The organism is Streptomyces sp. NBC_00659 (genome assembly GCF_036226925.1).
In the GTDB taxonomy this organism is placed as follows: Bacteria; Actinomycetota; Actinomycetes; order Streptomycetales; family Streptomycetaceae; genus Streptomyces.
On record NZ_CP109031.1, the window covers coordinates 4,425,076 to 4,482,594 of the forward strand.

The 57,519-nt window shown below is 72.2% G+C and carries 50 protein-coding genes (2 of these 50 cut by a window edge); 23 read left to right on the forward strand and 27 right to left on the reverse strand.

The window, feature by feature from the left end; genetic code table 11:
* Positions 1-148 carry the beginning of an amidohydrolase family protein gene (locus OG410_RS19105; protein ID WP_329300301.1) on the reverse strand. Its footprint begins 1,040 nt before the window's first position, so 148 of the gene's 1,188 nt are visible here — the first part of the coding sequence; the start codon lies at positions 146-148; the stop codon falls past the left edge of the window.
* Positions 149-340: 192 nt separating this feature from the next.
* Here OG410_RS19105 and OG410_RS19110 point away from each other — a divergent pair, with 192 nt between their 5' ends.
* A complete protein-coding gene (locus tag OG410_RS19110) occupies positions 341-1,873 on the forward strand; it encodes a class I adenylate-forming enzyme family protein (RefSeq protein WP_329300302.1) in 1,533 nt (510 codons plus the stop codon).
* A 24-nt stretch (positions 1,874-1,897) separates the two neighbouring features.
* Here OG410_RS19110 and OG410_RS19115 read toward each other — a convergent pair whose 3' ends face one another.
* Positions 1,898-2,410: an EF-hand domain-containing protein gene (locus OG410_RS19115; protein ID WP_329300303.1), complete on the reverse strand. Its 513-nt coding sequence runs from the start codon at positions 2,408-2,410 to the stop codon at positions 1,898-1,900.
* Between the two features lie 243 nt (positions 2,411-2,653).
* A complete protein-coding gene (locus OG410_RS19120) occupies positions 2,654-2,986 on the reverse strand; it encodes an STAS domain-containing protein (protein ID WP_326790909.1) in 333 nt (110 codons plus the stop codon).
* Positions 2,987-3,513: 527 nt separating this feature from the next.
* On the opposite strand from OG410_RS19120, the gene OG410_RS19125 reads away from it, so the two are divergent.
* Positions 3,514-4,095: a sigma-70 family RNA polymerase sigma factor gene (locus OG410_RS19125; RefSeq protein WP_328669700.1), complete on the forward strand. Its 582-nt coding sequence runs from the start codon at positions 3,514-3,516 to the stop codon at positions 4,093-4,095.
* A 107-nt stretch (positions 4,096-4,202) separates the two neighbouring features.
* Positions 4,203-5,489, forward strand: coding sequence for a maleylpyruvate isomerase N-terminal domain-containing protein (locus OG410_RS19130; RefSeq protein ID WP_329304167.1), 1,287 nt, complete (start codon positions 4,203-4,205; stop codon positions 5,487-5,489).
* Positions 5,490-5,569: 80 nt separating this feature from the next.
* Here OG410_RS19130 and purU read toward each other — a convergent pair whose 3' ends face one another.
* Positions 5,570-6,454 carry a formyltetrahydrofolate deformylase gene (gene purU / locus OG410_RS19135; protein ID WP_328451310.1) on the reverse strand — a complete coding sequence of 295 codons (885 nt, stop codon included), beginning with the start codon at positions 6,452-6,454 and terminating at the stop codon, positions 5,570-5,572.
* 128 nt (positions 6,455-6,582) lie between these two features.
* Positions 6,583-7,083, reverse strand: a complete 501-nt coding sequence (locus tag OG410_RS19140; RefSeq protein ID WP_329300305.1) for an SCO4402 family protein — start codon at positions 7,081-7,083, stop codon at positions 6,583-6,585.
* A gap of 117 nt (positions 7,084-7,200) precedes the next feature.
* On the opposite strand from OG410_RS19140, the gene OG410_RS19145 reads away from it, so the two are divergent.
* On the forward strand, positions 7,201-8,502 hold the full coding sequence (locus tag OG410_RS19145) for an ABC transporter substrate-binding protein (RefSeq protein ID WP_329300306.1): 1,302 nt from the start codon (positions 7,201-7,203) through the stop codon (positions 8,500-8,502).
* Between the two features lie 97 nt (positions 8,503-8,599).
* Here the strand turns inward: OG410_RS19145 and OG410_RS19150 are convergent, their stop codons facing one another.
* Positions 8,600-10,246 (reverse strand): hypothetical protein, encoded by a 1,647-nt coding sequence (locus OG410_RS19150; RefSeq protein ID WP_329300307.1) that lies wholly within the window; start codon positions 10,244-10,246, stop codon positions 8,600-8,602.
* A 502-nt stretch (positions 10,247-10,748) separates the two neighbouring features.
* Positions 10,749-12,134 carry a transcriptional regulator gene (locus tag OG410_RS19155; RefSeq protein ID WP_329300308.1) on the reverse strand — a complete coding sequence of 462 codons (1,386 nt, stop codon included), beginning with the start codon at positions 12,132-12,134 and terminating at the stop codon, positions 10,749-10,751.
* A gap of 306 nt (positions 12,135-12,440) precedes the next feature.
* Here OG410_RS19155 and OG410_RS19160 point away from each other — a divergent pair, with 306 nt between their 5' ends.
* The 3 genes from OG410_RS19160 to OG410_RS19170 all read left to right on the forward strand — a co-directional run bounded on the left by OG410_RS19160 (position 12,441) and on the right by OG410_RS19170 (position 15,626).
* Positions 12,441-13,100 carry a bifunctional DNA primase/polymerase gene (locus OG410_RS19160; protein WP_329300309.1) on the forward strand — a complete coding sequence of 220 codons (660 nt, stop codon included), beginning with the start codon at positions 12,441-12,443 and terminating at the stop codon, positions 13,098-13,100.
* Positions 13,101-13,218: 118 nt separating this feature from the next.
* A complete protein-coding gene (locus tag OG410_RS19165) occupies positions 13,219-14,016 on the forward strand; it encodes an ABC transporter ATP-binding protein (protein ID WP_329300310.1) in 798 nt (265 codons plus the stop codon).
* On the forward strand, positions 13,989-15,626 hold the full coding sequence (locus OG410_RS19170) for a transporter (RefSeq protein WP_443063894.1): 1,638 nt from the start codon (positions 13,989-13,991) through the stop codon (positions 15,624-15,626). The genes OG410_RS19165 and OG410_RS19170 overlap by 28 nt, the downstream gene beginning before the upstream one ends.
* Positions 15,627-15,849: 223 nt before the next feature.
* Here OG410_RS19170 and OG410_RS19175 read toward each other — a convergent pair whose 3' ends face one another.
* Together OG410_RS19175 and OG410_RS19180 are read right to left on the reverse strand one after the other, a co-directional pair.
* Entirely contained in the window at positions 15,850-16,710 is an 861-nt protein-coding gene (locus OG410_RS19175; protein WP_329300312.1) for an alpha/beta fold hydrolase, read from the reverse strand.
* 704 nt (positions 16,711-17,414) lie between these two features.
* Positions 17,415-18,107 (reverse strand): metal-dependent transcriptional regulator, encoded by a 693-nt coding sequence (locus OG410_RS19180; protein ID WP_326787123.1) that lies wholly within the window; start codon positions 18,105-18,107, stop codon positions 17,415-17,417.
* 362 nt (positions 18,108-18,469) lie between these two features.
* Between OG410_RS19180 and OG410_RS19185 the strand changes: the two genes are divergently transcribed.
* A complete protein-coding gene (locus OG410_RS19185) occupies positions 18,470-19,225 on the forward strand; it encodes an SIS domain-containing protein (RefSeq protein WP_328669710.1) in 756 nt (251 codons plus the stop codon).
* A gap of 53 nt (positions 19,226-19,278) precedes the next feature.
* Here OG410_RS19185 and OG410_RS19190 read toward each other — a convergent pair whose 3' ends face one another.
* Positions 19,279-20,661 (reverse strand): PAS domain-containing protein, encoded by a 1,383-nt coding sequence (locus OG410_RS19190; protein WP_329300313.1) that lies wholly within the window; start codon positions 20,659-20,661, stop codon positions 19,279-19,281.
* Positions 20,662-21,441: 780 nt separating this feature from the next.
* Between OG410_RS19190 and OG410_RS19195 the strand changes: the two genes are divergently transcribed.
* Positions 21,442-22,506 (forward strand): isopenicillin N synthase family dioxygenase, encoded by a 1,065-nt coding sequence (locus tag OG410_RS19195; protein ID WP_329300314.1) that lies wholly within the window; start codon positions 21,442-21,444, stop codon positions 22,504-22,506.
* A 21-nt stretch (positions 22,507-22,527) separates the two neighbouring features.
* Here the strand turns inward: OG410_RS19195 and OG410_RS19200 are convergent, their stop codons facing one another.
* Positions 22,528-23,628 (reverse strand): citrate synthase 2, encoded by a 1,101-nt coding sequence (locus OG410_RS19200; RefSeq protein ID WP_329300315.1) that lies wholly within the window; start codon positions 23,626-23,628, stop codon positions 22,528-22,530.
* Between the two features lie 453 nt (positions 23,629-24,081).
* Between OG410_RS19200 and pdxH the strand changes: the two genes are divergently transcribed.
* On the forward strand, positions 24,082-24,720 hold the full coding sequence (gene pdxH, locus OG410_RS19205; protein ID WP_329304168.1) for a pyridoxamine 5'-phosphate oxidase: 639 nt from the start codon (positions 24,082-24,084) through the stop codon (positions 24,718-24,720).
* A 61-nt stretch (positions 24,721-24,781) separates the two neighbouring features.
* On the opposite strand, the gene OG410_RS19210 is transcribed toward pdxH, so the two are convergent.
* The 8 genes from OG410_RS19210 to OG410_RS19245 form a co-directional block, all read right to left on the reverse strand.
* Positions 24,782-25,399: a TetR/AcrR family transcriptional regulator gene (locus OG410_RS19210; RefSeq protein WP_329300316.1), complete on the reverse strand. Its 618-nt coding sequence runs from the start codon at positions 25,397-25,399 to the stop codon at positions 24,782-24,784.
* Positions 25,387-26,121 carry an enoyl-CoA hydratase family protein gene (locus OG410_RS19215; protein WP_329300317.1) on the reverse strand — a complete coding sequence of 245 codons (735 nt, stop codon included), beginning with the start codon at positions 26,119-26,121 and terminating at the stop codon, positions 25,387-25,389. Before OG410_RS19215 ends, OG410_RS19210 begins: the two co-directional genes overlap by 13 nt.
* On the reverse strand, positions 26,118-27,683 hold the full coding sequence (locus OG410_RS19220) for a 4-coumarate--CoA ligase family protein (RefSeq protein ID WP_329300318.1): 1,566 nt from the start codon (positions 27,681-27,683) through the stop codon (positions 26,118-26,120). Before OG410_RS19220 ends, OG410_RS19215 begins: the two co-directional genes overlap by 4 nt.
* Before the next feature lie 17 nt (positions 27,684-27,700).
* Entirely contained in the window at positions 27,701-28,861 is a 1,161-nt protein-coding gene (locus tag OG410_RS19225; protein WP_329300319.1) for an acyl-CoA dehydrogenase family protein, read from the reverse strand.
* Between the two features lie 113 nt (positions 28,862-28,974).
* Positions 28,975-30,855 carry an ATP-binding protein gene (locus tag OG410_RS19230; RefSeq protein WP_329300320.1) on the reverse strand — a complete coding sequence of 627 codons (1,881 nt, stop codon included), beginning with the start codon at positions 30,853-30,855 and terminating at the stop codon, positions 28,975-28,977.
* Between the two features lie 8 nt (positions 30,856-30,863).
* Positions 30,864-32,462 carry an acyl-CoA carboxylase subunit beta gene (locus OG410_RS19235; RefSeq protein ID WP_329300321.1) on the reverse strand — a complete coding sequence of 533 codons (1,599 nt, stop codon included), beginning with the start codon at positions 32,460-32,462 and terminating at the stop codon, positions 30,864-30,866.
* Positions 32,459-34,132 carry an acyclic terpene utilization AtuA family protein gene (locus tag OG410_RS19240; protein ID WP_329300322.1) on the reverse strand — a complete coding sequence of 558 codons (1,674 nt, stop codon included), beginning with the start codon at positions 34,130-34,132 and terminating at the stop codon, positions 32,459-32,461. The genes OG410_RS19235 and OG410_RS19240 overlap by 4 nt, the downstream gene beginning before the upstream one ends.
* The gene (locus OG410_RS19245; protein WP_329300323.1) at positions 34,129-34,923 is read right to left on the reverse strand and encodes a TIGR03084 family metal-binding protein; all 795 of its coding nucleotides are present in this window, start codon (positions 34,921-34,923) and stop codon (positions 34,129-34,131) included. Before OG410_RS19245 ends, OG410_RS19240 begins: the two co-directional genes overlap by 4 nt.
* A 150-nt stretch (positions 34,924-35,073) precedes the next feature.
* On the opposite strand from OG410_RS19245, the gene OG410_RS19250 reads away from it, so the two are divergent.
* Entirely contained in the window at positions 35,074-35,844 is a 771-nt protein-coding gene (locus tag OG410_RS19250) for an SDR family oxidoreductase (RefSeq protein ID WP_329300324.1), read from the forward strand.
* A 312-nt stretch (positions 35,845-36,156) separates the two neighbouring features.
* On the opposite strand, the gene OG410_RS19255 is transcribed toward OG410_RS19250, so the two are convergent.
* From OG410_RS19255 to OG410_RS19265, 3 genes are all read right to left on the reverse strand, one after another.
* A complete protein-coding gene (locus tag OG410_RS19255; protein WP_329300325.1) occupies positions 36,157-37,113 on the reverse strand; it encodes an EamA family transporter in 957 nt (318 codons plus the stop codon).
* Between the two features lie 173 nt (positions 37,114-37,286).
* Positions 37,287-38,411, reverse strand: coding sequence for a lipid II:glycine glycyltransferase FemX (locus OG410_RS19260; RefSeq protein WP_329300326.1), 1,125 nt, complete (start codon positions 38,409-38,411; stop codon positions 37,287-37,289).
* A 46-nt stretch (positions 38,412-38,457) separates the two neighbouring features.
* Positions 38,458-41,661: an FAD-linked oxidase C-terminal domain-containing protein gene (locus OG410_RS19265; RefSeq protein WP_443063767.1), complete on the reverse strand. Its 3,204-nt coding sequence runs from the start codon at positions 41,659-41,661 to the stop codon at positions 38,458-38,460.
* A 229-nt stretch (positions 41,662-41,890) separates the two neighbouring features.
* Between OG410_RS19265 and OG410_RS19270 the strand changes: the two genes are divergently transcribed.
* The 8 genes from OG410_RS19270 (at position 41,891) to OG410_RS19305 (ending at position 49,385) form a co-directional block, all read left to right on the forward strand.
* Complete coding sequence (locus OG410_RS19270) at positions 41,891-43,678, forward strand: sensor histidine kinase (protein WP_329300327.1); 1,788 nt, start codon at positions 41,891-41,893, stop codon at positions 43,676-43,678.
* Positions 43,675-44,082 (forward strand): roadblock/LC7 domain-containing protein, encoded by a 408-nt coding sequence (locus OG410_RS19275; protein ID WP_328669726.1) that lies wholly within the window; start codon positions 43,675-43,677, stop codon positions 44,080-44,082. The genes OG410_RS19270 and OG410_RS19275 overlap by 4 nt, the downstream gene beginning before the upstream one ends.
* Entirely contained in the window at positions 44,079-44,435 is a 357-nt protein-coding gene (locus OG410_RS19280) for a DUF742 domain-containing protein (RefSeq protein WP_037624236.1), read from the forward strand. The genes OG410_RS19275 and OG410_RS19280 overlap by 4 nt, the downstream gene beginning before the upstream one ends.
* Positions 44,416-45,054: a GTP-binding protein gene (locus OG410_RS19285; protein WP_443063768.1), complete on the forward strand. Its 639-nt coding sequence runs from the start codon at positions 44,416-44,418 to the stop codon at positions 45,052-45,054. Before OG410_RS19280 ends, OG410_RS19285 begins: the two co-directional genes overlap by 20 nt.
* Positions 45,051-46,271: a cytochrome P450 gene (locus OG410_RS19290; protein ID WP_326787104.1), complete on the forward strand. Its 1,221-nt coding sequence runs from the start codon at positions 45,051-45,053 to the stop codon at positions 46,269-46,271. Before OG410_RS19285 ends, OG410_RS19290 begins: the two co-directional genes overlap by 4 nt.
* A 109-nt stretch (positions 46,272-46,380) precedes the next feature.
* Positions 46,381-47,604, forward strand: coding sequence for a cytochrome P450 family protein (locus OG410_RS19295; RefSeq protein ID WP_329300328.1), 1,224 nt, complete (start codon positions 46,381-46,383; stop codon positions 47,602-47,604).
* Between the two features lie 132 nt (positions 47,605-47,736).
* Positions 47,737-48,855, forward strand: a complete 1,119-nt coding sequence (gene serC, locus OG410_RS19300) for a phosphoserine transaminase (RefSeq protein WP_329300329.1) — start codon at positions 47,737-47,739, stop codon at positions 48,853-48,855.
* Positions 48,856-48,971: 116 nt separating this feature from the next.
* Positions 48,972-49,385, forward strand: coding sequence for a PPOX class F420-dependent oxidoreductase (locus tag OG410_RS19305; RefSeq protein WP_329300330.1), 414 nt, complete (start codon positions 48,972-48,974; stop codon positions 49,383-49,385).
* Between the two features lie 28 nt (positions 49,386-49,413).
* Here OG410_RS19305 and OG410_RS19310 read toward each other — a convergent pair whose 3' ends face one another.
* Positions 49,414-50,415 (reverse strand): WD40 repeat domain-containing protein, encoded by a 1,002-nt coding sequence (locus tag OG410_RS19310; protein WP_329300331.1) that lies wholly within the window; start codon positions 50,413-50,415, stop codon positions 49,414-49,416.
* Between the two features lie 176 nt (positions 50,416-50,591).
* Here OG410_RS19310 and OG410_RS19315 point away from each other — a divergent pair, with 176 nt between their 5' ends.
* From OG410_RS19315 to OG410_RS19325, 3 genes are all read left to right on the forward strand, one after another.
* Positions 50,592-51,275 carry an SGNH/GDSL hydrolase family protein gene (locus OG410_RS19315; RefSeq protein WP_329300332.1) on the forward strand — a complete coding sequence of 228 codons (684 nt, stop codon included), beginning with the start codon at positions 50,592-50,594 and terminating at the stop codon, positions 51,273-51,275.
* A gap of 87 nt (positions 51,276-51,362) precedes the next feature.
* Entirely contained in the window at positions 51,363-51,956 is a 594-nt protein-coding gene (locus tag OG410_RS19320) for a Uma2 family endonuclease (RefSeq protein WP_329300333.1), read from the forward strand.
* Positions 51,957-52,026: 70 nt separating this feature from the next.
* Positions 52,027-53,019: an aldo/keto reductase gene (locus OG410_RS19325; RefSeq protein WP_329300334.1), complete on the forward strand. Its 993-nt coding sequence runs from the start codon at positions 52,027-52,029 to the stop codon at positions 53,017-53,019.
* A gap of 166 nt (positions 53,020-53,185) precedes the next feature.
* Here the strand turns inward: OG410_RS19325 and thpR are convergent, their stop codons facing one another.
* The 3 genes from thpR to OG410_RS19340 all read right to left on the reverse strand — a co-directional run bounded on the left by thpR (position 53,186) and on the right by OG410_RS19340 (position 55,907).
* On the reverse strand, positions 53,186-53,776 hold the full coding sequence (gene thpR, locus OG410_RS19330; protein WP_326787098.1) for an RNA 2',3'-cyclic phosphodiesterase: 591 nt from the start codon (positions 53,774-53,776) through the stop codon (positions 53,186-53,188).
* A 93-nt stretch (positions 53,777-53,869) separates the two neighbouring features.
* A complete protein-coding gene (locus OG410_RS19335) occupies positions 53,870-55,234 on the reverse strand; it encodes an MFS transporter (protein WP_443063769.1) in 1,365 nt (454 codons plus the stop codon).
* A gap of 235 nt (positions 55,235-55,469) precedes the next feature.
* Positions 55,470-55,907 (reverse strand): MarR family winged helix-turn-helix transcriptional regulator, encoded by a 438-nt coding sequence (locus OG410_RS19340; protein WP_329300336.1) that lies wholly within the window; start codon positions 55,905-55,907, stop codon positions 55,470-55,472.
* A gap of 143 nt (positions 55,908-56,050) precedes the next feature.
* Here OG410_RS19340 and OG410_RS19345 point away from each other — a divergent pair, with 143 nt between their 5' ends.
* Positions 56,051-56,233 (forward strand): ribbon-helix-helix protein, CopG family, encoded by a 183-nt coding sequence (locus OG410_RS19345; protein ID WP_103551026.1) that lies wholly within the window; start codon positions 56,051-56,053, stop codon positions 56,231-56,233.
* A 22-nt stretch (positions 56,234-56,255) separates the two neighbouring features.
* Here the strand turns inward: OG410_RS19345 and OG410_RS19350 are convergent, their stop codons facing one another.
* Positions 56,256-57,519, reverse strand: the 3' portion of a protein-coding gene (locus OG410_RS19350; RefSeq protein WP_329300337.1) for an NCS2 family permease. Its footprint extends 188 nt past the window's final position; only the last 1,264 of its 1,452 coding nucleotides appear in the window; the start codon falls outside the window, past its right edge; the stop codon is at positions 56,256-56,258.

Here is a 57,519-nt window from a genome sequence, read left to right on the forward strand (position 1 = left end):
TGCCCCCGACGTAGGCGAGTTCACCGATTCCGGCGGTCAGCGGCTTCGGCCCCCGGTCGTGGTACTTCCGTGGCAGCCAGGTCTCGAAGAGGTGCGCGGGCTCGATCACATGGTCGTCGACGCTGATGATGCGGGGCAGTTCGGTCATGGTCCCCTCCGCCTGGCGTATGTTTCTGATGACCCGTCAGATTCAACTCCACAAGCAGGCTAGCCCCGCGCCTATGGACCGACAAGGCGCCGAGCCCTACGCTCTGCGCACAATCTGACTGTCCGTCAGTTCTGTACGTCAGCTCTGCACGTCAGCTCTGTTCGCCGAAGTGACCGACCACAGGGGGTCGCAGTGAACGACATCGCACACGCCCTGAGTTCCGCGCGCACGCTGTGGGAACTGGTCGAGCGCCGCGCCGACCTCACCCCCGACCGGCCCGTCCTGCTCCAGGGCGACCGTTCCCTGAGCTTCGGCGAGCTGCGCGACCGCGCCGAGCGGGTGGCGGCGGGCCTCCACGACAAGGGCGTACGGCCGGGCACGGTGGTCGCCTGGCAGCTCCCCACCCGGATCGAGACCGCCCTGCTGTCCTTCGCGCTGGCCCGCGTCGGCGCCGTGCAGTCGCCGGTGATCCCCTTCTACCGCGACCGTGAGGTCGGCTTCGCGCTGCGGGAGTCGAAGGCCGAGTACGTCGCCGTACCGGGCCGGTGGCGCGGCTTCGACCACACCGCGATGGCACACCGGCTGGACGCGAAGAACGTCTTCGAGGCGTACGACGAGCTGCCCGACGGAGATCCCGCCGTCCTGCCCGGCCCGCCCACGGACGGCACCTCCGTCCGCTGGATCTACTGGACCTCGGGCACCACCTCCGACCCCAAGGGTGTGCTGCACACCGACCGTTCGCTGATCGCGGGCGGCTCCTGCCTCGCCCACGCGCTGCGGCTGTCCGAGAGCGACGTCGGCTCGATGGCCTTCCCGTACGCGCACATCGCCGGGCCCGACTACACGGTGATGCTGCTGCTGTACGGCTTCCCGGCCGTGATGTTCGAGCACTTCGCGCTGCCCGCCGCCCTGGAGGAGTACCGCAGGCACGGCGTGACGGTGGCGGGCGGGTCGACCGCGTTCTACTCGATGTTCCTCGCCGAACAGCGCAAGCAGCCCGGGGAGCCGGTCATTCCCACGCTGCGGCTGCTCGCCGGCGGCGGGGCCCCGAAGCCGCCCGAGGTCTACCACTCCGTCGTCCGGGAGATGGGCGTACAGCTCACCCACGGATACGGGATGACCGAGGTCCCGATGATCACGATGGGCGCGCCGGACGACACGGCCGAGAACCTGGCCACCACGGAGGGCAGGCCGCCGCAGGGCATGGAGATACGGATCGTGGACACGGCGGGCGCAGCCCGGCCGTGCGGTGTCGACGGTGACGTGCGGCTCAGGGGGGAGGCCGTCTGCCGGGGATATCTGGACCCGGAACAGACCGCGGAGGCGTTCGACGCGGACGGGTTCCTGATCACCGGGGACGTGGGGCATCTGACCGGGAGCGGTCACCTCGCCCTGACCGGCCGGGTGAAGGACATCATCATCCGCAAGGGCGAGAACATCTCCGCGAAGGAGATCGAGGACCTGCTGCACCGGCACCCGGCGGTCGGCGACGCCGCCGTGATCGGACTGCCCGACGCCGAACGCGGGGAACGCGTGTGCGCGGTCGTGGAACAGCCGCCGGGTGCCCCGGAGCTGACGCTGGCCGCGGTGACGTCGTACCTGCGCGGGGAAGGGCTGTCCGTGCACAAGCTGCCGGAGCAGCTCGAGGTCGTGGACGCCCTTCCGCGCAACGAGACGCTACGGAAGGTGCTCAAGTACCGGCTCAGGGAGCGTTTCTCGGGGTGAGACCCGCCCGCCGGCCCGCTCCGGCTATTCCGGAACGGTGAAATAGCGGGCGAAGCCGCTCACGATCTCCGTCTCGCCGATCCGTCCGTCGGTGTCCGTGTCCAGGGCGGCGGCCACGGTGGCGGCGATGCCGTCGCCCACTCCCAGGGCCCTGAGGACGCGCGTGGTCTCCTCGACCGTGGCCGCGCCGTCCCCGTCGGTGTCCGCCACCGCGAGGGCCGCGTGCAGGAAGGGTCGGGCGATCTCGGCGAACCGGTCGGGGTTGTCGCGCAGCCGCTTGACGGCGCCGCTCACGAACTCCTCGCGCGTGATCCGCTGGTCGCCGTCCCGGTCCGCTATCCCCGCCATGCCCTGCCAGAACGCCTCGGCCCCGATGTAGAGGGCCTGGCCCTTGTCCGACCGGGCCGGCGTGCCGAACTCGGCGAGGACGGCCTTGGTCGCGGCGTTGAAGTCCTCCCGGTCGATGTAGCCGTTGCCGTCCTGATCGAAGCCGGCGAACCGGGCGGCGATCCTGCGCTCGTACTCGGAACTGACCATGGTGTGTCGGACCGCCTCACTTCTCAGCCGGCCTCGGCCGGACTGCGGTTCATCTGGGACGGAGCGTACGACGCCCGAACCGTCCCCGGCGCCGGAAGGCGACGGTTGTACCAAGACCGCAAGAATTCCGGGACAACGGCGTGCTGGTGTGCCGCGCGGTGATCAGGTGCTGTCGCTCCGGGCGAGGGCCAGAGGCGGGGGTGGGGGAAGGGGAGGGGAGGCGTACGGGCCGTGACCGGGCCGTCAGGCCGACAGCGGGCGGGACTCCTCGTCCGTGGCCGCGTCGACGTCGGGGTACACGTCGAAGAGCCGGCGCACGCCGAGGGCCCCGAGGACGCGGTTCACGTGGGAGCCGTCGACCGCGCCCTGCGCGGGCAGGATCAGCCGCAGACGCCCCCGGCAGGAACGCATGAGACGGCGGGCGGCGATCAGGACGCCGACGCCGCTGGAGTCGCAGAACACGACCTCGGACAGATCCAGGACGACGCTGTGCCGGCCCGCCGCCACCACGTCGTGGACGTTCTGGCGCAGCGCCGGCGACGTCACGAGATCGAGCTCGCCCGACACCCGCAGCACGGCCCACTCGCTCTCGTGGCGGCGCGGAACGTCCGAACCGCCCGCAGTCCCTCTCCCCGTACCGTCCGCGCCGCTCTCGCCGTCGGTCACGTCGGTCACGTGCGTCACCTTGAGCGTCACCGCCACGCCTCTCGCTCGCCTCGCCCAGCAGAAACGGAAGCACTCCGTACGCTTCCTTCCAGCGCGGCTGCCCCGCCGTAGTTCCATGAAACACGGATCCCGCCAGGAAGAAACGCCTGTCTACGGTCGAAAATGCTTCACGAGGGTTCTCTTTCGGTCGCATATGGACAGTTGCGATCAGGTACGAGGGTGGAACGGGCGCGCTTCTACCATCCACGGCCTGTCGAGGGGCGCACATTGACGCAAAGGGGCGTGCGCTGTCGGACGTGCCGACTACATTCAAGACAGCGGGTGCGCACAGGCTGGACGGCAGCAACCGCATGGCTGGACAGCGACAGGGGACACGGCCGGTACACCGGCCGGACGCAGGGACGGGCGCCGGGCACGACCAGGGGTGAGGGGGCCGTATGGCGACGCAGGACGCACCGCCCCGCTGGGACCGCAGGATGCAGCAGCGGCTCTCACGCGGGGAGGCCGCCGCGCTCGGCGAGCTCTACGACCGGTTCGCCTCGCTCGTGCACGGTCTCGCCCATCGCGTGCTCGGGGACGAGCGGGCCGCCGACGGGATCACCCGCGAGGTCTTCACCCAGGTCTGGGAGAACCCTGACGCCTACGACCCCAAACAGGGCCCGCTGCGTTCCTGGGTCGCCACCCTGACCCACCGGCTGGCCGTGCAGCGCCTGCGCGCCACCGAGACCGCCGCGCTCGCCAGGAGCGGCGACGGCACCGCCGAGGAGCTGGAGCGCAAGGTGCGCAGCGCGTCCGTCGCCGCCCGCGCGGACTACATCGTCACGTCCATGCCCACCCCGCTGCGGACCGCTCTGGAACTGGCGTATTTCCAGCGCCGCGACTACCGCCAGGCGGCCGCCGATCTCGGCGTCACCGAGGACGAGGCCCGCCGCCGGCTGCGCCTCGGCCTCCAGCTGCTGTCCACCGCCCACGACGCCGGGCCCGCCGCCGCGCCGCCGGAACCCGGGGGTGCGGTGTGAGCGGGGAACCTGGCCGGTTCGCATCGTTCGGCGACGAGGAGGGGCGCGCGGACGGGCACGAGGACGTGCACGGGAACACGGACGAGAACGAGGACGGACACAGCGGCATGCACGAGGACGGGCACGAGGACGCCGACGGCGCCGGACGGCGGCCGGGCGGGCCGCCGCGCATCCCGCCGCCACGCGCCTCCGTGGAGGACACCGGGCTGCCGCTGCCCGAGCCGGCCGCCGCCCCCGGTCCGGCGCCGCTGGTCCTCGAACACCGGGTCCTGAAGTCGCTGCTGGGCGCGTGGGCGCTGGCCGCCTGCTCGGCGGACGAGACGAGTGCCGTCGAGGACCACCTCGGGGACTGCGGCTCGTGCGCGGACGAGGCGCTGCGGCTGCGCGAGGCGGTCGGGCTGCTGCACCCGCCGGAGAGCCTCGACCTGGACCCGACGCTGCGCACCCGTGTCCTGACGAGTTGCCTGGACCGGCGCCCGCCGCGCATCCCGGTACCCGAGTGGGCCGCTCCGTACGACGCGGAGACCGCCCGTCTCGACGCCCTGCTCCAGGACATCGGCGGCTCCGAATGGCACGCGCCCGTGCGGCTGCGCTGGTTCGAGGGCGACGGGCCCGTGAGCCGGCGCACGACCGTCGCCGGGGTCATCGCCCATCTGCTGAGCGTCGACGGACTGGTCGCCGTAGCGCTGGGCCTGGACGACCCGCTCGGCGGGTCCGACGCGAAGCGGCCGTCACCGCAGGAGCGCACCGAGGCGTACTGGCGCTCCTCGCGCGTCCCGCCCACCTCGTCCGTGCGCGGACCCTGGCGGGAGCAGAGCCACGGCATCGTACGGACCGTGTCGTTCGTGGAGGAGGGCGCCCCGGCCGCGGGCGGGGTCGCCGGCGGGGAGGCCTCCGGGCGGCTCACCGTGCCGTACGGCGGTTTCGAGCTGCCTCTCAGCGACTCGATGCTGGACCGGGCCTTCGAGTGCTGGGTGCACGCGGGGGACATCGCCGACGCGGTGGACTACCCGTACGAACCGCCCGCTCCCCGGCATCTGCACCGGATGATCGACCTGGCCGCGCGGATGCTGCCCGTCTCGCTCGCCGAGCGGCGCCGGGCCGGTCTGTCGGCCCGGTCGGCCCGGCATCTCGTCGCGGCGGGTACTCCGGGGCGCAGCCTGCGCCTGGAGATCGAGGGCTCCGGGGGCGGCGAGTGGCTCATCCCGCTCGACTCGCCCGGCGCCGTCGGCTCCGCCGATCACGAGGTGGCCCATGTCGCGCTGGACGGGGTGGAGTTCTGCCACCTGGCCGCGGGCCATGTGTCGCCGGAGGAGGCGGCCGCCGGACAGGACGGCGACCGCGACGTCATCTGGGACGTACTGTCCGCGGCGGCATCACTGAGCCGCATGTGACCCGACTGCCAGGCGGTCGGGCGGTCGGGCGGTCAGGCGGTCAGGCAGTCAGGCAGTCAGGCAGTCAGGCGGTCAGGCGGTCAGGCGAAAACGACCGTCCGGCGCCCGTTGAGCAGGATGCGGCGCTCCGCGTGCCACTTCACGGCGCGGGCGAGCGCCTGGCACTCCACGTCACGGCCGATGGCGACCAGCTGGTCGGGGGTGACGTCGTGGCCTACCCGCTCGACCTCCTGCTCGATGATCGGGCCCTCGTCGAGGTCGGCGGTGACGTAGTGCGCCGTCGCGCCGATGAGCTTGACCCCGCGGGCGTGCGCCTGGTGGTACGGCTTGGCGCCCTTGAAGCTCGGCAGGAAGGAGTGATGGATGTTGATGATGCGGCCGCTGAGCTGCTTGCACAGGTCGTCCGAGAGGACCTGCATGTAGCGGGCGAGGACGACCAGCTCGACGCCCTTCTCGCGCACCAGCTCCAGCAGCTGCGCCTCGGCCTCGGCCTTCGTGTCCTTCGTCACCGCGATGTGGTGGAAGGGAACGTCGTACGACCCCACCAGCTCCGCGAAGTCGGTGTGGTTGGAGACCACCGCGGCGATGTCGACGGGCAGCGCGCCGATCCGCGCGCGGAAGAGCAGGTCGTTCAGGCAGTGACCGAACTTGCTGACCATGAGGACGACCCTCATCCGGTCCTCGGCCCGGTGGATCTGCCACTCCATGTGGAAGGCGTCGCCGATCGCTGTGAAACTCGCACGCAATTTCTCCACAGTCACCGGCGACTCCGCCGAGAAGTGGACGCGCATGAAGAACAGACCCGTGTCGTGGTCGCCGAACTGCTGGCTGTCCTCGATGTTGCAGCCGGTCATGAACAAGTAGCTCGACACGGCGTGCACGATGCCCTGCTTGTCGGGGCAGGAAAGCGTCAGGACGTACTGCTCGGCAGCGGGCACGGTCTCGCGGACGGACGGCTCATTCATGCCGAACAGCGTTTCATACCGAGCGCCCGCACAGGAGTGCCGTTCCGCCACCCGGACACCGCCCACGGCACGGCACGGCACGGCACGGCACGGCACGGCACGGGCCGTCGGGCCGACGGCCCGACGGCTCAGGCGGACCGCGTCAGGATCCTCAGGACCTCGAGGGTGCGTGGAGGCGTGTCCGGGTCCTCTCCGTCGCTCGACGCCAGGCGTACGTGTGCGGCACGAGCGGCCTGGAGGGCGTCCGGCCAGGCCTGGTGGTCGAGATAGGCGGAGACCGGCGCGTCGGGTCCGACCTGATGCATGATCCGCAGGACCCGCAGGACGGCACTGTCCACGAGGGCCGCCTCCTGGGAGTCCCGGAAGATCGTGCCGATGTATTTCTCGGCCGACCAGTTGTCCAGCCAGGTGTCCTCGACCAGGCGGTACACGGCGTCGGTGACGTCGCCGTATCCGTCGACGCCGGCGAGCCAGACGTCTCTCTGGAAGGCGGGGTCGGAAAGCATGTGCAGCGCGGAGCGCACATTGCTGCGCCAGCGCCACCACGGCATGTCGTTCAGTGGCATGCCGCCCATGGTGGATGAGCGACGGCCACGGCGGGAAGAGTTCTCCGAGTCTTGCACGGTCACCGATCGTACGTTCCCTGTGAAAAACAGTTCATCGACCCCTGCAATTCACCTCTGCGTCACCTGGTGTCGACCGCGGGTCACACAACGGTTCTCGGTGTGGGGGAATCGTGCATGTGCATGACCGGTAGGCGACGTACTCGCACCACCTCCCCCACTCCGCCCCGGCCCCGCAAGGCCAAGCTGCTGTACGCGAGCGCGCTGGTCGCGTGCGCGTCGGTCGCCGTCGGATGCGGGGCCATCCCTGGTGCCACGGGGGGCTCCGGGGATGGCCCCGTCAAGGTGATGACCTGGGCCCCCGAGAAGACCAACGCGACGAACAAGCCCGGCATGCCGGCGCTGGCGAAGGCCTACGCGCGCTGGGTCAACGCCCACGGCGGCATCAACGGGCGCCGGCTGGAGGTCCTCACCTGCAACGACCACAACGACTCGGTCGCCGCTGCGCACTGCGCCGAGCGGGCCGCCGAGGAGGAGGTCGTCGCGGTCGTGGGCTCCTACAGCCAGCACAGCCGTGCGTTCCTCGCCCCGCTGGAGAGCGCGGGCATCCCCTACATCGGCGGCTTCGGCGTCACCGACGACGAGTTCACCAGCCCCATCTCCTACCCCGTCAACGGCGGACAGGGCGTCCTCCTGGCGGGCCTGGGCGAGCAGCTCGGCAAGAGCTGCGGCCCCGTCTCCCTCATACGCCCCGACACCATCGCCGGTGACGAGCTGCCCGTGCTGCTCGACTCCGGCCTGAAGGCCCTGGGCCACCCGGAGGCCGCGGACCAGAAGGCGGCCGAGGACGCCACCGAGTACTCCCTGCCGACCCGGCTCGCGCTCGAGCACGCGACCTCCGACCCGACCCGGCAGGGCTGTGTGGTCCCCGCGCTCGGTGACCGCACGAACACCTTCATGGACTCCTTCCGGCGCGATGCCGAGGACTACCGGAAGGTGCACACCGGTACCGTCATCGGCAACATCGACCAGTCGCTGATCGACGCCACCGGCGGCAAGTCGGGCCCCTACGAGGGGTCGTACGTCACCGGCTGGTACCCCACCGCCGACGACGCGCGCTGGAACCCGATGCGCGCGGTGATCAAGGAGCAGGCCTTCGGCGACAACCGGATCGATCCCAGCGACGCCGGGGTGCAGACCACCTGGATCGCCTACACCGTGCTGAAGAAGGTCATCGAGGCCCTCGGCGCGGGCGAGGTCTCGCCGCTCACCCTCCGGCGCGAGCTCGACAACGGCCTCAAGGTCAACACGGGCGGGGTCACGCCGACCCTCGACTGGCGCTTCGACGCGGAGACCACGGTCGCCGCCTTCCCGCGCCTGGTCAACGCCGACGTCACCTTCCAGGTCATTCGCGGCGGTCAGCTCACCTCGCAGCGACGCGACTTCGTCGACATGGCGAAGACCCTGGCCACAGCGGAGCAGTAGCCGCCGGGCCGGAAGCGGGACCCCGCGCACGACGAAGCCCGGCCTCCTCACCGTTCGGCGAGGAGGCCGGGCTTTCGTTGCCTGCCGGGGCACCAGGTCAGAGCTGGGAGCGGGTCCGCTGCGTCAGGCCGTACTTGGACGCGATGGAGTTCCAGAGCTGCGCGGCCTTCTCCTTCTGGGCGGAGGCCGTACCGCTGGCCCGGTCGCCCGCCTGGGTCTGCCCGGTGGTACGCGCCTGGCCCTTGCGGCAGCCCTTCTTGTCGTTGGCGACCTGGTCGGCCCAGGCCGCGTAGTGACTGTCGGCCGAGGCGGAGGCCTTCCAGCCGCTGTTGAGGGCGGCGGTCAGCTCGTCGTGGTTCGGCAGCTTGTCGACCGCGAGGCCGGAGAGCCGGGTGACCAGTTCCCCGCGCTGCTTGGCCGCGTTCCGCAGATCGACGGCCGCCTGGCCGAGGTTGTCGCACGCCTTCACGTTCGCCACGGCGTTGATCACCGAGCCGCGGCTGCTGGTGCTGTCCGCGAGGAGCTTGTCCAGTTCGACGGCCTGCGCCTTCACCGCGTCACCGGCGGGCGCCGACGAACCCGCCGTCGCGGGCGCGGTCGCGGCCACCGTCTTGCCGGTGTCGTCCTTGCCGTCGTCGCTGCCGCCGCCTCCGCTGAGCAGGGCGCCGGCGCCGACACCGAGCACGATGATGCCGATGCCGACGGCCGCGATCACCGGGACGCGCGAGCCGCTGCGGCCACCGCCGCCGCCTCCGTCACCGGCGGCGGGGCCGCCACGCCGTCCGCCCGCCCGGCCGCCGGGGGCACCCGGCGCCGGCTGGGCTCCGTACATGTCACCCGCGCCGTACGGGGCCTGTGGGGCGCCCGCGTCGATACGGGGCAGCATCTGCGTCGCCCCGGCCACCTCCGGCTCGCTGCGGAAGAGACTGTCGAACTCCGCCGGGGGCTGCCGCTCCTCGGGCGTGCCGGAGGGCATCCCGAAGGACCCTGACGGCTGCGCGGGCACGGGCGGGATGTACTGCGTGGCGTCGGCGTCCGAACCGGCGCCGCCCTGCGCCGGCTGCCCCAGGTACTGCGGCGCGCCGGTGTGGATCTCCGGCGGCAGAGCGCCCGGCCCCACCGGCGGGATGAACTGGGTGGCGCCCTCGTCCGGCGCGGCGGCGACCGGCGGGATGAACTGCGTCGCCCCCTCGTCACCACCCGGGGCAGCCGGTATGTACGGAATGTACTGAGTGGCGCCGTCCTCGCCGCCGGCCGGGAGCCGAGCCCCGGGGCCGGCGTGCCCGCCCTGCTGCTCCTGGGCCCCGTAGGAGCCGTAGCCGTCGTATCCGGCGGCGGCGTGCGAGCCGTGCGCCCCCGGCGCATAGCCGCTCTGGGCGCCGTAGCCCGAGGACGGCGCGCTCTCGGGCGGCAGCGGTGCGGAGCCGGATCCCGGCGCGCCGAAGCCCTGCGCCTGCTGTGCGCCGTGCGGGTCCGCCGCCGGCCAGCCCTGGGAATCGGAGGGCGCGGAGGCACCCCACGACGGAGCGGCGTTCGCGGGCGCACCCCAGCCGTCGGCGGACTGCGGAGCCGGGGCGGCCGACTGGTCGGGGCCCCACTGCCCACCCCAGGCCGGGCCACTGGCCGGGGTCACACGGTCGCCCGTCGTGCCCGGCAGCATCGGCTCGCTACCGTCGGAGGGCAGCACGATGCCTTCGCGCGCGGGCCGCGCCGAGGGCTCCTCGCCCTGTCCACTCTGCGTCACCGGGACTCCTACGAATGGGGGACCTTCGGAATCATCGGCTCACGCTACCGGGTCCCCACAACCCGGTGCTACGCAGCACCTGCGGTGACCGCGGCACCTTGTGACACGGGTAACGAAACCGCCCCCGAATGCGCTGTATCTCACTCCTCTCCCTCACGGCGTCCTCGTTTTCCCGGCGTTCACTCCCGTACGGGCCATATGTTCATGAGCGCGGGGCCGGAGGGCGCGGAAGCGAAATGATCACACCCCGTACCGGCGGCCGCCGCACGACGTTCCCCGGGCTCCCGGTCCGGTCCCGGGTCCTGAGCCGGATCGCACACACCCCCGCGCGCGGACCGCGGTCCGGCCGCACCGGACGCCACACCCTCAACTCAGGCTCCCGAAACCCCTCTCATCCCCGAAGTCCCCCAGGACTCTCAGATCTCCCAGGCCCCCCAGGCCCCGAGGTTCCCTAGGTCCCCAGGTCCCCAGGTCCCCAGGTCCCCAGGTCCCCGACGTACGGTCACGCCGCCGCCTGCAGCTCCATGCGCGCCCCGAACTCCCGCACCACGGCCTCGTCCTGGAACGGCTCCAGGCGCTGCTGAAGGTCCTCCAGGTACTCGGCGCCGCGGTTGGAGCGGAGCGTGCCGAGGAGTTCGACGGCGCGCAGACCGGTGTGACAGGCCTGCTCCACCTCGCGCTGCTGGACCTGTGCCGTGGCCAGCAGGACATAGCCGATGGCCCGGCGGCGGGCACGCGACTCGGGATGACCGGCCAGGGACTCCTCGGCGCATCGCGCGGCCGCCTCGGCCTGGCCGAGGTCCCGGTGGCAGTGGGCCAGCTCGTCGGCCAGATAGGCCTCGTCGAAGTGCGCGATCCACGTCGGGTCGTCCCCGGAGGCCGCGTCCGCGTTCTCCAGCGCCGTGACGGCCCGCCCGGACGCCACCTGCGCGGCGCGCGCGTCACCCATCAGCGCGTGCCCCCGCGCCTCGGCGGCGAGGAACATCGACTCCGCCCGCGGTGTCACCCGCCCGCGCGCACCCTCCTGGGCCGCGCGCGCCAACTGCGCGATCTCGCGCGGGTTGCCGAGCTGGGCCGCCAGGTGGCTCATGGACGCGGCGAGGACATAGCCGCCGTAACCGCGGTCACCGGCCGCCTGCGCGAGCCGCAGCGCCTGGATGTAGTAGCGCTGGGCGAGCCCCGGCTGGCCGGTGTCGATGGCCATGTAGCCGGCGAGTTCCGTCAACCGGGAGACAGCCGCGAACAGTTCGCGTCCGACCGCCTCACGGTAGGAGCCGGCGAGCAGCCCGGAGACCACGCTGTTCAGGTAGTGCACGACGACCGGGCGCACATGGCCGCTGCCGTACTGGTGGTCCAGGCCGACGAGGGCCTGGGTCATCGCGCGGACCGCCGCCACGTCCGAGAGCCCGACGCGCGGACCCGCGGACCGGGCCACCTGCGAGTCCGGCGACGAGATCAGCCAGTCACGGCTGGGCTCGACGAGCGCGGAGGCGGCGACGGACGAGCCGGACAGGAAGTCCCGGCGGCCCACGTCGCTGCGCCACAGCTCGCAGACCTGCTCGATGGCGCCCAGTATCGTCGGCGAGAACTGGAGACCGACACCGGAGGCCAGGTTCTTGCCGTTGGCCATGCCGATCTCGTCGATCGTGACCGTCCTGCCGAGCTTGCGGCCGAGCGCCTCGGCGATGATCGCCGGAGCCCGTCCCCGGGGCTGCTGACCGCGCAGCCAGCGCGCGACGGACGTCTTGTCGTAGCGCAGATCGAGTCCGTGCTCCGCCCCGCACATGTTGACCCGGCGGGCCAGCCCGGCGTTCGAGCAGCCCGCTTCCTGGATGAGCGCCTGGAGCCGTTCGTTCGGCTGCCTGGCGATGAGAGGCCTTGCGGCCATGGCGTACCCCCTGTGGCTGCGGTGCCTGCCCACGCACCGAGTTGATGTGTCCTCACCGGCCGGTCGCACCGAAGGAAGCCGGCCACGAAGATCAATGCCCCGTAGACATGCCGAAGATGCGAGACATGTGAGGATTGCCGGGGTAAGGAAGGTCGCCCGGCCCCACCCCTGATTACCCGCTACCGGCTGCCGCTGCCCTCGCGCGCCCCCACACGTGCACCCATGCGCCCCAGGCGGGGAAACGATGCTCCTCCCCCGTGCGCGTGTCCCCCGTAACCCGGAGTGGACGCGGGAGTTGGGATCCACGTGGAAGAGACCATCGCAGGCACCGAGTCCGCACAGATCCCCCAGCAGCGTGGCGAATCGCTGCGGGACGCCGCCGTGCGCTATGCCGAGGAACGCCACTGGGACGTGTTCCCCGGCACCTGGCTGGAAGCGGCCGGCGGGGTGCAGCTCTGCTCCTGCGGCGAACCCGCCTGTGCCGTGCCCGGCGCGCATCCGGCGCGCGAGGACTGGGCGAACCTGGCCACGGGCAGCGCGACGGTCGCGGGGCGGCTCTGGTCGATGCGGCCGACGGCGTCGATCCTGCTGCCCACGGGGCGTACGTTCGACACGATCGACGTGCCCGAGACCGCCGGGTTCCTGGCGCTGGCCCGTATGCGGCGGATGGGGCTCACCCTCGGGCCGGTGACGTGCACCCCGGACCGTCGCATGCACTTCTTCGTGCTCCCCGGAGCCGCGGCGAAGATCCCCGGCCTGGTACGGGCACTGGGCTGGCCGCCCGCCTCGCTCGATCTGACCACGCTCGGCGAGGGAGCCTATGTGGCCGCGCCGCCGACCCGGGTCGGATCCCGGGGCGCCGTGCAGTGGGCCTGCCGGCCGACACCCGCGAACCGCTGGCTGCCGGACGCGGAGGAGCTGGTCTCGCCGCTGGCCTACGCCTGCGGACGCGACCGCGACCGGTAGGGCCGACGGAGGCCGGCAGGGGCCGGCAGGGGCCGGCGGAGGCCCGCCGGGACCGGTAGATCGACTGAGACCCGGCGGAGACGGGTGGCGGGCGGCCGGGGGCGCTTAGGGTGCCTGTATGAGCGAGGGAGCGAAGGACGGCGGCGTGCCCGCCGTACGTGTGCGGGGGCTCTGGAAGCGGTTCGGCGAGCAGGTCGCCGTGGCCGGGATCGATCTGGAGCTTCCCGCGGGGCAGTTCATCGGGCTCGTCGGGCCGAACGGGGCCGGCAAGACCACCACCCTCTCGATGGTGACCGGGCTGCTCAGGCCCGATCACGGCACCGTCGAGGTCGTCGGTCACGACGTCTGGCGCGACCCGGCGGAGGTGAAGGCCCGGATCGGCGTACTGCCCGAGGGACTCCGGCTCTTCGAGCGGCTCTCCGGACGCGAACTGCTCGGGTACACCGGCCGGTTGCGGGGCCTGCCCGGCGCCGAGGTCGACAAGCGTGCCACCCAGCTCCTCGACGTCCTCGACCTCGCGGGCGCCCAGCACAAACTGGTCGTCGACTACTCGACCGGCATGCGCAAGAAGATCGGTCTGGCCTGCGCTCTCCTGCACAACCCCGAAGTCCTCTTCCTGGACGAGCCCTTCGAGGGCGTGGACCCGGTCTCCGCGCAGACCATCCGGGGCGTCCTGGAGCGGTACACCGCGTCCGGTGCCACCGTCGTCTTCTCCTCCCATGTGATGGAGCTGGTCGAGTCGCTGTGCGACTGGGTCGCCGTCATGGCCGCCGGACGCATCCGCGCACACGGTCCGCTCGCGGAGGTGCGTGGCAGCGCCCCCTCCCTCCAGCAGGCCTTCCTGGAGCTGGTCGGCGCCCACGGCCGCGGCACCACGGCCGACCTGGACTGGCTGGGCGGCGGGGCTCCCCGGTGAGCGCCGGCACCGGCGTCTCCGCCGCGTCGATCACCCCCGTCGTCGTACGCCTGAAGCTGTCGCTCCTGCGCAACGGCCTGCGGCAGTCCGCCGGGCGGCGGGCCGCGTTCATCGCGTCCACGGTGCTCGTGCTGCTCTTCGCCGTGCTCCAGCTGCTCGGCCTGATCGCGCTGCGCGGCAACGCGCACGCCACCGCCGTCGGCGTGCTGCTCGTGGCGGTCCTGGCGCTCGGCTGGGCCGTGATGCCGCTGTTCTTCCCCGGCGGCGACGAGACGCTCGATCCGACACGGCTGGTGATGCTGCCGCTGCGGCCGCGGCCCCTCGTCCGGGCGCTGCTGGCCGCCTCGCTCGTCGGCATCGGGCCGCTCTTCACGTTCTGCCTGCTGCTCGGTTCGGTGATCTCGGTCGCCCACGGCGCGGCGGCGTACGCGACGGCGGTGGCCGCCCTCGTGCTGGCCCTGCTGGTCTGTGTGGCCCTCGCGCGGGCCGTCGCGGCCGCCAACATCCGGCTGCTGTCCAGCCGCAAGGGACGCGATCTGGCGGTGCTCAGCGGACTGGTCGTCGCGGTCGGCGCCCAGCTGGTGAACTTCGGCGCCCAGCGGCTCGGTTCGGCGGGCGGGCTGTCGGAGCTGGACCCGGTGACGGACGTGCTGCGCTGGATCCCGCCCGCGTCGGCGATCGGCGCCGTGGATTCGGTGAGCGACGGGTCGTACGGGGCCGGGATCCTCCAGCTCGCGCTGTGCGTGGCCGCCCTGGCGGGGCTGCTGGCGCTCTGGTCCCGTCATCTGACCCGGCTGATGACCTCGCCCGACGGGTCGACGCTCCAGGCCGCGGAGCCCGTGGGCCGCGAGCGCGGCTCGTCGGGGCTCGCGCGGCTGCTTCCGGCCGGGCGCACCGGCACGGTCATGGAGCGGAGCCTGCGGTACGTGTGGCGCGATCCGAAGACCAAGGCGGCCTGGGTGACCTCGCTGGCCATCGGGCTGATCGTGCCGGTGTTCAACGCGCTCCAGGGCACCGGCTCGGTCTACTTCGCGTGCTTCGCGGCCGGGATGCTCGGGATCCAGATGTACAACCAGTTCGGGCAGGACACGTCCGCGTTCTGGATGGTGGCCCTGACCATCTCCTCGACCCGTGACGCGTACGTCGAACTGCGCGGGCGGGCGCTGGCCCTGCTGTTGATCACCCTGCCGTACGCGACGCTCGTGACCACGGTGACGACCGGGCTGCTCGGGGCGTGGGAGAAGCTGCCCGAAGTCCTCGGTCTCTCCTTCGCGTTGCTCGGCGCGATGCTGGCGACCGGCGCGTGGTCCTCGGCCCGCTTCCCGTACTCGATCCCCCAGGAGGGCTACAAGAACGTGGCCCCCGGTCAGGCCGGTCTCGCCTGGATCGCCATCTTCGGCGGCCTGATCTCGGCCGCCCTGCTCGCGTCCCCCGTCATCGCCCTGACGATCTGGCTGAACGTGAGCGCCGACGGCGACGGCTGGACCTGGCTCCTGCTGCCCCTGGGCGCCGTCTACGGGGCGCTGATCACGCTGCTGGGGCTCCGGCTCGCGGCGCCCCGGACGGCGGGGCGGCTGCCGGAGATCCTGGCGGCGGTCAGCAAGGGGTGAACGCGCGCCGTTCCAGGAGGGCGGCGCGCGAGGCGATCCGGGGGGCGCCGCGCGAGGCGCCGCTCACTCCTTCGCGGGTCGGTGCGCGTCTCCCTGAAAGGTGAGCTGAGCGGCCGAGACAGCGCACCGCACCGCAAGGCTATTGGGCACAGCTTGTGAACCAACCGTGAAGATCCCATGGACCTTCGTGATCATCTCGTGACGCGTCCGGGTGGCGGCGGCCCTAGGGTCCGGTGAGCACTCCGTCCAGAAACGGCTCGATCGCGGCGCGCCACGCCTCGGGCTGGTCGTAGTGCACGAGGTGGCCGGCGTCGGCGACCTCGGCGTACTGGCCGCGCGGCAGGACCCGGACCATCTCCTGGGACTCGGCCCGGCCGAGCTCGCCGTCGAGGCCGCGTACGACCAGGGCGGGGCACCGGACCTGGGTGAGCTCTTCCCAGTGGGCGTCGTACACCCATGTCTGGCGGGACTTGAGCATCTGTTCCGGTTCGAAGACGGGGCGCCAGCCGTCGGGGGACTCGTGCATCACCTCGGCGTAGAACTCGCCGCGGGAGGGATTGCGGCGCTCCACCCAGGGGTCGTCCTCGCCGAACCACTTCCGTACGTCGGCGAGTGTGGCGAAGGGGACGGGCCAGGCCTGGAACCAGTCCTCCCACTCGCGCTGGGAGGCGGCGCCGAGCGCCGAGGCCCGCATGTCGCAGATGATCAGGGCGCGGACGAGATCGGGGCGCTTGGCGGCGAGCTGCCAGCCGGTCAGCGCGCCCATCGCGTGGCCGACGACGACGGCCGGTCCGAGACCGAGCTGGTCGAGGGCGGCTTCGGCGTCCTCGACGTAGGCCTCACGGGTGTACTCGGCCTCCGGGGCCTTGTCGCTCTGGCCGTGACCGCGCTGGTCGAGGGCGACGGCGCGGTGCCGCTCGGAGAGCCAGCGGGCGGTGGACGCCCAGTGCGAGGCGCGGCCCATGAGGCCGTGCAGTAACAGCACGCCGGGCGCCTTCGGCTGCTCGTTCTTGGGAGGATCGGCGAACTCCCAGGCGGCCAGGCGTACACCGCCCGCTCCCGTCACGTCGATGCGCCGCACCATCGGTAATGGCACCCCCCTGGCTCGCTCGGACCTCATTCCACCTCATCGTCACGTTATCGAATGGGGATTCGAAAATGACCTTTCCGGCCGCAACACCCCTCGTTCGAGTGACCGCCCACAAGGATTGACCGCCGTCGCCCGGGGGAGATCTTCTGCGGGAGGCGGACCGCTCGGGGAAAACGGTCCGAAGGGAATGACCCTGGGAGCTCGGGGCTCCGGGTCAGCACAGGGGGAGGACAGGCCCCGGCGCCGAACGGCGCCGGGGCCCTCTCCACATCTACGGCACATCCTTACGCCCCCTCCCCGACCGTGCACGATCGCTCTCGGACACGGTCAAGAGCCCTCAGGTCATATGCCTCACGCGACAGCCTTGCACGCAAACGGTCCCGGCGCTGCGATTCCACACACTGAATCTTCGTTTCGAGAAGGTCGCGGAACCATCACAACTGCCCCTGCTGTCACAGCAGTTGACACGCCCGTGGCAGTACGGGCCGGGTGCGTCCCACGGTGTCCGGCGTGCTCCCGGACGCCGACGTGGAGGTCAGCGACTGCCGGCCCCTCGGTCGGCGCCCGGGAACTGCCCCTCGCGGGTACCGGAAGCGCGGGTGGAACAAGGCCGGAATCCGGAACCGGAAATACCGGAGTCGCGGATACCGGAAGTACGGCCGCCGGTGGCACGGCCGCCGGTGAGCCCGCCGACCGTGTCAGCGCTTGGCGACGAACACATGAGAGGCAACGTCCGCCTCCAGCTCCGCGGCCTCGCCGCCGCTGCCGACGAGGACGCCGCCGGCCGACTCGGTCACGCTGACCACGGAACCGGGCTGCACGCCCGCCCGCCGCAGCGTGTACATCAGCTGGGCGTCCGTCTGGATCGGCTCCCCGATCCGCCGGACGACCACGGTCTTGCCGTCCACACCCGGGTCCAGTTCGGACAGCGAGACCATGCCCTCGTCCAGGAACGGGTCCGCGCCGTCCTTCTCGCCCAGCTCCTCCAGGCCCGGGATCGGGTTTCCGTACGGCGACTCGGTCGGGTGGCGCAGCAGTTCCAGCACGCGCCGCTCCACCGCCTCGCTCATCACGTGCTCCCAGCGGCAGGCCTCCGCGTGCACCTGCTCCCACTCCAGGCCGATGACGTCGACGAGCAGACACTCGGCCAGGCGGTGCTTGCGCATGACGCGGGTCGCCAGCCGCCGCCCTTCGTCCGTGAGTTCCAGATGCCGGTCGCTCGCCACCGCCACCAGACCGTCGCGCTCCATCCGCGCCACCGTCTGACTCACCGTCGGGCCGCTCTGGTCGAGCCGCTCCGCGATCCGGGCGCGCATGGGGACAACGCCTTCCTCCTCCAGCTCGAGGATGGTGCGGAGATACATCTCCGTGGTGTCGATCAGTCCGGACATTCGTGTGCCCCTCGATTAGCTCTGCCGGAGACTCGATGGCCCACCGGCGTGTGCGCTGGCCCTGGACTCAATTCTGACGCATAGCACCGACAACCGTGCCTCGCCCGCGAAACCGCTTGGCGGCGATCACCCCCGCGATCCCCGCGGGCACGGCACCCGGCCGGCCCGCGGGGACCCTCCCCGCCGTGATCGGGGCGCCCCCGGAAGCCGTATTGACAGGGCAGTGGTCCAGACCGCAACGTGATCCGCGACACCGGGGAGTACGGCCGCGCCGGGCGACCGGTTCAGCCGTCCGCCCGCCCTGCGCCGACCCGGCGCCGACGAGACGTCCAAGCCGACGAGAGTTCTAAGGGGCTTCGCCGATGAGCGACAGCATGCTTGCCGGGCAGTTCTTCGACGCCGCGATCGGCCTGCTGCGGCAGGTACGGGACGAGGACGCCGGGGAGATCGAGGCGGCCGGGAGCCTGATCGCGGACACCGTGGTGGACGGCGGCCGGCTCTTCGCCTTCGGCGCCGGTCACTCCTCGCTCGCCGCGCAGGACATCGTCTACCGCGCGGGCGGCCTCGCCCTGATGAACCTGCTCGCCGTACCGGGAGTGGTGGGCGTCGACGTCATGCCCGCGACCCTGGGCTCCGCCCTGGAGCGCGTCGACGGTCTGGCGAGCGCGGTCCTGGACTGCAGCCCGCTGCGCTCCGGCGACCTGCTGGTGATCATCTCGCTGTCCGGCCGCAACGCGCTCCCCGTGGAGATGGCGATGAACGCCCGTGCCCTGGGGGTGAAGGTCATCGGCGTCACCTCCGTCGCCTACGCCACCGAGACGACGTCACGGCACGTGTCGGGCACCTACCTCAAGGACCACTGCGACGTCGTCCTCGACTCGCGGATCCCCGTCGGCGACGCGGAGCTGACCCTGGACTCCATCGAGGCACCCTTCGCCCCCGCCTCGACCGTCGTCACCTCGGCCCTCCTCCAGGCCGTCATGGCCACCGCGGCCGGCGCCCTCGCGGACCGCGGCATCGAACCGCCCCTGCTGCGCTCGGGCAACGTCGACGGCGGCCACGAGTGGAACGGACGGGTCATGACGGAGTACGGGGACCGGATCTTCTACCGGCGCTGAGGAGCCGGATGCCCGGGGGACAGGCCTGCCCCGGGGCGCGCCCCACGGCGTCCTCAGGACTTTCCCGCCAGCTCCTCCAGGTCCAGGGCCGCGGCGATCCGTACGGCCACGTCCTCCGCGTACATCGCGTCCGCGCGCTCGAACCGGCTGCGGCCCGCGCTCCGCAGGAACGTCACGACCCCCAGCGTCCGCCCGCGGCTGCGCAGCACCGCGCACAGGGCGTGCACGGAGTCCCGCGGCCACTGCCGGGCGAGAGCCCAGTCGCGCGCCTGCTCGGCGTCGGCGGCGGCCGCGTCGGCCCGTACCGAACCGGCGCGGTCCACGCACTGGAGCGCGGGGTGCCCCTCCCCGTAGCGCAGAGGCAGTCCGGCCTTCCCCGTGATGTGGCTCGGCCCGGGTGCCCCGGCGGGCGTGGCGACCGTCCGTACGAGCATTACGGGCCCCTCCCCGTCCGCCCGGCGGCCTCCGGCCACCCGGTCGACCAGGGCGTGGTCGGCGAAGCCGGCGAGGGCGAAGTCGAGGTGGACGGCGGCGGCCTCGCCCGGGTTCTCGCACTCGGCCGCGGCCCGCGCGGCGCGATGGAGCTGGTTGGCGCGGAAGCGCAGCAGCGCCGCCTCCTGCTCGGTCTGCTTGGCCTCGGTCACGTCCTGGAAGAGCCAGCCGACACCGAGCGGCACGGGTTCCTCCGCGAGCGGCGAGGCGAGCCGCACGAAGCCGCTGAGCCAGCACCGCCGCTTCTCGCCCTCCGGCGTGCGCAGGCCGACCCACATCTCCGCGGGGGCCGGCGGCGCGCCCTCGGACAGGACGTGGGTGAGGGCGCTCTCCAGTTCCTCGACGCCCCGGGAGAGCAGGTCCCCCAGGGGTCGGCCGAGGACGGAACTGCGTCCGGTCCCGAGGGCCTGCGCGGCGTGCGCGTTGACCACGGCGGGCCGCAGGTCCGCGTCGACCAGCACCACGCCCCAGCCGGCGTCCTCGAAGAGCGCCTCGCTCAGGGCGATGGACCGTTCGAGGTCGATCTGGGTATGCACCTCGCTGAAGGCGCAGTACACCCCGGCGGGCTTGCCCTCCGGGCCGCGGACGGCGGCGGACTGGGTGCGGACGAGCACCCTGCCGCCCTCCTTGGTGAGGAGCGCGAACTCGTGCACCTGGCGGCCGGGCGCCTCCATGGCGGACATCAGCCGGCCCTCGACCTCTTCGGCGTCCGCGGTCCGCACGGCCCAGCCGGCGAATCCGCGCCGCCCCACGGCCTCGGCCGCCGTCCACCCGAGAATGCGCTCGGCCTCGCGGTTCCAGTGGGTGAGGACCCCCTCGGCGTCGAAGGCGCACAGGGCGGCGTCCATGCCGTCCAACAGCGCGGCAAGCAGATCGGAGCCGTCCGGCTCGGGCTCGTCCGGCCCCAGCTCGTCCGTGGTCCCACTACGCCGGGAAGCACTCACCTGGACCCCCTGCAGGCTGCGTCCGTGTGTACGGCGCGACAGTTCGCTCACTCGTCTCCATTCAACTCGAACGTGACCCAGCCCACACCTCGTTCCCCGAAGATGGGGGAAATCGATGTACGCCGGATTTCCGCACCTCCCGCCCCAGGAGTCCCGGTCCCTCGCCTCCCGCCCCAGGAGCCCCGGCCCCGCGCCTCCCGCCCCAGGAGCCCGGTCCCACGCTTCCCGATAAATCGCTTGAGACTCCCGGGAGGCCTTCCTAGAGTGGTTCTCACGTAGGAGAGGAGGTGGTTCGGCTCATGACGGAAATCCGGACATACGAGGTGGCTGCGGGCTAGCGGCCCGTTGTCGGACTCGGTTCGGCGCCGGACCAGCGTGTGTGATGTGCGCGCAGCCGGCCCAATCCACGCAGTCACCCGACCCGTGAGCTCGCCGGTGCGTCCGGCCGGCCCCGTCGCCGCGAGGCGGAGGGACCAGAGCTCACGGGTCGTCTGCGTTTTCGGCCCGTGCCCGCCTCCGGACGGACCTCCGAGTGATCGCGGACCGTCGAGTGACCCAGGTCACAGGTGGTTCGCGCGGAGAGCAGTACTCTGTGGCCATGCTTCCGATGCTCGTCCGACGCCGCCACGTGGATTTCGTGCGCGTCACGAGCATGGGCTGTCGGCGCTCAGCCTGACCCAGCCCCTTTCGCACGGCTTCTCCCCTTCACCCGGCACCCGTGGCCCCCGCCCCACCCCCGGCGGCCGCCCCGGGCACCCGTAGACCTCGCGGACGCACCTCATGACGACGAACACGTCTTCCACGTTCTCCACGCCTGCCCCGAACGGGCGGACGGTCCCCTCGTACCAGCAGCTTCCGATCATCGACCTCTCGGCGGCCGGCCGCGGCCCCCAGGCACGGGCGCTGCTGCACGCGCAGTTGCACAGCGCCGCCCACGACGTGGGCTTCTTCCAGCTCATCGGGCACGGAGTGACCGAGGCCGAGACCGGTGCGCTGCTGCGGGCCATGCACCGGTTCTTCGCGCTCCCCGAGGCCGACCGGCTGGCCCTGGACAACGTCGGCTCACCGCACTTCCGCGGGTACACGCGGACGGGCGACGAGCGCACCGGCGGCAGCCGGGACTGGCGGGACCAGCTCGACATAGGCGCCGAACGGCCCGCGCGGACGCCCCGCCCCGGTGAGCCCGCGTACTGGTGGCTCCAGGGACCGAACCAGTGGCCGGCCGCGCTGCCGGAGCTGCGGACGGCCGCGCTGACCTGGATGGAACGGCTGAGCGAGGTCGCGGCCCGGCTGCTGCGCGAGCTGCTGACCGCCATCGGGGCTCCCGCCGGCTTCTACGACCCGATCTTCGGCGAGCGGGCGCATCCGCACCTGAAGCTGGTGCGCTATCCGGGCAGCGCGGGCGACGGAGCCGATCAGGGCGTGGGCGCGCACAAGGACTACGGATTCCTGACGCTGCTGCTCCAGGACCGGGTCGGCGGGCTCCAGGTGCAGCGCGAGGACGGCCGCTTCCACGACGTGCCGCCGCTGCCCGGTGCCTTCGTGGTCAACCTGGGCGAGCTGCTGGAGGTCGCCACGAACGGGTATCTCCTGGCGACCAACCACCGGGTGGTGAGCCCGGCCGGGGCCACCGAGCGGTTCTCGGTGCCGTTCTTCTACAACCCGCGCCTCGACGCCCGGATCGAGCCGCTGCCCTTCCCGTACGCCTCGGCCGCGCCCGGCGTCACCGACGACCCGTCGAACCCGCTGTTCGCCGAGTACGGCTTCAACGAGCTCAAGGGCAAGCTGCGGGCGCACCCGCTCGCCGCCGCCCGTCATCACGCGGAGCTGCTCGCTCCGGCGTGATGACCGGCGGCCCGCACGAGGTCAGTGGGCGATGCCCTCGTGCCCCTCGATGTCCCCGACGGTGCGCGAGCCGGGGCCCACGTAGCGCGCGGAGGGGCGCACCAGGCGGCCGGTGCGCTTCTGTTCCAGGATGTGCGCCGACCAGCCCGCGGTACGGGCGCACGTGAACATGGACGTGAACATGTGCGCCGGGATCTCGGCGAAGTCCAGGACGATGGCCGCCCAGAACTCGACGTTCGTCGCGAGGACACGGTCCGGGCGGCGGGCGTGGAGCTCGGCGAGGGCGGCCTTCTCCAGGGCTTCCGCGACCTCGTAGCGGGGGGCGCCCAGCTCGCGCGCGGTGCGGCGCAGCACCCGCGCGCGGGGGTCCTCGGCGCGGTACACGCGGTGGCCGAAGCCCATCAGGCGCTCGCCGTTGTCGAGGGCGTGGCGGACGTAGGCGTCGGCGTCCCCGGTGCGCTCGATCTCCTCGATCATGCCGAGGACGCGGGAGGGCGCGCCACCGTGCAGCGGGCCCGACATGGCTCCCACGGCCCCGGAGAGCGCCGCGGCGACGTCCGCGCCGGTCGAGGCGATCACGCGCGCGGTGAAGGTGGAGGCGTTCATGCCGTGCTCGGCGGCCGAGGTCCAGTAGGCGTCGACGGCGGCGACGTGCTTGGGGTCCGGCTCGCCGCGCCAGCGGATCATGAACCGTTCGACGACGGAGTGGGCCTTGTCGATCTCGCTCTGCGGGACCATCGGCAGGCCCTGGCCCCGGGCGGACTGGGCGACGTACGACAGGGCCATGACGGCGGCGCGGGCGAGGTCCTCGCGGGCCTGTTCCTCGTCGATGTCGAGGAGGGGTTTGAGGCCCCAGACGGGCGCGAGCATGGCGAGCGCGGACTGCACGTCGACGCGGATGTCACCGGAGTGGACGGGGATCGGGAACGGCTCGGCGGGCGGCAGACCGGGGTTGAAGGCTCCGTCGACGAGGAGTCCCCACACGTTGCCGAAGGAGACATGGCCGACGAGATCCTCGATGTCGACGCCCCGGTACCGAAGAGCGCCGCCCTCCTTATCCGGTTCGGCGATCTCCGTCTCGAACGCGACGACTCCTTCGAGTCCGGGTACGAAGTCGGACATCAGGCGGCTCCTCGTGATGTTTACGACGGATGGTGTTGTCGGGGTTTGGGTGACCCTGCGTCCCTGTGGGGGCGACGGTCGACGGTGAGGCGCTTCGCCGGCCGGTTCCACGGTCATCTGCGAAGACTCCCGAATGCTCTTCGGTCAGTCCCCGCCGACTCGCGGTCCGAAAGCGGTCATCCCGGTGATGCCCCGTACGGCTGGTCCTCCAACCGGAACGGCACCAGCACGATATCCCCGAGTGCCATCTTCCGGGAGGGTACGCGGCACTGAGTGCCACCGCGTGACGAAGCACACCTGCCCGCACACCCGCCCCGGAAGGGGGCCCCAATACGGCAGGATGAGACCGTGAACGATCGTTTCGCGGACGAATCCACTGCCGAGCCCCTCATCCAGGCCGCGGCCGAGGCCGCCGAGGCCGCGCACGAGGAGATCGCCGCCGATCCCGCCTCCATGCGGGCGCACTACCGCGCCGAGGGACTCGACGAGGGTGATCTCGCCGCGCACCCCATGGCGCAGTTCTCCCGCTGGTTCGAGCAGGCGGCCCAGGCCGCGGTGCACGGTTTCGTGCACGAGCCGAACGCGATGGTCGTCTCCACGGCGGACGCCGAGGGCCGGCCCAGCTCGCGCACGGTGCTGCTCAAGCAGTACGACGACCAGGGCTTCGTCTTCTACACGAACTACGACTCGCGCAAGGCCCACGAGCTGGCCCACAACCCGTACATCTCGCTGCTCTTCCCGTGGCACCCGATGGCCCGGCAGGTCATCGTCACCGGGACGGCACGGCGCACGGACCGGGAGGAGACCGCCGCGTACTTCCGCACCCGCCCGCACGGCTCCCAGCTCGGCGCCTGGGCGAGCACCCAGTCCGCGGTCATCTCCGGGCGCAGCGAGCTGGACGTCACGTACGCGGAGCTGGACGCCCGCTACCCGGAGGGCGAGCAGGTACCGGTACCGCCGCACTGGGGCGGTTTCCGGATCGCCCCGCAGACGGTCGAGTTCTGGCAGGGCCGCGAGAACCGTCTGCACGACCGGCTCCGCTACGTGGCCCGGTCCGACGGCGGCTGGCGGATCGAGCGGCTGAGCCCCTGACGGCGGCGCCGGGGCCGCTGCCCCAGCACCCGGACCGGCCGGACACGGCCGCGCGCCGCGGTCAGCCGAGTGTCTCCTCCACGATCGCCCCCCACTGCGCCACGACCCGCTCGCGGCGCCCGGTGTCGTCGGTGAGCAGGTTCGCGAGGCCCAGACCGCGCGCCATGTCGAGCAGGCCCTGCACCGTCTCGCGCACCCCGGGCCGGGACTCGTCCGCGCCCAGCAGGTCCACCGCGATGCGGTGGCTCTCGCGGCCGACGCGGCCCTCGAGCTCGGTCACCCGCGCACGGAGCTGGTCCTCGTTCGAGGCCGCGACCCACAGGTGGAGGGCGGCGCGGAACAGCGGCCCGGTGTAGAGGCCGACGAGGGCCTCGACGACGGCACACCGGTCGGCGGGGCCGTCGGGGAAGAGGTCGCGCAGTGCGCTGGAGCGCTCCTCGGCGACGTACTCGACGGCCGCCGTGAAGAGGTCCTCGCGGGTGGGGAAGTGGTGCTGGGCGGCACCCCGGGACACTCCGGCGCGCTCGGCGACGACGGAGACCGTGGAGCCCGCCCAGCCGTGTTCGGCGAGGCAGGCCACGGCGGCGGCCAGGAGCCGCTGCCGGGTGGCCCGGCTGCGGTCCTGTTTGGGGACGTGCGGAGTACGTGCCGCGTGTTCCGTCGCGCTCACACCACCCATGCGGGATCCCGTCGTTCGAGGAAGGCCGTCATCCCCTCGCGGGCCTGCGCGGAGGAGAACAGCCGGGCCGAGAGCGCGGTCAGGTCCGCCGCGTCCCGGTCGAAGGTCTCCAGCACCTTAGCCGTGAGCAGTGTCTTCGTCTCGGCGAGGGCTTCGGGGGCCGCCCGGCGCAGCCCGTCGAGAACGGGCGCGAGTACGGCGTCCACGTCGTCCCCGGCCGCCGTGAGGAGCCCGGTGCGGACCGCCTCGGCGGCGTCGAAGCGCTCCCCGGTGAGGTAGTAGCGGGCGAGTGCGCGCGGGTCGGTGCGGGGCAGCAGCGGGAGCGAGATGACGGCGGGCGCGACCCCGATCCGTACCTCGGTGAAGGCGAAGCTCGCCGCCTCGCCCGCCACCGCGATGTCACAGGCCCCGAGCAGGCCGAGGCCGCCCGCCCGGACGTGTCCGGCCACCCGGGCCACGACGGGCTTGCGCAGCTCGACGATCCCCCGGAGCAGGCCGACGAACGCGTCCGGGGGCGGGGGGTCGCGCAGGTCGGCGCCCGCGCAGAAGGTGTTCCCGGTGTGGGTCAGGACGACGGCGCGTACGTCGCCGTCCTTGCCGCAGCCGGTGAGCGCGTCGGCGAGCTCGCCCACGAGGACGGCCGACAGGGCGTTGCGGGTGGAGGGCGAGTCCAGGGTGAGCGTGGTGATGCCGCGCTCGTGTTCCGTGCGGACGACGGTCATGACAGGCCTCGCAGTTCGCGGCGCAGGATCTTCCCGGAGACCGCCCTCGGGATCGCGTCGATGAAGGTGACGACGCGGACCCGCTTGTACGGGGCGACGCGCTCGGCGACGTACAGCATGATCTCGTTCGCGGAGAGGCCGGCGGCCGAGGGCTGGCGCACCACGAAGGCGTGCGGGACCTCGTTGTTGTCCTCGTTGTAGGACCCGATGACGGCGGCGTCGGCGATGCCGGGGTGGGTGAGCAGCAGTGCCTCCAGTTCGGCGGGGGCGACCTGGAAGCCCTTGTACTTGATGAGTTCCTTGACGCGGTCCACGACGAACAGCCAGCCGTCCTCGTCCACCTGACCGACGTCGCCGGTGTGCAGCCAGCCGTCCGGGTCGATCATCGCGGCGGTCGCCTCGGGCCGGCCCAGATAGCCCTTCATGACCTGCGGTCCGCGGACGACGATCTCGCCGCGCTCGCCCACCCCGAGGTCCTTGTCCGGGTCGTCGAGGGAGACGATGCGCATCTCGGTGCCCGCGACGAGCTTGCCGACCGTTCCCGGGGGCGGGTTCTCGGCGTCGAGCGGGACGACGTGCGTGCCGGGCGACAGTTCGGTCATGCCGTAGGCCTGGCCCACCGGCGGAAGCCCGAGCCGGGCCGAGCAGGCGGCGGCCAGCGCGGCGTCCAGGGGCGCGGCCGAACAGACGATGTACTCCAGGGAGGACAGGTCGTACTCCGCGACGGCGGGGTGCTTGGCGAGCGCCAGGACGATCGGCGGTGCCACGTACAGGCCGGTGATGCGGTGTTCCTGGATGGCGCCGAGAAACGTGTCGAGATCGAAGCGGGGCAGCACGACCACGGTGGCGCCCTGCCGCAGGGGCGCGTTCATCAGGGCCGTCAGTCCGTAGATGTGGAAGAACGGCAGCACGGCGAGGATGCGGTCGCCCGGGTTCATCGGCATGGCCGGGGAGAGCTGGGCGAGGTTGGTGGCTATGGAGCGGTGGGTGAGCATCACGCCCTTGGGGACGCCCGTGGTGCCCGAGGAGTACGGGAGGGCCGCCACGTCCTCCACCGGGTCGATGTCGGCCTGCGGTTCGGGCGCGGTGCTGCCCAGCAGGTCGAGCATGGAGCGGTGGCCCTCCGCCTGGTCGCACACGAAGATCTCCCGTACGCCGCCCGCGAGTTCGGCGGCCCGGCGGGCCGTCTCCAGCAGGGGCGAGACGGTCACGATCCAGCGGGCCGAGGAGTCGCGCAGTTGCTTGGCGAACTCCTCCGGTGTGGCGAGCGGGTGCACCGTCGTGACCGAGGCGCCCGCGCGCGTGGCGCCGTAGAAGACGACGGGGAAGGCGATGGTGTTGGGGCTGTGCAGGGCGAGCACGTCGCCCTTGCGCAGTCCCGCCTCGGCGAGCGCGGCGGCCAGTCGCCGGTGGAACCGGTCGACCTGGGCGTAGGTGAGCGTGGTGCCGTCGACGCCGTCGACGAGCGCGGGTGTCTCGCCGCGCTCGGCGGCGCGGCCCAGCACGGCGTCGTGGATCGGTTCCTCGACGGCCGGGACATCTGCGTACTCGCTGCGGAACACGGTTCCTCCTAGAGCGCTCAGTACGACTTGGGCAGGCCCAGGGTCTGGTGGGAGACGTAGTTGAGAATCATCTCCCTGCTGACGGGCGCGATACGGGACACGCGCGCCGCCGTGATCAGGGAGGCGAGGCCGAACTCACGGGTGAGGCCGTTGCCGCCGAGGGTGTGCACCGCCTGGTCGACAGCCCGTACGCAGGCCTCCCCGGCCGCGTACTTGGCCATGTTGGCCGCCTCCCCCGCACCGACGTCGTCCCCCGCGTCGTACAGGTACGCGGCCTTCTGCATCATCAGACGGGCCAGTTCGAGCTCGATGTGGGCCTGCGCGAGAGGGTGGGCGATGGCCTGGTGGGCTCCGATCGGCGCCTTCCAGACGGTACGGTCACGTGCGTACTCCACGGCCCTGGCGAGGGCGAAACGGCCCATGCCGATGGCGAACGCGGCCGTCATCACCCGCTCCGGGTTGAGCCCGGCGAACAGTTGCAGCAGTCCCGCGTCCTCGTCGCCGACCAGCGCGTCGGCCGGCAGTCGCACCTCGTCCAGGGTGAGCTCGAACTGCTTCTCGGCGCTGGACAGTTCCATGTCGATCTGCCGCCGGCCGAAGCCCTCGGCGTCGCGCGGGACGATGAACAGACAGGGCTTGAGGCTGCCGGTCCGCGCGTCCTCCGTACGGCCCACGACGAGCGTCGCGTCGGCGATGTCGACGCCGGAGATGAACACCTTGCGGCCGGTCAGGACCCAGTCGGTGCCGTCGCGGCGGGCCGTGGTGGTGATGCGGTGCGAGTTGGAACCGGCGTCGGGCTCGGTGATGCCGAACGCCATGGTGCGGGTGCCGTCCGACAGGCCCGGCAGCCACGTGCGCTTCTGCTCCTCGGTGCCGAAGCGGGCGATGACCGTTCCGCAGATGGCGGGCGAGACCACGAGCATCAGCAGCGGACAGCCCGCGGCGCCCAACTCCTCCAGCACGATGGACAGTTCGGCGATGCCGCCGCCTCCGCCGCCGTACTCCTCCGGGAGGTTCACCCCGAGATAGCCGAGCTTGCCGGCCTCGGCCCACAGCTCGTCGGGGTGACCGCCTTCGGCGATGGCCTTGGTCATGTACGCACGGCCGTAGCGCTTGCCGAGAGCGGCGACCGCGGAACGGAGCGCCTTGTGTTCGTCGGTCTCTGTGACAGGGCTCATGAGGGCTCCTCGGTACGGAGAGTACGGAAAACGCGTCCTGTACGTAACTGTTCGAGCCCGCGCGGCACAGCCGCGCGGTGGTCCGTCCGGGCGCCCCGCGGCGGGGCGCCCGCTCACCGGGCGTCGTCCGCCGGCGCTTCCCCGGGCACCGCTTCCTCCCGCACGACGGCCAGCAGCGCGCCCACCTCCACCTGCTGTCCGACCACGGCGTGCAGGGCGGTGAGCGTGCCCGCCGCCGGCGCCGAGATCCTGTGCTCCATCTTCATCGCCTCCAGCCACAGCAGCGGCTCCCCCGCACGCACGGCGGCGCCCTCGGCGAGCCCCTCGGCCACCCGGACCACGGTGCCGGGCATCGGCGCGAGCAGCGACCCCGGGGCCCGGTCCGCGGCCGGATCCGGGAAGCGGGGGAGCTCGGTCAGCGCGGTGGCGTTCACGAAGACCTGGCCGTCGGCGTACCGCGTGACCTCGAACGTCCGCCGTACACCGGCCACTTCGAGGACGACCCGGCCCGCGTCGGCGTGCACCACGCGCACCCCGTCGGCCGCGAGCCCCTCGCGCGCGTGCCGGTAGGCGGCCTCGTGCTCCTCGCCGTGCATCCGGTAGCGCTTGGTCTGCGGCTGCGACGCCAGGTTCCGCCAGCCGCCGAACCGCGAACGCCCGTGCGCGTCGGCCAGGGCGGCGGCCAGCGGGGCGTACGGGTCCGGGGCGGGCTCGGTCAGCGCGGCGAGGTGACGGTCGTAGAACCCGGTGTCCATCCGGGCCCCGGCGAACTCCTCGTGGCGCAGCGACCGTACGAGCAGATCCCGGTTGGTGACCGGGCCGTGGACCGTGGCCCGCTCCAGCGCGCCGGCCAGTTTCCGCACGGCCTCCGCGCGGGTGGCGGCGTGCGCGACGACCTTCGCGAGCATCGGGTCGTAGTGGATGCCGACCGAGTCGCCGTCGGTGAACCCCGTGTCCAGCCGGACGCCGTCCGGGACGGCGATCCGGTGCAGGGTGCCCGTCTGCGGCGCCCAGGCGCCCGCCGGGTCCTCCGCGTACAGCCGGGCCTCCACCGCGTGGCCCCGCGCGGGCGGGGGCTCGCTCTCCAACCGCTCCCCCTCGGCGACCCGCAGTTGCAGGGCGACCAGGTCGACCCCGAACACCGCCTCCGTCACCGGGTGTTCGACCTGGAGCCGGGTGTTCATCTCCAGGAAGTGCGCGGTGCCGTCGGCGACCAGGAACTCGACCGTGCCGGCGCCGACGTAGTCCACGGCGCGGGCGGCGCGCACGGACAACGCGTAGAGCTCCCGGATGAGTTCGTCCCCGAGCCCTGGGGCCGGCGCCTCCTCGATCACCTTCTGGTGGCGGCGCTGGAGGGAGCAGTCACGGGTGCCCAGCGGCCAGACCGTGCCGTGCGCGTCGGCCAGGATCTGCACCTCGACGTGCCGGCCGCCCTCCACGTACGGCTCGACGAACACCTCCCCGTCACCGAAGGCGCTCAGCGCCTCCGCGCGGGCCGCCTCCAACTCGGCGTCCAGGTCCGCCAGTTCACGGACGATCCGCATCCCGCGGCCGCCGCCGCCCGAGGCGGCCTTGACCAGCACCGGCAGATCCCCGGCGGTGACCCGCTCCAGCGGTTCGAGCCCCATCAGCTTCTTGGCCCGCGTCTTGGACGCCATCGCCTCGATCGCCTCGGGAGACGGCCCGACCCACACCAGCCCCGCGTCGATCACCGCCCGCGCGAAATCGGCGTTCTCCGACAGGAACCCGTATCCCGGGTGCACCGCGTCCGCGCCCGCCTCCAGCGCGGCCCGCACGATCAGATCGCCCCGCAGATACGTCTCCGCGGGTGTCGCGCCCGGCAGCCGTACCGCGGCGTCCGCCTCGCGCGTGTGCAGGGCGTTCTCGTCGGCGTCCGAATACACCGCGACGGTGCGCACCCCGGCCTCACGGCAGGTGCGGAAGACCCGGCAGGCGATCTCGCCCCGGTTGGCGACCAGCAGACTCGAAATCACGTGATCCCTCACATCCGGAAGACGCCGAAGCCACCGCGCGCGCCCTCGAAGGGCGCCGTGTGGATCGCGGACAGGCACAGGCCGAGGACGGTGCGGGTGTCGCGCGGGTCGATGACCCCGTCGTCGTACAGCCGCCCGGACAGGAACATCGGCAGCGACTCGGACTCGATCTGCTGCTCCACCATGGCGCGCAGCGCCGCGTCGGCGTCGTCGTCGTACGGGTGCCCCTTCGCGGCGGCCGACTGCCGGGCGACGATCGACAGGACGCCCGCGAGCTGCTGGGGTCCCATCACGGCCGATTTGGCGCTGGGCCAGGCGAACAGGAACCTCGGGTCGTAGGCACGTCCGCACATCCCGTAGTGACCGGCTCCGTAGGAGGCGCCCATGAGCACCGACAGATGCGGGACCTTCGAGTTGCTCACCGCGTTGATCATCATCGCGCCGTGCTTGATGATGCCGCCCTGCTCGTACTCCCTGCCGACCATGTAGCCGGTGGTGTTGTGCAGGAAGAGCAGCGGGATGTCGCGCTGGTTGGCCAACTGGATGAACTGGGCGGCCTTCTGGGACTCGGCGCTGAACAACACGCCCTGGGCGTTGGCGAGAACGCCGACCGGGTAGCCGTGCAGGCTCGCCCAGCCGGTGGTCAGGCTCGTCCCGTACAGCGGCTTGAACTCGTCGAAGTCCGAGCCGTCGACGATCCGGGCGATCACCTCGCGCGGGTCGAACGGGTGCTTCAGATCCCCCGGGACGATCCCCAGGAGCTCGTCCTCGTCGTACTTGGGGGGCTCGGCGACGGCCGGATCGCCGTACGCCTTGCGGTGGTTCAGCCGGGCGACGACCCGGCGGGCCTGGCGGAGCGCGTCCCGCTCGTCGACGGCGAAGTAGTCCGCGAGGCCCGACACGCGGGCGTGCATCTCCGCGCCGCCCAGCGACTCGTCGTCACTCTCCTCGCCCGTGGCCATCTTCACCAGCGGCGGCCCGCCGAGGAAGACCTTCGCCTTCTCCTTGACCATGATCACGTGGTCGGACATTCCGGGGACGTACGCGCCTCCGGCCGTCGAGTTCCCGAAGACCACGGCCACCGTGGGGATCCCGGCCGCCGACAGCCGGGTGAGGTCGCGGAAGATCGCGCCCCCGGGGATGAAGATCTCCTTCTGCGAGGGCAGGTCGGCGCCGCCCGACTCGACCAGGCTGATGCAGGGCAGCCGGTTCGCGAGGGCGATGTCGTTCGCCCGCAGCGCCTTCTTCAGGCTCCAGGGGTTGCTGGCACCGCCGCGCACGGTCGGGTCGTTGGCGGTGATCAGGCACTCGACGCCCTCGACCACCCCGATGCCGGTGACCAGGGAGGCGCCGACGGCGTAGTCGCTGCCCCAGGCGGCCAGCGGGGACAGCTCCAGGAACGGGGTGTCCGGGTCGAGGAGCAGTTCGATGCGCTCGCGGGCGAGCAGCTTGCCGCGCTTGCGGTGCCGCTGGACGTACTTCTCCCCGCCGCCCGCGAGGGCCTTGGCGTGCTCGGTGTCGAGGTCGGCGAGCTTGGCGAGCATGGCCTCGCGGTTCGCCCGGTAGTCCGGGCCGCCCACGTCCAGGGCGGACGAAAGGACCGTCATAGCAGGACCTCCGGGATATCCAGGTGACGGGAGCGGAGCCATTCGCCGAGGGCCTTGGCCTGGGGGTCGAAACGGGCCTGGGAGGCGACGCCTTCGCCGAGGATCCCCTCGACCACGAAGTTGACGGCCCGCAGGTTCGGCAGGACGTGGCGGACGACGTTCAGCGGGCGGCTCTCCGGGATCAGCTCCCGGAAGCGGTCGGCCGTCAGTTCATGGGCGAGCCAGCGCCAGGCCTCGTCGCTGCGGGCCCAGACGCCGACGTTGGCGTTGCCGCCCTTGTCTCCGCTGCGGGCACCGGCGATCAGGCCGAGGGGGGCGCGGCGGGTGGGACCCGCGGGCAACGGTTCGGGCAGGGACGGTTCCTCGAGTGTCTCCAGTACGAGCGTGTCCTGGGCCGGGATCACCGAGAGACGGCTCCCGTCGTGGAGGACGGCCCTGTGGTCGACGGCGTCCTGGGGGACGTGCACATCCTCGAAGACCCCGTAGGGCGCGCCCTTCCCCGGTGGCGCCACCACATGGAAGCCGGGGTAACTGGCGAGCGCCAGCTCGATCGCGGCACCGCTCAGGGCGCGCCCCACGGTGGCCTGGTCGGGGTCGCGGACGACGAGCCGCAGCAGGGCGCTCGCCGTCTCCTCGGTGTCCGCGTCGGGCCGGTCGGTGCGCACCAGCTCCCACCGCACCTCCGCGGGCGGCGACTTGGCGAGCGCGTCGCTCATCTGCTCGCGCACCAGCGCGGCCTTGGCCTCGATGCCGAGTCCGGTCAGGACGAAGGTCACCTCGTTGCGGAAGCCGCCGAGCCTGTTGAGGCCGACCTTGAGGGTGGGGGGCGGGGCCTCGCCGCGCACGCCCTCGATCCGCACCCGGTCCGGGCCGTCCTGGCCGAGCCGCACGGTGTCCAGGCGGGCGGTGACGTCGGGTCCCGCGTACCGGGCGCCCCCGGTCTCGTACAGCAGCTGTGCGGTGACCGTGCCGACGTCCACGAACCCGCCGGTGCCGGGGTGCTTGGTGATGACGCAGCTTCCGTCCTCGTGGATCTCCGCGAGGGGGAAGCCGGGGCGGCGTACGTCGCCGTCGCCGAAGAAGGAGTAGTTGCCGCCGGTGGCCTGGGTGCCGCACTCCAGCACGTGCCCGGCGACGACGGCTCCGGCGAGCCGGTCGTGGTCCCCCGGCCGCCAGCCGAAGTGGGCGGCGGCGGGCCCGGTGACCAGCGCCGCGTCGGTCACCCGGCCGGTGACCACGATGTCCGCGCCCGCCGACAGGCACTCGGCGATGCCGAAGCCGCCGAGGTAGGCGTGGGCGGCGAGGCTGCCCGGGTAGCGGGCGGTGAGGTCGTCGCCCTCGACGTGGGCGACCCGCACCGGGATGCCGAGCCGGCCGGCCAGGGTCCGCACCGCGTCGGCGAGCCCGGCCGGATTGAGGCCGCCGGCGTTCGTCACGATCTTCACGGACCGCTCGTGCGCCAGGCCGAGACAGTCCTCCAGCTGGCGCAGGAAGGTACGGGCGTATCCGGCGGCGGGGTCCTTCAGCCGGTCCCGGCCCAGGATCAGCATGGTGAGCTCGGCGAGGTAGTCGCCGGTGAGGACGTCCAGCTCGCCGCCGGTGAGCATCTCGCGCAGGGCGTCGAAGCGGTCGCCGTAGAAGCCGGAGGCGTTTCCCACGCGCAGCGTCACTCCGCGTCCCCCTTCGGCGGGCGTCCGTCGCCGGGCGGGCCCGCGAAGGCCTGGGCGATGCCGAGCCAGCGGTCGGCGTCGGGACCCTCGGCGCGCACGTCGACATCGGCGCGGTGCGCCCGCTGGGTGACCAGCAGACAGAAGTCGAGTGCGGTGCCGGTGACGCGCTGGGGGGCGTCTTCGGGGCCGTAGGTCCAGGTGTCGCCGGAGGGGGCGAGGATCTCCACCCGGAACTCCTCGGCGGGCACGGCGAGCCCGCGCGCGGCGAAGGCGAAGTCCCGTGCGCGGACCCCGATGCGGACCACATGCCTGAGCCGGTCGGTGGGAGGACGGACCACACCCAGGGCGTCGGCGACGTCCTGGCCGTGGGCCCAGGTCTCCATGAGCCGGCCGGTGGCCATGGAGGCACCGGACATGGGCGGGCCGTACCAGGGGAAACGGGCGCCCGGAACGGACGCGCGCAGCGCCCGGTCCAGCGCGGCCCGCCCGGTGCGCCACCGCGCCAGCAGTTCGCCGGACGGGAGCCGGGCCCCCTCCTCGGCGCCCTCGTCCACGAACGTCGCGGGTGCCGCGAGGGCCTTCTCGACGAGGCCGTGGAAGGCGTCGGCGTCCGTGACGGAGAGGAGGGCGGAGTGGTCGGTCCAGGCGAGGTGGGCGATCTGATGGGCGACGGTCCAGCCGGCGGCGGGCGTCGCGAGGGCCCACCGGTCGGGGCTCAACCCGGCGACGAGCCGGTCGAGTTCTTCGCTTTCGTCACGCAGATCGTCGAACACGGGCGTCGGATCGGACATGGGGGGAGCATGTCAGCGCCCCCAGAAACAATCAAGCATGCTTGCATCAATTTATTTCCCGCGATCCGCCGCCGCCCCGTCACATCTCCCCTCCCCGGTCCGTCATACCGATGACGACGCGGACAGAGGAACACAGAGGGAGACATGAACATGAGCGAGGCCAAGAAGATCGCGGTGGCCGGGGCGACCGGGCGGCTCGGGCGGCATGTCGTGGACGTGCTGACGGAGCGCGGGCACACCGTCGTACCGATGTCCCGGGCCACCGGGGTCGACATCGTCACCGGCGCCGGGCTGGCCGAGGCGCTGGAGGGTGTGGACGTCGTGATCGACGCGTCCAGCACCCCCTCGCCCGACCGGCAGGTGGCGACGGAGTTCTTCACGGCGGCGGCCCGCAATCTCCACGAGGCCGGGCAGAAGGCGGGGGTCGGCCGGCTGGTGGTCGTCTCGATCATCGGCATCGACGCCTCGGTCGCCGGGTACAACGCGGCCAAACTGGAGCACGAGCGCGCGGTGCTGGCGGGACCGGTGCCGGTGCGGGTGCTGCGGGCGGCGCAGTTCCACGAGCTCGTGGAGCAGTTCACGCAGTGGGGGCGCCAGGGCGACACCGTCCACGTCCCGAGGATGCGGACCCGGCTCGTCGCGGCGCGGGCCGTGGCGGAGGCGCTGGTGGAGCTGGCGGAGGCCGAGGAGGCACCGGGGGCGCGGGCCCCGTTCCCGGAGGTGGCCGGTCCGCGCGAGGAGAGCCTGGAAGAGGCGGCGCGGCTGCTGATGGCCCGCCGGGACCCGGCCGTGAAGGTGGTCGCCGTGAGCGACCCGGACAACCCGGAGCGGGACCTGTTCGAGAACGGCGGTCTGCTCCCGGGGGCGGACGCCAGGCTCGCGGGCCCGGCGTTCGCGGAGTGGGTGGAGACGGCTTCCTGAGCCGGACACGCCCCGGGTGCCGCCGGGGCGCATCACGCCGGGGGCGCCGGGCGGGTGGGCGTCGGGGCGCCGGGTGGGCGTGGGCGTCGGGGGCGCCGCACCGCGAGGTCAGCGGCTCGCGCCGGGGCGCCCGGCCGTGACCGTACCGGAGGGGCGCAGACGAGTGGATGCCAGGGCCCGCCACGGGGTCCGGAGCACCCCGGCCCCCGTGGCGGCCGTGATGGGGCGCCGGGCCGGGTGGGGGTCAGGGCGCGCGGTGCCGCGAGGTCCAGGAGAGCGCGGCCGGCCGCCGGGACCGTGGACAGGGCCCGGTCAGGGCGCGTCGACCGGGACCGTCGCCTTCCCCCGGCCCACCTGGGTCCGCACCGCGCCCATGCTCGCGCCGATGACCAGGGCGATCGCGGCCGCCTGGGTCGTGGACAGGGCCTGGTCGAGGATCAGGAAGCCCGCTGTCGCCGCGATGGCGGGCTCCAGGCTCATCAGGATCGCGAAGGTGGAGGCGGGCAGGCGGCGCAGGGCGAGGAGTTCGAGGGTGTAGGGGAGGACCGAGGACAGGATCGCCACCGCGGAGCCCAGGGCGATCGTGGTCGGGTCCAGCAGCCGGGTGCCGGACGAGACGATCCCGAGCGGCAGGAACAGCAGCGCCGCCACCGCCATCGCCAGGGCCAGGCCGTCGGCCTGGGGGAACCGGCGGCCCGTACGGGCACTGAAGACGATGTACGCCGCCCACATCGCGCCCGCCCCGAGCGCGAAGGCCACGCCCACCGGGTCCAGGTCCCCGAACCCTCCGCCGCCCAGCAGGAAGACGCCGCACAGGGCCAGGCCCGCCCAGACCGCGTTGACCGCGCGGCGGGAGGCCAGCACCGAGAGGGCGAGGGGGCCGAGCACCTCCAGGGTGACGGCGGCGCCGAGGGGGATGCGGGCGACGGACTCGTAGAAGAGGCCGTTCATCGCGCCCATGGCGATGCCGAAGACGGCGACAGTCCCCCAGTCGGCGCGCGAGTGGCCGCGCAGCCGGGGGCGGCAGACCACGAGCAGGACCACCGCGGCGGCGAGCAGGCGCAGGGTCACCACGCCGAGCGCGCCGGCCCTCGGCATGAGGGTCACCGCGAGGGCGCCGCCGAACTGGACCGAGATCCCTCCGGCCAGCACCAGCCCGACGGGCCCGAGGGAACCGAGGCGGCCGGGAGCTCCGCCCGAGGACACGGGGGCGTGCACCGTCCCGGAGACGGGCGCGGACGACGAGGTGGTGGCGCTGGGGGTGCTCACGGGCGGTCCTGGAGGCTGGCTCGGTCGGGTGTTCATCACGATGTACTGCCGAGTCCAGGGTAGTGGACTTCGTCAGGAGTGTGAACTGCTCATGTAACTGTCCTGGATGCTGAGACCCGGATCGGGACGCGTCGCTGAACGGCCCGTCGCCGACTGCAGCGGCGACGGGCCGTTCAGCGACGGGACAGGTAGACGTCCAGCGCCTTGTGCAGCACCCGGTTGATGGGCAGGTCCCACTCGCCGAGGTACTCCGCGGCCTCGCCGCCCGCGCCCGCCTTGAAGCGCAGGAGGCCGACGAGGTGGTCGCTCTCGTCCAGGGTGTCGGTGATCCCGCGGAAGTCGTAGACGGCGGCGCCCAGCGCGTGGGCGTCGGTCATCATGCGCCACTGGATGGCGTTGTTGGGCTGGACCTCGCGTTTGCGGCCGGTGGAGGCGCCGTAGGAGTACCAGACATGGCTGCCGACGGTCAGCATGGTGGCCGCGGCGAGGACGTCGCCCTCGTGGCGGGCGAGATAGAGCCGCATGCGGTCGGGGTCCTCGGCCGTCAGCGAGGTCCACATCCGCTGGAAGTAGGGCAGCGGGCGCGGGATGAAACGGTCGCGTTCCGCCGTCTCCGCGTAGAGCTCGTAGAAGGCGGGCAGGTCGTCGTAGCCGCCCCGGACCACCTCGACGCCGGCCTTGTCGGCCTTCTTGATGTTGCGCCGCCACTGCTGGTTGAGGCCCTTGTGGATCTCCTCCAGGGACCGTCCGGCGAAGGGGACCTGGAAGACGTAGCGCGGCTGTCCCGCCGCGAAGCCGTCCTCGCCGCCGGGCTCTGTCTGCTGCCAGCCCATCGCCCGCAGCCGGTCGGCGATCCCGTCCGCGGCCGGTTCGTACGAGGTCGCCGTCACCTCGCCGAGGCGCCGTGCCGCCGGGTCGGCGATGGCCGTCTTGACCGTGTCGGCGCTCCAGCGGCGCGCGACCACGGGCGGGCCCATCTTCACGGTGAACGCGCCACGCGACTTCAGATGCGCCACCATCGGCCGCAGCCAGCGGTCGGCGAGGTCCGGGTCGTGCCAGTCGATGACGGGGCCCTCGGGCAGGTACGCGAGGTACCGCCTGATCTTCGGCAGCGGGCGCAGCAGCACGAGGCCGGCCCCCTGGAGGCGGCCGTCCGCGTCGAACCAGCCGAGGCTCTCCGCGCGCCAGTCCGGCTTCACGTCCCCCCAGGACGGCACCTGCATATGGCTGGCCGAGGGCCGCGAGCGGACGAACGCCAGGTGCTCGTCGCGGGTGATCGCCTGCAGGCGGAGAGTCATGCGCGTCGCTCCTCGAACGTCTTCGGCCGATGACATCCCAGCGTACTTACGCGGTGGGCGCGGACCCGTCGTCCCGCGGGCCGTTCTCCAGCGCCTCGGCCAGGACCTCCGCCAGGTGGCGGCCCCGGCGGCCGGAGAGCTGGGCCAGCTGGGTGCGGCAGGAGAAGCCGTCGGCGAGGATCACCGCGCTGTCGTCGGCCGCCCGTACCGCCGGAAGCAGCTGTTCCTCCGCGCAGGCCCGTGACACCTCCTCGTGGCCCCTCTCGAAGCCGAAGTTGCCCGCGAGTCCGCAGCAGCCGCCCGCGAGGGTGCCGGTCAGGCCCGCCGCGTCGCGCAGCCGGCGTTCGGCCGCGTCGCCGAGGACCGCGTGCTGATGGCAGTGCGTCTGGCCGGCCGCCGGGCGGTCCAGGCGCGGCGGCGTCCAGGCCGGCGCGTGCCGTTCCAGCGCCTCCGCGAAGGTCGTCACCGCCGCCGCCAGCCGCGCCGCGCGCGGGTCGCCGGACAGCAGTTCGGGCAGGTCCGTGCGCAGGGCGGCGGCGCAGCTCGGTTCCAGGACGACGACCGGGAGGTCGTCCATGGCGAGGTAGGGCTCCATGAGGTCGAGGGTGCGGCGGAGCACGGTGCGGGCGCGGTCGAGCTGGCCGGTCGAGACGTACGTCAGTCCGCAGCAGACGCGGTGGCGGCGGCGCGGGAGCAGTGTGCCGAGGCGGAGGGGGCCCCGGGTCACGCCGTCGCCGACGGGCCCGTGCCTCCACACCGTCCTCGGGGGCAGCAGCACGGCCAGTCCCGCGGCCTCCAGGACCCTTACGGCCGCGCGTCCCACGGAGGGTTCCAGGTGTTCGGTGAAGGTGTCCGGCCACAGGAGGACCGTCTTGCGGCCGAAGTCCGGGAACAGCGCGGGGGCGGGCCGCCCGCCCCCGCGCCTCTCCCCGCCCGGTCCGCCCTGGGTGTCCTGTCCGCCCCGGCGCCGTTCACGCTCGCGCGCCCGTGCCCGGTCCCGGAACCGGGCCGACCACCACCGGCTGAACGTCTCCGGCGCCAGCCGCGGGATCTCCCGTCCGGGTGCGACACCGGCCAGGCGCTTGGCGACGGCGGCCAAGGGGCGCAGGGACGCGAGGGAGTTGACGAGCCGGGCCGAGCGGGTACGGGTCACCGCCGCGAGCCAGAAGGGGAGCCGCCCCAGGGTGTAGTGCGCGGCGGGACGGCGGCGGCCCGCGTAGTGGTGGTGGAGGAACTCCGCCTTGTAGGTGGCCATGTCGACGCCGACCGGGCAGTCGGACCTGCATCCCTTGCAGGACAGGCACAGGTCCAGCGCGTCCCGGACCTCCGTCGAGCGCCACCCGTCGGTGACGATCTCGCCGGCGAGCATCTCGTGCAGCAGTCTGGCCCGCCCGCGCGTGGAGTGCGCCTCCTCGCCGGTCGCCCGGAAGGAGGGGCACATGACCTCGGCGCCGCCCGGGACCGAGGCCGTACGGCACTTGGCGACACCCACGCAGCGGCGCACCGCCGCCGAGAAGTCGCCGCCGTCCGCCGGATAGCCGAACTCCACGTCCACCGGGCGCCGCGGCAGCACCGCGAACCGCAGGTTCTCGTCCAGCCGGTGCGGGCGCACGAGCATGCCGGGGTTGAGCAGGCCGCGGGGGTCCCAGAGGTCCTTCGCCCGTTCGAAGAGGCGGACCATCTCCGCTCCGTACATCGTGGGCAGCAGTTCGGCGCGGGCCTGTCCGTCGCCGTGCTCGCCGGACAGCGAGCCGCCGTGCGCGACGACGAGGCGGGCGGCCTCCTCCGAGAAGCGCCGGAAGCGGGTGACGCCCGCCGCGGTGATCAGGTCGAAGTCGATCCGGACGTGGATGCAGCCGTCGCCGAAGTGGCCGTACGGGGTGCCGTGCAGGCCGTGGGCGGCGAGCAGGGCCCGGAAGTCCCGCAGATACGCGCCGAGGCGGGCGGGCGGCACCGCGCAGTCCTCCCAGCCGGGCCAGGCCTCTTCGCCGAGCCCGCGGCCGGCGCCGAGCGGGGGCCGGGCCTCTTTGCCGCGGCCTGCTCCGAGCGGGGAGCGGTCCCCGGCGTACGGCATCCGGGTCGCCGTGCCGCTCGCGTCCTCCCGCAGCCGCCACAGCGCCCGCTGCCCCGCCGGGTCGGTGACCACCAGGGCGTCCCCCACGTCCGCGGCCCGCACGATCGTGTCCGCACGCGCGCGGGCCTCCGCCGGCGATCCGCCGCCCGTCTCCACGAACAGCCAGGCCCCGCCGCGCGGCAGCCCCGCGTCGGCGGGCACGAGATCGGCGGCCATCCCCTCCACGGTCAGCGGCCCGTACCCGAGCAGGCCGGCCGCGGCGTCCGCGGCGGCGCTCTCGTCGGGGTAGGCCAGGACGGCCAGCGCCCGTGCCCGGGGTGCCTCGACCAGGCGTACGACCGCCTCGGTGAGCAGACCCCAGGTGCCCTCGGAGCCGCAGAACGCGCGGGCCACGTCCGCGCCGCGTTCGGGCAGGAGCGCGTCGAGGGCGTACCCGGAGATCCGCCGCGGCAGATCCGGGAAGCCGGTCCGCAGCAGCGCCAACTCGCTCTCGACCAGGGCCTTCAGCCCGTCCGGGGCGCCCTGCCAGTTCCGGCCGAGGCGGCGGGTGTCCCCGGCCGCGCCGACGACCGAGAGCTCCCGCACGTTGTCCGCCGTGGTGCCCCAGGCGACCGAGTGGGAGCCGCAGGAGTTGTTGCCGATCATCCCGCCGAGGGTGCAGCGGCTGTGCGTGGAGGGGTCGGGGCCGAAGCGCAGTCCGTGCGGGGCGGCGGCTTCCTGGAGGCGGTCGAGGACGGCACCGGGCTGGACGACGGCCGTGCGGGCGTCCGGGTCCAGCGCGAGGATCCGGTTCATGTGGCGGGTGAAGTCCAGGACGACGCCGGTGCCCGTGGCCTGTCCGGCGATCGAGGTGCCGCCGCCGCGCGCCACGACCGGCACCGCGTGGGCGCGGCACACGGCGAGCGCGGCGGCCACGTCCTCGGCGTCCCTCGGGGCCACCACACCGAGCGGTACGCGCCGGTAGTTGGAGGCGTCCATGGTGGTCAGCGCCCGCGCCGTCGCGTCGAAGGAGACCTCGCCGCGCACGGCCCCCGCCAGGTCGGACCGGAGCTGACCGGCGGACCCCTCCGGCTGCCCCTCCGGCGACCCGTCCGGCTGCCCTGCGGGCCGTCCGTCCGGCCGTCCGCTCGGCCTTCCGTCCGGCTGTCCGTCCGGCCGTCCACCCAGTTCCGTCATGCCTCCAGGATGCCGCCGGGCACCGGCGGCGGCGCTGTGGCCAGACGCCCGAAAGACACCGATATGCCGGGGCGATCATGAAACCGCTTCCCGAAGCCTCCCAATCGGATCACGAACTCTCATATAGTGACGGCGAGTTGAGCATCGAGTGTCGCTTCTCGCCCAGGACCGACCGAGGACACGACCGAGGACACGTTCTCCCCCCAGGAACACGACCGAGGACCGATTGATGACCCCGCCTCTGCCCTCCGGCGAACGACCCACCCCCCGCACCATGGCGAAAGCCGTGCTGGCCGCCGCCGTCCCGGCCGCGGCCGCGGTGGTGGCCGCCGTCCTGCTCGCCCCCGAACCGGCCCGCGTACCCCTCGCCTGGGGCACCGGCGCCGCCGCGGTGCTGCTGTGCGCCGCCGTGGCGGTGGCCGCCCACGCCGTGCAGACCAGGCGCATCGCGCTGCGCCGCCTCGACAGCGTGGCCAAGGACGCCGGCCGGCTCCTTCAGGAACGCGCCAGACTGGCGGAGGAGTTCGGCCAGGAGCGGGCCAGGCTCGTCGACGAGGCCGCCCGCGAACGCGCCCGCGCGGCCGAGACCGGGGCGCAGGAGCGGGCCCGTCTGACCGAGACGGCCGCCCGCGAACACGCCCGCCTCACCGAGGAGTTCACCAAGGAGAGGGAACTGCTCACCGGCGACCGCGCCCGGCTCACCGAGCGCAACGCCGAACTCTCCGAGCGCACCCGGCAGGCCGCCGCCGACCGCGCCGCCGCGATCTCGGCGATCGCCAACGCGGCCGGACGCATGCAGGCGCTGTCCACCGGCATGCTGGCCGACCTGCGCGCGATGGAGGAGAGGCACTCCGACGAGGACGTCCTCGCGGACCTGCTCCACCTCGACCACCGCACCGCGCAGGCGGGCCGCCTCGCCGACTCCGTCGCCGTCCTGGCGGGCGCTCGCTCGGGGCGCCGCTGGGCCCGCCCGATCGTCATGGAGTCGATCCTGCGCGGCGCCATGGGCCGCATCGGCGGCTACCAGCGGGTGCGCGTCCACTCCGCCAGCGAGGTCGCCGTCGCCGGACACGCCGCCGAGGGCGTCATGCACGCACTGGCCGAACTCCTCGACAACGCCGCCAACTTCTCGCCGCCCACCGCCGAAGTGCATGTGTACGTCGAGGAGGTCCCCGCGGGTGTCATCGTCTCCGTCGAGGACAGCGGCCTGGTGATGGGAGACGTCCAGCTGCGCCGCGCCGAACGGGCCGTCACCGGCCCCGTCGGGCCCCGGTCCGGGCTCGGTGGCCTCACCGGCACCCGCCTCGGCCTCTCGGTGGTCGGCCGGCTCGCCCGCAAGCACGGCCTGAAGGTGTCCTTCCGGCCCTCCGCCCGCGGCGGCACCGGCGTGCTGGTCCTGATACCGCAGGACATCCTCACCCAGCCCAGCCTTCACCTCACCGCAGCGCCGCTGCCGGCCGGGGCCGAGCCCGTCCCCTCCGACCCGACCGCCGTCGACGGCCACACCACCGCGCCGAGGCCGCCCGACGGCCGGGAATCACCGGAGTCCCCGTGGTCCCCGCACCCGCGCGAGTCCCGTACCTCCCAGGAATCCCCGGCGTCCCCCGTGTCGTACGCCGCCGCCCGCGCGGCCGGCGACCTCGACCCGGACCCCGTCCCGACCCACGACTCGCCCCGGCACGAACAGGGCCTCCCGTCCACCGGCGGCCTGCCCAAGCGCCGCCGCGGACGCACCCTCGCCCACGCCGAGCGCAGCCGCTCACACGTCACACCCCCGGCCGACCCCGAACCCCGTACCGGCGACGACCCCAAGATCCGGTCCGCCTCCCGCTTCGGCACCTTCCGCCAGGCGGTGCGCGGCACGGCACCGGGCGCCCCCGGACCCGTACCGGCCGACGATCCGCCCCGGACCGAAGCACCGGCACGGCCCGAGGACCACGCAACCGCGTCCACCAGTTCCCCCACCACGACCCCCACCACCCCCACCGCGCTCCCGGAAGGCGACACCACCCCATGACCGGCACCATCACCGCCGACGAGAAGCTCACCTGGCTCATCGAGGGCCTCCTTGAGCGCACCCCGGGCGCACGGCACGCGCTCGTGCTCTCCCGCGACGGACTGAAGCTGTGCCGCACTCCGGAGCTGTCGGTCGACCAGGCCGACCAGCTCGCCGCCATCGCCGCCGGCATCCAGTCGCTGTCCCACGGCGCCTCCATGGAGTTCGGCGACGGCAGCGGGGGCGTGCGCTCGGCGATGGCCGAGTTCTACGGAGGGGTGCTGTTCATCGTGGAAGCGGGCGACGGCGCGCACCTCGCCGTCGTCACCGCCGAGGACGCCGACGCCGGACTGGTGGGACACAACATGAGCGAACTCGTGGAACAACTCGGCGAGCACCTGACCTCGCCGCCCCGGTCGTCATGAGCCGTCCTGGCAGGGACGACGCGCCCGACCGGCTGTACACCCTCACCGGAGGGCGCACCCGTTCCGGCCCCGACACCCCCTTCGACCTCGTGACACTGGTGGTCGCCGAGTGCGATCCGGCGGTGGGCATGCAGTCCGAGCACGCCGCGATCCTGCGGATGTGCGAGCGGCCGACGGCCGTCGTGGAGATCGCGGCGGAGCTGGGACTGCCGGTGTCGATCACCCGCGTCCTGCTCTCCGACCTGCTCTCCACGGGCCGGGTCAGCGCCCGTCACCCGCACACCACTGTTCCCTCCGGTCTTCCCGATCCCGACATCCTGGAGCAGGTGCTCGTTGGACTCCGTAACCTCTGACGCTCGTGCGCCCCTGTCCGCGTCCGCCGACAACGGCCTCAAGATCGTGATCGTGGGCGGGTTCGGTGTCGGCAAGACGACCCTCGTCCGCTCGGTCAGCGAGATCCGTCCCCTCAACACCGAGGAGACGATGACGCAGGCCGGCGCGAGCGTCGACGACATCAGCGAGGTACGCGGCAAGTCCGCGACCACCGTCGCCTTCGACTTCGGACGCATCACGCTGGACACGCACAACATCCTGTACCTGTTCGGCGCACCCGGACAGGAGCGGTTCTGGTTCCTGTGGGACCGGCTGTTCTCCGGAACGCTCGGGGCGATCGTCCTGGTGGACACCCGCCGCATCGACGAATCCTGGTACGCCATCGACCGGCTGGAGCACTACGGCACGCCCTTCATCGTGGCCTGCAACGACTTCGGCGGGCCCCCGCACACCCCCGCGCAGATCCGCGAGGCCCTCGACCTCGACCCGCACGTACCGCTGCTCGACTGCGACGCCCGCTCCCGGGAGTCCAGCAAGCAGGTGCTGATCACGCTGGTGGAGCACCTCCAGTCCCGCTACGCCCGTCACGGCGCCGAAGCCGCGGAAGGCGCCCTTCAATCACCGGAGCCCGCTCTGTGACCCCCGCCTCCGCCACCGCGCCCGTCCCCCTCGGCGGGCCGCGGTTCCAGACCGAACCCGCCGAGCTGTACCGGGAGATGCGGCGCGACCACGGATCCGTCGTGCCGGTCGTCCTCGACGGCGACATCCCCGCCTGGCTCGTGCTCGGCTACCGCGAACTGCACCAGGTCACCGGCGATCCCCAGCTGTTCAGCCGGGACTCGGACCTGTGGAGCCAGTGGGACCGCATCCCCGACGACTGGCCGCTGCTGCCGATGATCGGCCGCAAACAGCCCTCCATCCTGTACACCGTCGGCGAGCGCCACCGCGAGCGCGCCGCGATGATCAGCGACGCGCTCGAAGCCATCGACCCCTCCGAACTGCGCTCCCAGGCCGAGAAGTTCGCCGACGAGCTGATCGACGCGATCTGCCCCAAGGGCGAGACGGACCTCATCGGCGACTACGCGGCCCTGCTGCCCGTACGGGTCCTCGCGACGCTCTACGGCTTCGCGGACGAACAGGGACCCGGCCTGGTCACCGCCCTGAACGACATGATCAACGGGCGCGAGGGCGCGCTGGCCGGACAGCAGCATCTGGCCTCTTCCATGGCCCGGTTGATCGCCGACCGCAAGGAAGCGCCCGCCGACGACGTCGTGTCCCGGATGCTCGCGAACACCGCGGGCTTCGACGACATGGAGATCGTCCAGGACCTCATGGTCATGATGGCCGCCGGCCACCAGCCCACGGCCGACTGGATCGGCAACTCGCTGCGCCTGATGCTCACCGACGAACGGTTCGCCGCCTCCCTGTTCGGCGGCCGGCACAGTGTCGCCGAGGCCATGAACGAGGTCCTGTGGGAGGACACCCCCACCCAGAACGTGGCCGGACGCTGGGCCTCCCGCAACACCCAGCTCGGCGGCCGCCGCATCCGCGCCGGCGACCTGCTGCTGCTCGGCCTCCAGGGCGCCAACTCCGACCCCCAGGTCCGCACCGACAGTTCGGCCCTCACCGGCGGCAACAACGCCCACTTCTCCTTCGGTCACGGGGAGCACCGCTGCCCGTTCCCGGCACAGGAGGTCGCCGAGGTCATCGCGCGGACCGGCATCGAGATCGTCCTGGACCGGCTGCCGGACATCGACCTGGCGGTACCCGCCGACACGCTGACCCGGCGCCCCTCCCCGTGGCTACGGGGCCTGAACGAACTGCCGGTGCGGTTCACGCCCGTACCCGTCCTCTGAGACACCGTTGCCACCCGGCCGGCGCACCCGCCCGGCCGGGGCCCGGGGCTGTCCCCATGCCCCGGGGAAGACGCGTCACCCCCACCCCAGCCCTTGGAGGCACCCCCGCATGACCACCGGTACCGAAGAGACCCGCATAGTCCTGGACCCCTTCGTCACCGACCTGGACGGCGAGAGCGCCGCGCTGCGCGCCGCGGGACCGCTCGCCGCCGTCGAACTGCCCGGCGGTGTCCCGGTGTGGGCGGTCACCCACCACGCCGAGGCGCGCGCCCTGCTCACGGACCCCCGTCTGGTGAAGGACATCAACGTCTGGGGCGCCTGGCAGCGCGGCGAGATCGCCCCCGACTGGCCGCTGATCGGGCTCGCCAACCCCGGCCGCTCCATGCTCACGGTGGACGGCGCGGACCACCGGCGGATGCGCACCCTGGTGGCACAGGCCCTGACACCGCGCCGCGTGGAGCAGATGCGGGAGCGGATCTCGAAGATGACGGAGAGTCTGCTCGACAACCTCACCGGGGACGTCGTCGACCTGAAGGCCGACTTCGCCTACCCCCTGCCCATGTACGTGATCGCCGACCTCATGGGCATCGAGGAGTCCCGGCTGCCGCGTCTGAAGGAGCTCTTCGAGAAGTTCTTCTCGACGCAGACCCCTCCCGCCGAGGTCATCGCGACCCTCACCGAGCTGGCCGGGATCATGGCGGACACGGTGGCGGCCAAGCGTGCCGAGCCGGGCGACGACCTGACCAGCGCGCTGATCCTGGCCTCCGAGGACGGCGACCACCTCACCGACGCGGAGATCGTCTCCACCCTCCAGCTGATGGTCGCGGCGGGCCACGAGACGACCATCTCCCTCATCGTCAACGCGGTGGTCAACCTGTCCGCCCACCCCGACCAGCGCGCCCTCGTCCTGTCCGGCGAGGCCGACTGGTCCGCGGTCGTCGAGGAGACCCTGCGCCACTCCACCCCGACCTCCCACGTCCTCATCCGCTTCGCCACGGAGGACGTCCCGGTCGGCGACAAGGTGATCCCGGCGGGCGACGCGCTCATCGTGTCGTACGGCGCGATCGGCCGCGACGAGAACGCCCACGGGCCCACCGCGGGCGAGTTCGACGTCAGCCGTACAAGCAAGAACCGTCACATCTCCTTCGGCCACGGGCCCCACGTCTGCCCCGGCGCGGCCCTGTCCCGCCTGGAGGCGGGCGTCGCCCTGCCCGCCCTGTACGAGCGCTTCCCCTCGCTGGACCTGGCCGTCCCGGTGTCGGAGCTCCGCAACAAGCCGGTGGTGACGCAGAACGACCTGTTCGAGCTGCCGGTCAAGCTCACCGCCGGATAACCGGACCCCATGAGCCGCCGGCCGCGGGAGGGCCCGTGACGGGCCCTGCCGCGGCCGCCGCCGTCAACACGCCCCGTCTCAGCCGACGGACGACGTTTCACCGAGGTTTCCCGGAACGGCTAGGCTCCTGGCGTGGCTGATATCCAGATCCCCGCTGACCTCAAGCCCGCCGACGGACGATTCGGCGCCGGCCCCTCCAAGGTGCGGACGGAGGCACTGGACGCGCTGGCCGCGACCGGTAGCTCCCTGCTCGGCACATCCCACCGCCAGGCCCCGGTCAAGAACCTGGTCGGCAAGGTGCGCGAGGGCGTGCGCGAGCTGTTCTCCCTGCCCGACGGGTACGAGGTCGTCCTCGGCAACGGCGGCTCCACCGCGTTCTGGGACGTCGCGACGCACGGCCTGATCGAGAACAAGTCGCAGCACCTCACGTTCGGCGAGTTCTCCTCCAAGTTCGCGAAGGCGGCCAAGCTCGCCCCGTGGCTCGCCGAGCCGACCGTGGTCTCCTCCGACCCGGGCACGCACCCCGAGCCGGTCGCCGAGGCGGGCGCCGACGTCTACGCCTTCACCCACAACGAGACCTCCACCGGTGTCGCCGCCCCGATCAAGCGGGTCGCGGGCGCCGACGAGGGCTCCCTCGTCCTGGTGGACGCCACCTCCGGCGCCGGCGGCCTGCCCGTCGACATCGCCGAGACCGACGTCTACTACTTCGCCCCGCAGAAGTCCTTCGCCTCCGACGGCGGACTGTGGATCGGCGTGTTCTCCCCGGCCGCGATCGAGCGCGCCGAGCGGATCCACGCCTCCGGCCGGCACATCCCGGAGTTCTTCTCGCTGCCCACGGCGATCGACAACTCCCGCAAGAACCAGACGTACAACACCCCGGCGCTGGCCACGATCTTCCTGCTCAACGAGCAGATCGAGTGGATCAACGGCCAGGGCGGCCTCGCCTGGTCGGCGGCCCGGACGAAGGACTCCTCGACCCGCCTGTACCGCTGGGCCGAGGACAGCAAGTACGCCACCCCGTTCGTGACGGACGCGGCCAAGCGCTCGCAGGTCATCGGCACGATCGACTTCGCCGACGAGATCGACGCCGCCGCCGTCGCCAAGGTCCTGCGCGCCAACGGCATCGTCGACACCGAGCCCTACCGCAAGCTCGGACGCAACCAGCTGCGCGTCGCCATGTTCCCGGCGATCGACCCGGCGGACGTCGAGGCGCTGACGCACTGCATCGACTACGTGATCGAGAAGCTGTAACCGGTCCCACGCGATCAGGGGCGTCCGGCGCGTGTGAGCGCGCAGGACGTCCCTTTCCGTTGTCCGGGTGAGCCGTGCGGGTGACAAGCGGCGCCTTCGGTGCCTGTATGGAAGACATGAGCAATGTCCCGGCTCCGAGCGCCGAGCTCGGACCGCTCGTCAAGCAGTACGCCGTCCTGCTGACGAGCCACAAGAAGGACGGCACGGGCGTCGGCACCCCGGTGAACATCGCCGTCGAGGGTGACCACGCGTACTTCCGCACCCCGGGCAAGGCGTGGAAGGTCCGACGAATCCGCAACAACCCCGAGGTGGAGATCGCCCCCTCCACCCTCCGGGGCGCGCCCACCGGGCCCGAGTTCCACGCCCGCGCCCGGCTGATCGACCACGGGAGCGAGGAGGAGAAGCACGCGGCGAAGCTGCTGCGGCACAAGTACCCGTTCATGCACGGCGTCCTCGTACCGTTTGCCCACAAGGTGATGCGGACGCCGACGATGCACTACGAGGTGCGCCCGCTCAAGGACGGGGAATAGGGAGCGACGGCGGCCGTACAGGCAGGGGTCAGTCGCGGCGCAGCAGCCGCTTGAAGCCGAACACCACGGCGAAGAGGGCCGCGACCGCGATGGCGCCGATCTTCACCCCGCCACTCATCGTGCCGCCGCTTCCGCTCTCTGCTCCGGAACCGCCGTCCTTGGACGGCGACTTGGAGTCCGAGCCGCCGGCCCCGGGCGCGCTCTGGGGCTCCACACCGCTGTCCGCGCCCTCGCTGCCGTACATGAGCTTCGATCCGTCGGTGGTGTAGGTGACGGACTCGCCCTGGCCCTGGAGGGGAACGTTCAGGCGGCCCGTCTTCTTGATCCGGCCGCCGTTCCAGTCGTAGGCGATCCCGCCGAAATAGCCGCGCACGGCGAGCTGCCGTCCGTCGGGGGAGAAAGCCCCGTCCGTGACCCACAGGTCGACGGTGGCGACGGGCTTGAACACGTTGGTCGCGGAGGCGCTGAGTTCGGCGGGGCCTTCGTAGAGGTGGCCGCCGTCCTCGTTCTTGTCGGCGATGTAGACGCGCCCCGTCTTGGGGTGCACCATCAGCGCCTCCGCGTTGCGGGGACCGTCCGAGTACTTCACGACGTACTGGGTGGCACGGATCGTCTGGTCCTTGAGGACCTTCGGCTCGGGGAGCTTGTAGATCCACACGTGGTCCCACGAGCCGCCGAGGTTGTCGCCGATGTCACCGACGTACAGGTCGCCGTCGGGGCCCAGGGAGATCGCCTCGACGTCCCGGGGCGCGCCGACCCCGCTCATGGTGACCGTGGCGACGGTCCGGCCCGTCTTGCTGTCGACCGCGTACAGGTAGGGCCCGTCGTCGCTGTCGTTGTGGGTCCAGTAGACGCCCGGGTGGACGCGTGAGGCGGCGAGACCGCTGGACTCCTTGATCCGGGGATCCTTGATGGTGAACCCACCGTCCCCGCCGTCGGCGAGAGCGGGCGCCGCCAGGGCGAGGACGAGGGCCGCTCCGGCAAAGGCTCCGGCGGCGGCTCCGGACACGAACGAGTGCGATCGGCGCATGGCCCAAGCCTGCCATCCCACCGGCCCGTTCATGTGACCGGCGCCCGCCCGGACCCGCGCCGCCCGGCTCTCGCGCCCCACCCGGCCCCGTGCACCGCGCCGGACCGCCCGCGGGCGTGTCCAGCTTCACACCCCGGCGGCCCGTGGCGCCCGGACCGATCGTCCATGATGATCGGATGCTCAGGTTCATGCCCGTCGGCGACTCCATGACGATCGGTAGCGCGGGCGAACACACGTGGCGTTACCGGATGTGGCAGCACCTGCGCGCGACGTACGGGGGTCCGTTCAAGATCGTCGGCCCGCGCGAGACGCTCTACGACAAGTCGACGGGCTTCCCCGACTCGCACGAGTACGCGGACCCGGAATTCCCCCGCGCCCACCTGGCCGGCTGGGGCGAGGGCTGGCTGCACATGGCCCCGATGATCCGCGAGACGGTCCGCGCGCAGCGCGCCGACGTCCTGCTGGTCTCGCTCGGCCTCATCGACCTCGGCTTCTACACCAACGCCGTGCAGACCGCCGACAACGTCCGTGCCTTCGTCGAGGAGGCCCGCGCCGCGAACCCGCGCGTCCGCATGGTCCTGCTCCCCGTGATACCGAACGTCCGCGCCGAGTCCGACGCCCCTTTCGCCGCCGAGGTGGCCGCCTTCAACGAGCTGCTCGCCAAGACGGTCGCCGACCTCGACGAACCACGCTCTCCCCTGCTGCTCGCGTCCCCGCCCCCCTCGTACGACATCACCTTCGACACGTACGACGGCACCCACCCGAACGCGAGCGGCGAACACAAGATCGCGGAGGGTTTCGCGGAGGCGATGCACCAGGCCTGGGACCTGGGCGATCCGTACACGGCCGAACCGGCCTGACCGAAAAGGGACGTTGCCCGGTCACGGTGCGTATCGTTGTACCGTGCGGCCGCGCCCGTCCAGGGGCAGCCGGGGAGGAGCGCCACGATGACCGTCCTGGAGGACAGGATCGAGATGGCCGACGCCGACACCGACACCGAGGCTTTGGACGAGTGGTTCCGACGTCTTGAGCGGATGCCTGTCCCCGAAGGATTCCGGGTCGAGATCGTCGGGGGCAACGTCCACATGACACCGCAGCGGAACACCCACTGGCAGATCATTCGCCAGATCCTGTGGGCGGTCGAAGACAGGTTCGGCAGGGAGACCAAGGTCTTCTCGGACGTCCGGATCGACTTCCCCGGCCACGAGAACGGGTTCTGCCCAGACGTCGCCCTGCTCAAGGACACGGCGGAGCCGGACGGCGGGGGCCACTGGCGCTACCAGGACGTGGAGTTCGTCGCCGAGGTGATCTCCGAGGGCACCGCGGCCAACGACTACGGTCCCAAGAAGGCCGCCTACGCGATCGCCGAGGTATCCGTCTACCTGATCGCCGATCCCTACCAGCGCCGCTGCCACGTCTACACCCACCCCAAGGGCGACACCTACACGACAGAGACGAGGGTCGACTTCGGCGAGATCGTCGACCTCACGACGACCGCTCTCGGCCTCGCCCTGAAGACCGACGAGTTCCCGCGCGACTGACCACAGCCCCCACCACCTCACCCGGCCCGCTCTTGCCTAGAGCGCACTCCACGCCGTTGGCTGGTGAGTCATGAAGTACACACAGCTCGGACGCACGGGGCTCAAGGTCAGCCGGCTCGTCCTCGGCACGATGAACTTCGGACCGCAGACGGACGAGGCCGACAGCCACGCCATCATGGACGCGGCGCTCGACGCCGGAATCAATTACTTCGACACGGCGAATGTGTACGGCTGGGGCGAGAACAAGGGCCGTACGGAATCGATCATCGGCAACTGGTTCGCCAAGGGCGGCGACCGCCGCGACCGGACGGTCCTCGCCACCAAGGTGTACGGGAACATGGGCGCCGAGGGCGACCCGTGGCCCAACCACGACAAGCTCTCCGCCCTGAACATCCGGCGCGCGGTAGAGGCGAGCCTGAAGCGGCTCCGGACCGACTACATCGACGTCTACCAGTTCCACCACGTCGACCGGTCCACCCCCTTCGAGGAGATCTGGCAGGCGGTCGACGTCCTGGTGCGGCAGGGCAAGATCCTCTACGTGGGGTCCAGCAACTTCCCCGGTTACAAGATCGCCCAGGCCAACGAGATCGCCGCCCGCCGGGGCGGGACCATCGGCCTGGTCAGCGAGCAGTGCCTCTACAACCTCGCCGAGCGCCGCGCCGAGATGGAGGTCGTCCCGGCCGCCGAGGAGTACGGGCTCGGCGTCATCCCCTGGTCGCCGCTGCACGGCGGACTGCTGGGCGGTGTGATCAAGAAGGAGGTCGAGGGCGGCCGCCGGGCGAGCGGCCGCTCCGCCGACGCCCTCGCCAACACGGCCGTACGCGCCCAGATCCAGTCGTACGAGGATCTGCTGGAGAAGCACGGTCTGGAGCCCGGAGAGGCCGCGCTGGCCTGGCTGCTGACCCGTCCCGGTGTCACCGGCCCCATCGTGGGCCCGCGCACCGCGGAGCAGCTCGAATCGGCGCTGCGCGCGCTGGAGCTGGAGCTGTCGGAGGAGGTCCTGGAGGGGCTCGACGAGATCTTCCCGGGCCCGGGCCCGTCCCCCGAGGCGTTCGCCTGGTAGCGGGGGCGGCGTCCAGCGGTGGCGGTCGCGATCAGCCGGCGACCGCCGCCGCCATGGCCACGGCGGTCGCTATCTGACCGCCGCCGCCATGGCCACGACGAAGAACATCAGCACGAGCACACCGGCCATGATCCGGTTACGGGTCTTCGGGTTCACGCCACCGAGGTTAACGGGCCGCCGGACCGGTCCCGTCGCCCGCCCCCAGCGGGCAGCCGGCCACCGTTTCGTATCGGGGCTGCTCACCGGGCACTCCCGACGTCGGCAGGTTGCTGCGGACGAGACACAGCTCACCCACCGTCCAGGGCTTCCCGGCGAACGCGTCCAGCGCGGCGACGTACGGCTTGAAGTCCGCGGAGTCGCGGCTGCGGGCCACCGTGAGATGCGGCCGGTAGCGGCGGTGCTCCTCCATCTCGACGCCCGCCTTGCGGCCCGCCGCCTCCGCCCGGTCCGCCAGCAGCCGCATGGTCTGGATGTCCCCCGCCGCGCCCACCCACAGGGCACGCCCGCCGAAGTGCCCGCCGCCGCGCAGGGACAGCGGGAACGGGTCGGTGCGACGGGCGGCCCGCAGCAGCCGTTCTGTGAGGTCCGGGACGAGGTCGTCGGCGACCTCTCCGTAGAACGCGAGGGTGAAGTGCCAGCCGGGGCGGCCCGTCCAGCGCAAGGCGTCCGCACCCGGCGTCCGCTGCAACGCGTCCACCGCAGGGGCCAGTTCACGCACCGCTCCGGCAGGGGGCAGTACCGCGGCGAAGAGTCTCATGGGGGCCAGCCTTCCAGGGAACGGCGATCAGCACACCGGAGTGCGTGAGGCGGCCGGCCGCGTGAGCCGGCCGACCGCCTCCGAACCACCTGGTCACACCGCGGTGGCGAGCCGTTCCTCGCTCCGCTCGCGCGGGACGAAGCGGATCCTGGGGCGGCCGTGATGCCACCCGAGGGAGACCCGCAGGCCGCCGAGGCGGGCCAGTACCAGACCGATCACCGTCGCCGCGGTCATCGAGACCAGCCCGCCGAGCGCGAAGCCCACCCGGGGACCGTAGACGTCGGTGACCCAGCCGATCAGCGGCGCGCCGAGCGGCGAGCCGCCCACGAAGACCATCATGAACAGCGCCATGACCCGGCCGCGCATGGCCGGGTCGGTGGCCATCTGGACCGAGGTGTTCGCGGTGACGTTCACCGTCAGTCCGAAGATGCCGATCGGGACCATCAGGAGCGAGAACAGCCAGAGTGTGGGCGCCGTGGCGGCCACCACCTCCAGCGCGCCGAAAGCCACCGCGGCCGCGATCAGCACGCGCAGCCGGGCCGTGCCGCGCCGGGCCGCGAGCAGCGCTCCGGCCAGCGAACCCAGCGCTATCAGGGTGTTGAAGAGGCTGTAGGCCCCGGCACCCGAGTCGAAGATGTCGTCCGCGTACGCCGACAGCCAGACGGGGAAGTTGAAGCCGAACGTGCCGATGAAGCCGACGAGGACGATCGGCCAGATCAGTTCGGGGCGCCCGGCGACATAGCGGAGGCCCTCGCGGAGCTGGCCCTTGGCGCGCGGCGCCCGCTCGACGACGTGCAGTTCACGGGACCGCATCAGCAGCAGGCTCGCCAGCGGGGCCACGAACGACAGGCCGTTCAGCAGGAAGGCCCAGCCGGTTCCCACGCCGGTGATCAGCAGGCCCGCGACGGCGGGTCCGACCAGGCGCGCGGACTGGAAGTTGGCCGAGTTCAGGCTGACCGCGTTCTGGAGCTGGCCGGGGCCGACCATCTCGGAGACGAAGGACTGGCGTGCCGGGTTGTCGACGACGGTGGCCATACCGACGGCGAACGCGGCGAGATAGACGTGCCAGACCTGGACGTGGCCGGAGAGGGTGAGGAAGGCGAGCGCCAGGCCGGTGAGGGCCATCGCCGTCTGGGTCACCAGCAGCGTGGGGCGCTTGGGAAGACGGTCGACGAGAACACCGCCGTACAGGCCGAAGAGCAGCATCGGCAGGAACTGCAGCGCGGTGGTGATACCGACCGCGGCGGAGGAGCCGGTCAGGCTGAGCACCAGCCAGTCCTGGGCGATGCGCTGCATCCAGGTGCCGGTGTTGGAGACGACCTGGCCCAGGAAGAACAGACGGTAGTTCCGGATCTTCAGCGAGCTGAACATCGAGGAGGAGCGGGGGGAGTCGCGGGCGGCTGGGGAGTCGTGGGTGGCTGGTGCGGGGGCGGAGTCTGCTCCGGGTCCCGTACTCAAAAGGGCTCGCCTCCAGTGCGATCGTGGACGTCGGCGTCATGGGGGGCGTCGGCGCTTGCGGGGAAGGGCGGACCCTCCGTTGCTCCGAGACCGGCGATCCGAACCGAGATCGGTGATCCGAACCGAGACCGGCGATCCAGACCGAGATCAGCGATCCGAACCGAGACCGCTGGTCAGCGTCGTGACCGCCGGTGATCCGGACCGGGATCGGGGAGCGAAAGAGGGCCGCCGTCGGTCAGATGTGCGCGAGCTTCTCCAGGACGGGAGCGGCCTCGCGGAGCTTGGCCCATTCGTCCTCGCCGAGGGCCTCGACCAGTCCGGCAAGGAACGCGTTCCGCTTGCGGCGGCTCTCTTCGAGCATCGCCTCCGCCTTGTCGGTCTGCGTCACCACCTTCTGGCGCCGGTCCTCGGGGTGCGGCTCCAGCCGGACGAGCCCCTTGGCTTCGAGCAGCGCGACGATGCGGGTCATCGACGGCGGCTGCACGTGTTCCTTGCGGGCGAGCTCGCCGGGCGTGGCGCTGCCGCAGCGGGCGAGGGTGCCGAGCACCGACATTTCGGTGGGGCTCAGCGACTCGTCGACACGCTGGTGCTTGAGTCGACGCGACAACCGCATCACTGCGGAGCGCAAGGCGTTCACGGCGGCCTCGTCGTCGCCATGGGTGAGGTCAGGCATGTTCTTTAGCGTAACTCATTACCCTCGCTAAAGAACAATGGGGCCCCGTGAACCGCGCCATCCGACACGGGGATCACTCATATGAGTGAGATCGCACCGGAAAGTGACCCGATTCCGGTCGGGAAGAGGCGACCCTCGACTTCATGGGGACCAGCGTGCTCAGCCTGCGTATCGACGGGGAGCTGCTCGACCGGCTCCGACAACATGCCGCGAAACGCGGAATGAGCGTCCAGGACTATGTGGTCCGGACGCTCATTCGCGACGACTTCGACGAGCGGTTCCAGACCGCCGTCGAGGAGACGGAGAAGTTCTACGGGGTCACGTGACCCCCCGCACGGCCGGGGCCGCTCAGGTCAGGCCGAGGGCCGGCATGAGGTAGTAGAAGGTGAACACGGCCGACACCACGTACATGGCGACCGGGATGTCACGGCCGCGGCCCGCCGCCAGGCGCAGCACGACGAAGGTGATGAAGCCCATCCCGATGCCGTTGGTGATCGAGTAGGTGAACGGCATCATCATCATCGTCACGAAGGCCGGGATGGCGATCGTGTAGTCCGCCCAGTCGATCTCCTTGACCGAGTGGGACATGATCAGGAAGCCGACCGCGATGAGCGCGGGGGTGGCCGCCTGGGACGGGACCATCGTGGCGACGGGGGTCAGGAACAGGGCGACGGCGAACAGCGCGCCGGTGACCACGTTCGCGAAGCCCGTACGGGCGCCCTCGCCGACGCCGGCCGTGGACTCCACGAAGCATGTGGTGGCCGAGGAGGAGGAGACGCCGCCCGCGGCGACGGCGACGCCGTCGACGAAGAGGACCTTGTTGATGCCGGGCATGTTGCCCTGCGCGTCCGTCAGCTTGGCCTCGTCGCTGATGCCCATGATCGTGCCCATCGCGTCGAAGAAGCACGACAGCAGCACGGTGAAGACGAAGAGGATGCCGGTCAGCACGCCGACCTTGCCGAAGCCGCCGAAGAGGCTGAACTGGCCGATCAGACCGAAGTCCGGGCTGGCGACCGGGTTGCCCGGCCACTTCGGGGTGGTCAGACCCCAGGACGGGACGGTGGTGACGGCGTTGATGATCACCGCGGCGACCGTCATGGTGACGATCGAGATGAGGATGGCGCCGGGCACCTTGCGCACGATCAGCGCGAGGGTGAGCAGGGTGCCGAGGACGAAGACCAGCACGGGCCAGCCGTGCAGGTGACCGTCGGTGCCGAGCTGGAGCGGGACGGTCGTCTGGGCGATGTCCGGGATGCGCGTGACGAAGCCGGAGTCGACCAGGCCGATCAGCATGATGAACAGGCCGATGCCGATCGCGATGCCCTTGCGCAGGCCGAGCGGCACCGCGTTCATGACGCGCTCACGCAGACCGGTGGCGACCAGGAGCATCACGATGAAGCCCGCGAGGACCACCATGCCCATGGCGTCCGGCCAGGACATCCGGGGCGCGAGCTGGAGGGCGACGACCGTGTTCACGCCGAGGCCCGCCGCCAGCGCGATCGGCACATTGCCGATGACGCCCATGAGGAGCGTGGTGAAGGCCGCGGTCAGCGCGGTCGCCGTCACGAGCTGCCCGTTGTCCAGGTGGTGCCCGTACATGTCCTTCGCGCTG

Coding starts and splice junctions, on each gene's coding strand:
- OG410_RS19115 (WP_329300303.1), bottom strand. CDS start 2,410: ATGGTCAGTTCCGAGTACGAGCGCAGGATCGCCGCCCGGTTCGCCGGC.
- OG410_RS19125 (WP_328669700.1), top strand. CDS start 3,514: ATGGCGACGCAGGACGCACCGCCCCGCTGGGACCGCAGGATGCAGCAG.
- OG410_RS19130 (WP_329304167.1), top strand. CDS start 4,203: ATGCACGAGGACGGGCACGAGGACGCCGACGGCGCCGGACGGCGGCCG.
- purU (WP_328451310.1), bottom strand. CDS start 6,454: ATGAATGAGCCGTCCGTCCGCGAGACCGTGCCCGCTGCCGAGCAGTAC.
- OG410_RS19145 (WP_329300306.1), top strand. CDS start 7,201: ATGACCGGTAGGCGACGTACTCGCACCACCTCCCCCACTCCGCCCCGG.
- OG410_RS19155 (WP_329300308.1), bottom strand. CDS start 12,134: ATGGCCGCAAGGCCTCTCATCGCCAGGCAGCCGAACGAACGGCTCCAG.
- OG410_RS19165 (WP_329300310.1), top strand. CDS start 13,219: ATGAGCGAGGGAGCGAAGGACGGCGGCGTGCCCGCCGTACGTGTGCGG.
- OG410_RS19175 (WP_329300312.1), bottom strand. CDS start 16,710: ATGGTGCGGCGCATCGACGTGACGGGAGCGGGCGGTGTACGCCTGGCC.
- OG410_RS19180 (WP_326787123.1), bottom strand. CDS start 18,107: ATGTCCGGACTGATCGACACCACGGAGATGTATCTCCGCACCATCCTC.
- OG410_RS19185 (WP_328669710.1), top strand. CDS start 18,470: ATGAGCGACAGCATGCTTGCCGGGCAGTTCTTCGACGCCGCGATCGGC.
- OG410_RS19195 (WP_329300314.1), top strand. CDS start 21,442: ATGACGACGAACACGTCTTCCACGTTCTCCACGCCTGCCCCGAACGGG.
- OG410_RS19200 (WP_329300315.1), bottom strand. CDS start 23,628: ATGTCCGACTTCGTACCCGGACTCGAAGGAGTCGTCGCGTTCGAGACG.
- pdxH (WP_329304168.1), top strand. CDS start 24,082: ATGCGGGCGCACTACCGCGCCGAGGGACTCGACGAGGGTGATCTCGCC.
- OG410_RS19210 (WP_329300316.1), bottom strand. CDS start 25,399: ATGGGTGGTGTGAGCGCGACGGAACACGCGGCACGTACTCCGCACGTC.
- OG410_RS19215 (WP_329300317.1), bottom strand. CDS start 26,121: ATGACCGTCGTCCGCACGGAACACGAGCGCGGCATCACCACGCTCACC.
- OG410_RS19225 (WP_329300319.1), bottom strand. CDS start 28,861: ATGAGCCCTGTCACAGAGACCGACGAACACAAGGCGCTCCGTTCCGCG.
- OG410_RS19235 (WP_329300321.1), bottom strand. CDS start 32,462: ATGACGGTCCTTTCGTCCGCCCTGGACGTGGGCGGCCCGGACTACCGG.
- OG410_RS19245 (WP_329300323.1), bottom strand. CDS start 34,923: ATGTCCGATCCGACGCCCGTGTTCGACGATCTGCGTGACGAAAGCGAA.
- OG410_RS19250 (WP_329300324.1), top strand. CDS start 35,074: ATGAGCGAGGCCAAGAAGATCGCGGTGGCCGGGGCGACCGGGCGGCTC.
- OG410_RS19260 (WP_329300326.1), bottom strand. CDS start 38,411: ATGACTCTCCGCCTGCAGGCGATCACCCGCGACGAGCACCTGGCGTTC.
- OG410_RS19265 (WP_443063767.1), bottom strand. CDS start 41,661: ATGACGGAACTGGGTGGACGGCCGGACGGACAGCCGGACGGAAGGCCG.
- OG410_RS19270 (WP_329300327.1), top strand. CDS start 41,891: ATGACCCCGCCTCTGCCCTCCGGCGAACGACCCACCCCCCGCACCATG.
- OG410_RS19275 (WP_328669726.1), top strand. CDS start 43,675: ATGACCGGCACCATCACCGCCGACGAGAAGCTCACCTGGCTCATCGAG.
- OG410_RS19280 (WP_037624236.1), top strand. CDS start 44,079: ATGAGCCGTCCTGGCAGGGACGACGCGCCCGACCGGCTGTACACCCTC.
- OG410_RS19295 (WP_329300328.1), top strand. CDS start 46,381: ATGACCACCGGTACCGAAGAGACCCGCATAGTCCTGGACCCCTTCGTC.
- OG410_RS19305 (WP_329300330.1), top strand. CDS start 48,972: ATGAGCAATGTCCCGGCTCCGAGCGCCGAGCTCGGACCGCTCGTCAAG.
- OG410_RS19310 (WP_329300331.1), bottom strand. CDS start 50,415: ATGCGCCGATCGCACTCGTTCGTGTCCGGAGCCGCCGCCGGAGCCTTT.
- OG410_RS19315 (WP_329300332.1), top strand. CDS start 50,592: ATGCTCAGGTTCATGCCCGTCGGCGACTCCATGACGATCGGTAGCGCG.
- OG410_RS19320 (WP_329300333.1), top strand. CDS start 51,363: ATGACCGTCCTGGAGGACAGGATCGAGATGGCCGACGCCGACACCGAC.
- OG410_RS19325 (WP_329300334.1), top strand. CDS start 52,027: ATGAAGTACACACAGCTCGGACGCACGGGGCTCAAGGTCAGCCGGCTC.
- thpR (WP_326787098.1), bottom strand. CDS start 53,776: ATGAGACTCTTCGCCGCGGTACTGCCCCCTGCCGGAGCGGTGCGTGAA.
- OG410_RS19340 (WP_329300336.1), bottom strand. CDS start 55,907: ATGCCTGACCTCACCCATGGCGACGACGAGGCCGCCGTGAACGCCTTG.
- OG410_RS19345 (WP_103551026.1), top strand. CDS start 56,051: ATGGGGACCAGCGTGCTCAGCCTGCGTATCGACGGGGAGCTGCTCGAC.